The following is a 57,181-nucleotide window of genomic DNA, read 5'->3' as shown; positions in this document are numbered from 1 at the left end:
AGCGCACCACCAATGAGGAGGACCCCTCACATGTCCGTGATGCGTACGTCGCGGCGGAGATTCGCCGCGGCCAGTGCCATAGCCGTCGCCGCCCTCGCCCTCGGCTCCGTCTCCGCCCTCCCCGCCGCCGCGGCCGACACCGCACCGGAGGGTGTGATCCAGTACGCGGGCGACGCGAACGCCGTGCCCGGCAGCTACGTCGTCACCCTCGACGAGTCCCGCGCCGACTCGGACGGCGCGTCCGGCAAGAACCTCGCGAAGCGCTACGGCGCGAAGATCAAGAAGACCTACACGGCCGCCCTCAACGGCTACGCCGTCGAACTCTCCGAGGCCCAGGCGAAGAAGCTCGCCGCCGACCCGGCCGTCGAGTCCGTCGTCCAGGACCGCGTCTTCACGATCAACGGCACCCAGCCCAGCCCGCCGTCCTGGGGCCTGGACCGGATCGACCAGCGGAACCTGCCGCTCGACCGCAGCTACACCTACCCCGACCCGGGCGGTGAGGGCGTCACCGCGTACATCATCGACACCGGCGTCCGCATCACCCACAACGACTTCGGCGGCCGCGCCTCCTACGGCTACGACGCGGTCGACGGCGACAACACCGCCCAGGACGGCCACGGCCACGGCACCCACGTCGCCGGCACCGTCGCCGGCTCCTCGTACGGCGTCGCCAAGAAGGCCAAGATCGTCGGCGTCCGCGTGCTCAACGACCAGGGCTCCGGCACCACCGCCGGGGTCGTCGCCGGCATCGACTGGGTGACGCGGAACGCGGTCAAGCCGGCCGTCGCCAACATGAGCCTCGGCGGCGGCGCCGACACGACCCTCGACAACGCCGTACGCAACTCGATCGCCGCCGGCATCACGTACGCCGTCGCCGCCGGCAACGACAACCGCGACGCGTCCAACTACTCGCCGGCCCGGGTCGCCGAGGCCCTCACGGTCGGCTCGACCACCAGCTCCGACTCCCGCTCCAGCTTCTCCAACTACGGCAGCATCCTGGACCTCTTCGCGCCGGGCTCGTCCATCACCTCGGCGTGGAACAGCAGCGACACCTCCACCAACACCATCTCCGGTACGTCGATGGCGGCCCCGCACGTCGCCGGAGCGGCCGCGCTGTACCTGGCCAACAACCGGTCGGCGACCCCGTCGCAGGTGTCCTCGGCCCTGACCTCCGCCGCCACCAGCGGTGTGGTCGGCAGCCCGGGCTCCGGCTCCCCGAACCGGCTGCTGTACGTCGGCAGTGGCGGCGACGAGCCCCCGCCGCCCACCGGCGACCGCTTCGAGAACACCGCCGACTACGCGATCAACGACAACTCCACCGTCGAGTCGCCGATCTCCGTCACGGGCGTCTCGGGCAACGCGCCGTCCGCCCTCCAGGTCGAGGTCAACATCCAGCACACGTACATCGGTGACCTGCGTGTCCAGCTCGTCGCGCCGGACGGCACCGCGTACATGCTGAAGGACTACGGCACCGGCGGCAGCAGCGACAACATCAACACCACGTACACCGTCGACGCCTCTTCGGAGACCGCGAACGGCACGTGGAAGCTGCGGGTGAGCGACAACGCCTGGTGGGACACCGGCAAGATCGACTCCTGGGCGCTGCAGTTCTGAGGCGCATCAGGACCTGAGCGCATCAGCACCTGAGCGCGGCGAACGCCTGAGCGCGGCGAGCGCCTGACCAGGTGACGAACGAGAGGGGCGGACGCCTTCCCGGCGGCCGCCCCTCTTCCCGCGCGGTGGTGGTGACGGCCGGTGCGTGAGCCGGCGCATTAGGAGGCCCGCTCCCGAACGCGTACGATGCGCGCCGCTCATACGTTTGTTCGTCCCTTGCCCCCGACAGGAGCACCGCCCGTGTCATCGTCCCCGCAGGGCTACCCCGTGCCTCAGCCTCCGGCGCGAACCAGCGGCCTCGCCGTCGCCTCGCTCGTCACCGGCATCGTCTGCTGCGTGCCGCCGCTCGGCCTCATACTCGGCGCGGTCGCGCTCGGCCGGATCAAGCGCGAGCGGCAGCGCGGCAAGGGCCTGGCCGTCGCCGGCATGGTCCTCTCGGCCGTCAGCACCGTGCTCGTGGCCGCCGGCTTCGCCACCGGAGCGTTCCAGAAGGTCATCGACGAGGCCAAGGAGGTCACCGACGAGGTGGCCAGCTCCAGCTCCGCGTTCAGCCTGCGCACCGGGGACTGCTTCAACCAGCCCGGCGGCACCGTCGAGGAGCAGGAGGTCGAGCTGGTCAAGAGCGTCAAGTGCGCCGAGCCGCACGACGCCGAGGTGACCGGCGCGTTCCAGCTCAAGGGTGACACGTACCCGCCGGTCAAGGAGATCGAGAAGCAGGCCGAGGCGCGCTGCTCCACGATCGGCGAGGCGTACGCGATGGACACCTGGGCGGTGCCCCAGAACGCCGTGACGTTCTACTACCACCCGACCGAGGAGAGCTGGCGCACCCTCCGCGACCGCACGGTGACCTGTGCGTTCGCCGCCGACAAGGGCAAGCTCACCGGCTCGCTGCGCAGCGACGCGAAGACCCTGACCAAGGATCAGCTGGCCTTCCTGAAGGCGGTCAACCCGATCGACACGGCGCTGTACGAGCAGCCCGAGGCCGACCCGGACGCCGATCTGGCCGCCAACACGAAGTGGGCCGCCGAGGTCGAGAAGGCCGTGGGTGGCGCGATCGCCGGGCTCCAGGGCCACACCTACCCCGGTGCCTCCGCCAAGCCGGTCGCCGACCTGGTCAAGCAGCTGGAGTCGGCGCGCAAGCACTGGGCGAAGGCGGCGGACGCGGCGGACCCCGACGCGTACTGGGAGCACTACGACGTCGCCTTCGACGCGATCCCGAACGACCTCGGCAAGGACGCGCGCGCCGCGCTGAACCTCGCGAGCACGCCCCCGGTGGTGCCCGCGAGCTGACGGCGCCGCGCCCGGACGTGAGGGCCCAGGGCGCGCCGTACCGCCGGTACGGCGCGCCCTACCCCGGGTAAGCCCCCTCCCAAACAGCACTTCATCACTTCGGGTGAAACTCTGGCCCACGCTTGCGGCGCCGAACTCTGGGTTGCGACTCTGTTGCTGTCTGTCAACCTGATGGGAGTGGCCCGTGACTTTCGGTGAGCAGCCCGCCTATCTGCGCGTTGCGAGCGATCTCCGCAAGAAGATCGTCAACGGCTCGCTGCCGCCGCACACCCGGCTCCCCTCGCAGGCCCGCATCCGCGAGGAGTACGGGGTCTCGGACACGGTCGCCCTGGAGGCCCGCAAGGTCCTCATGGCCGAGGGTCTGGTCGAGGGCCGCTCCGGTTCGGGGACGTATGTGCGCGAGCGCCCCGTCCCGCGCCGCATCGCCCGCTCCGGCTACCGCCCGGCGAACGGGTCCACGAACCCCTTCCGTCAGGAGCAGGCCGCCGACGGCGTGCGCGGAACGTGGGAGTCCAGCAGCGAGCGGGAGCCGGCGGACGCGCAGATCGCCGCCAGGCTCGGTATCGAGCCCGGCGACCCGGTGATGCGCACGCACTACGTCTTCCGGGACGCGGGCGAGGCGATGATGCTCTCCACGTCGTGGGAGCCGCTGGCCGTCACGGGCCGGACGCCCGTCATGCTCCCCGAGGAGGGACCGTTGGGCGGCTGTGGCGTCGTCGAGCGGATGGCCGCCATCGACATCGTCGTGGACAACATGGTGGAGGAGGTCGGCGCCCGGCCGGGGCTGGCGGAGGAGCTGCTCGCACTCGGCGGCGTACCGGGCCATGTGGTCGTCGTCGTGGAGCGTACGTTCTACGCGTCGGGGCGAGCGGTCGAGACGGCCGACGTCGTCATTCCCGCCGACCGCTACCGCGTCGCGTACCACCTGCCGGTGCGCTGATCCGGAAAACGTGAATGTCCCGGTTAGGGACGGTATATGGGGGCGTACCTGGTCGGGTGCGCCCCCTTCTTCCGTGTGTCCACTGGCTTGAAGTGTGTCTCTTTGTGTCAACCCATATCCGCTGTGTGAATGTCAGGCGTAGGCTCAGGCATATGCGGATTGCGGTTTCATCGGAATCCTTCGAGACATGCGACCCGGCGGGGGGAGCGGTGTGATGCCTGACAGCAGTACGACTCTGCTCTGGCAGGTCATTCGGCAGGACGACAACGGCAACCAGTACCGGGTCGGCCGGTACGCCACACGCGACGAGGCGCAGCAGGTCGCGGACCGCCTCGACGTGCGCGGACACAAGCAGCTCTACTGGATCGAGCGCATCGGGGAGCCCGCCCGCTGACTCGGGCGGCCGGATACGCTCCGGCGCATGACGGATCGAGTCGTGGTCGCCGGAGCCGTGTACGACCAGGGGCGGCTGCTCGCCGCGCGCCGCAGCGCGCCTCCCGAGCTGGCCGGCCGCTGGGAGCTGCCCGGCGGCAAGCTGGAGCCGGGCGAGACGCCGCGCCAGGCCCTCGTGCGCGAACTGCGCGAGGAGCTGGGCATCGAGGTGGAGCCGGGGGAGCGCATCCCCGGCGAGTGGCCGCTGCGGCCCGGCTACGTCCTGCGGGTGTGGACCGCGCGCGTGCTCTCCGGTGAGCCGCGCCCCCTCCAGGACCACGACGCACTGCGCTGGCTGTCCCGCCGGGAATGGGACAGCGTCGATTGGCTGGATCAGGACGTCCCCGCCGTCATCGAAGCCGTACGCCGCCTCCCCGACCCCGACATCCCTTCCGCCCCGGAGGCCCCCACGCGGACCTGACGCGGCGTGGGGCGCAGAGGGCGCGCGCCGCCCCATCCGTACGCCGTTCGTGCCACCATGCGCCCGCCCGCGCGATACGCCGCCCCCAATATCGGGTATGTGCTGATTAACCACCCGAAATCGGACGTGGTCTGCTCGTGGTCCGGGGAAGTGAGCGGCGTGATCGACACAGAAGGCGAATGCGTCGAGTGGACCTTCCCCGGTGAGCTCGACTCGGTGCGCACCGCCCGCCATGTCGTCCGCGACACCCTCCGCGCCTGGCAGCTCGACGCCGCACTCGGCGATGTGACGGTGCTGCTGGTGAGCGAGCTCGTGACCAATTCCCTGCGGTACGCCTACGGTCCGATCGGGGTGCGGCTCGTGCGCGTACCGCCCGACGACGACCCCTACGTGTCCCGCAGCTCCCGCCCGGCCCTCCTCGTGGAGGTGTCCGATCCACTTCCGGATCCGCCCCACGCGCGCACCGCGGGACCCGACGACGAGGGCGGCCGCGGACTGCAGCTCGTCGCCTGCACCGCACGCCGCTGGGGCACCCGTAAGGGCAGGTCGGGCAAGACGGTGTGGTTCGAGCTGGCCCTCCCGGGTTAGAAGAGGGAAGGGACAACGATCACCGCAGGCTCGGCTTGAAACGAACGAGACCACCCTGTGATCGTGAACGGCGTGCCGACACGGGCCGTAGTGCTGAATACTGCGGGAATGGCCGGTCCGGTGCGGTGAGCTGGAGGGGACGGTCGCATGAGCGAGATACCTGAGACGGCGAACGGCGTCATGTGGCAGAGCAGCCCGCCTGGCTCGATCTACGACTACATCAGAGTCGCGTCCTTCTCCATCGGCCCCGACGGGCTGGTCGACCAGTGGAGTCTGCGGGCCGCCGAACTGTTCGGGATCCCGGCCGACGACGTACGGGGCATGGACCCCGTCGAGGCCTTCATCCCCGCCGAACTCCGCCCCAGGGGCCACCGCAAGGTCGCCGAGATCCTCGACGGCAAGGAGTGGACGGGCCTCGTCCCCTTCCGCATCCCGGGGGAGCGCTACGCACACGGCCTCGCCGAGGTGTACGTCATGCCGACCGAGACGGAGCACGGCGAACGCGGCGCGCTCTGCATCGCCGTCGACGTACGCGCCCTACGCCGGATAGAGACAGACCTGGCGTCGTCACAGGCCATTTTCGGTCAATCGCCCTTCGGCTTCCTGCTGTTCGGCACGGATCTGACGGTCCAGCGGGCCAACCAGCGGTTCGCCACCGTCTTCGGCGGCAGCGCCGACGACCACCGCGGCCGCACCGTCCACGACTACCTGCCGCGCGCCGAGGCGGACCGGATGACCGCCGCGCTCCGCCAGGTCCTGGAGACCGGCGAGGCCGTCACCGACCTCCAGATCGCCGGCGCCGTCCCGGGCGGCACCGACCGCCGCCACTGGTCCATCAACCTGTACCGCGTCCACAGCGGCGCCGGCCGCCCGATCGGCGTCGCCGGGCTCGGTATCGACGTCACACGCCGCGACAACGCCGCCCGCGAGGCCGCCAGCGCCCGCCGCAACCTGGCCCTCCTCAACGAGGCCGGCGCCCGCATCGGCAACTCCCTCGACCTGGAGACCACCGCACGCGAACTCCTCGACGTCGCCGTACCCGGCTTCTGCGACCTCGCGTCCGTCGACCTCTACCAGGGTCTCCTCACCGGCGACGAGGCCCCGCCCGGGCAGCCCGCGGGGCCCACCGCCGAACTGCGCAGGGTCGCCTTCGCCAGCGCGGTGTCCGACGCGCTGCTGACGGGCGGTACGGCAAACACGCCAGTGCCGGCGCACGTGCCGGCGCCGGCGGCTGCGGCAGCGACCGGCACCGGCGCCACCGGCGCCACGGCCGCCACCGGCGCCACGGCTGCCACGCCGCCCGACGGGGCGTGCTGCGACACCGGGCCGACGCAGGTCGGAGCCGTACACCGCTACCCGTTCAACTCGCCCTGCGCCAAGGCGCTGCGCACCGGCCGGCCCCAGGTCGTCGCCGCCCCGGACGGCGACCTCGTCCAGTCGACCCTCGCCGTGCCGATGGTCGCGCACGACACCGTCGTCGGACTCGTCCAGTTCTCCCGTACGAAGGGCAGCGAGCCCTTCGGGGAGCGGGACCGGGCGCTCGCCGTCGAACTTGCCGCACGCGCCGCCGTCTGCATCGACAACGCCCGCCTCTACCGGCGCGAGCACGAGCGGGCGTTGATCCTCCAGCGCAGCCTGCTGCCGCCCGGCGACCCGGAGGCGGCCGGCCTCGACATCGCCTGCCGCTACCTGCCGGGCAACGCCGCCACCGAGGTCGGAGGCGACTGGTTCGACGTCATCGAACTCCCCGGACACCGCACCGCCCTCGTCGTCGGCGACGTCATGGGGCGCGGCCTGCGCGCCGCCGTCGCCATGGGCGAACTCCGCACCGCCGTACGCACCCTGGCGCAGCTCGACCTGGAGCCCGCCGAGGTGCTGTCCCACCTCGACGAGATCGCCCGCGGCCTGGGCGCGCCCATCGGGGCGCAGTCGTCGCGGTCGGCACGCGGGTCGCGGGGACCCGAGCTGTCGGAGGTGTACCTCGCGACGTGCGTGTACGCCGTGTACGACGCGGTCACCCGCCGCTGTACGTTCGCCAACGCCGGCCACCTGCCCCCGGTGCTGGTGGAGCCGGGCGAGGAGGCGCTGCTGCTCGACGTGCCGCCGGGGATGCCGCTGGGCGTCGGCGGGGAGCCGTTCGAGGAGGTCGAGGTCGAGCTGCCGGAGGGCGCGCTGCTGGCGCTGTACACGGACGGGCTCGTGGAGTCCCGCGACCACCCGCTGGAGGAGGGCCTCCAGGCGTTCCGCCGCGCCCTCGCCGACGCGGGGCGGCCGCTGGAGGACGTCTGCGACCACGTCCTCGGCACCCTCGACACCCGGCACGGCCAGGACGACATCGCGCTGCTGATGGCCCGCATCCGCGGCCTCCCTGCCGAGGCCGTCGGCGACTGGCGGCTGCCGCGCGAGCCGCGCTCGGTGGGACGGGCGCGCGAGCTGGCACGCGGGCGGCTGACCGACTGGGGGCTGGAGTCCCTGATCGACACGGTCGAACTGCTCGTCAGCGAACTCGTCACCAACGCCCTGCGGTACGGCGAGGGCGAGATCAGGCTGCGGCTGCTGCGCGACCGCACGCTGGTGTGCGAGGTGTGGGACGCCGGCCTGGTCCAGCCGCGGCGCCGCCGCGCCCGCGACACGGACGAGGGCGGCCGCGGGCTCCAGCTCGTCGGCCTCCTCAGCGCCGGCTGGGGTTCGCGCCGCACGCCGCGCGGCAAGACGGTCTGGTTCGAACTGGGCCTCCCGCACGGCGACGGGTCGGCGGGCGAGCCGACGGTGGACCAGCTCCTGAGCATGTTCTGAGCGGACGTCCGGCGGTACGAAGCCGAACGGATGTCCTGTGGGCTGCGGGTCCGGGTCCGGTCCGGAGCCGGGGCCGACCAGGCCCGCGGCGCGCGGGCGTCAGAAGCGGCCGCCGCCCAGCCGCCCGCGTGTCCCCGCGCCGCCGTAGCGCCCGGGCGCGCGGGTCTCGCCGCGCTGCCGGGCGCCGTCGTCGAGCGGCCCGCCGAGGAGGATCCCGCCCAGCACGGCACCGCCGGGACCGGCGGCGGCCGCCCCGTGGAGCCGTACGTCCTGCTCGGCGATGCCCTGCGCCTCCCGGGCGAGCGCACCGGCCTCCTGCGCCGCCCGCAACGCGCCGCCCAGCCCGGGCGACTCGCCCTCCGGCTCCTGTGCCTCCTCCGGCTCCTGTGCCTCCGCGAGCCGTCGTCGTGCCTCGGCCAGGCGGGTGCGGGCCTGGCTGCCCACGGCGCCCCGGTGCGTGGTCACGTAGTCGTCCGCCGCGCCCACCGCCGAACGCGCCGTCAGCAGCGCCTGTTCGAGGAACGCGCGCGCCCGCCGGGCGTCCCGCCGCTCCCGGTCCAGCGCCTCGTCGAGTGCCGCGTCCGCCTCCTCGACCCGGCGCAGCGCGTCGACCGGGTCGTACCGCTCCGCGTCCACCGCCCGGCGTACGTCCCCGGTGACCGACTCGACCCGGGCGATACGCCCCCGCAGCTCGACCGCCGCCGCGCCCTCGGGCAGCCCCTTCAGCGCCTCCCGTGCCTCCGCGAGGTCCGCCTCCGCGTCGGCCAGCGCCCCCGGCAGCTTCCCTGCGGCCTCGGCCAGCTCACGGGCCCGCCGGTCCACCGCCTCCACCAGCCGCGCCACCTGCTCCAACGCCCCCTCGGCGGCCCGCACATGAACAGCGGCCACAGCGGCCCCGGGCACCGCCCCGGTACCCGGTCCCGTCCCGGCTCCCACGCCCCGGGGCCCCTCCCCGACGGCGTCGGCCGCGCCGGCCGCACTGCTCACCGCCTCACCCTCGGTACCCGGCCCGGGGACGGCCCGCGGGCCACCGCCCTCGGTCGCCCCGGTTTCCCCGGGCGGCGTCTCGGCCGTGGGCGGTGGTGGCAGGGCCTCGCGGGCCCGGGCCAGGTTGTCGGTGGCGAAGGCGAGGCGTTCGCGGGCCTGTTCCGGGGCCGACGAGACCGGGGCCGCAGCCGACTCGGCGTAGCGGCGGCGCATCGCCACGAGGGCCGCATCCGCCGTGTCGACGCGGCCCGACAGATCGGCCGGCGTGGTTTCGGCGGCGGCCAGGACGTCCGGGGCGTTGCGCTCCAGGTCGCGGAGGCGGTCGAACGCGGCGGCCTCCTCGTCGAGGCGGCGGTCCGCGTCCGCGCACCGCGCGGCGATCTCCTCCAGCATCGCCCGCCGGGTCACCTCGTCCGCCGGGTACCCGTCGTCCACCTGCTGCCGGAGCCGGAACGCCGTCGCCAGTTCCCGTTCCGCGTATGCCAGCGCCTCGGCGAACGGCCGCGCCGCCTCGTCGCCGAACTGCGCCACGGCGAACCCGAGCTCCTCGCGGCTGGTGCGTACGGCGTCGTCCACCGCGACCAGCGCCGTGCCGGCCCGCGCGTCCAGCTCCGCGAAGTCCGGCGGCTGCACCCCGCCGTGCGGCGTCGTACGGGTCTCGGTACGGCGCCGCCGCTTCACGTACCCGTACGCGGCCAGCGCCGCCGCCCCGGCGACCAGCACCACCGGCAGCACCAGGTCCGCACCGGACGTGCCGTCCGCCCCCGGGTCCGGCGGGCCCGGCGTGACCACGGGCTCGGGCACCGGACGCCCCGCCAGCACCGCCCCGTACCCCTCCGCCGCGCCGATCGCCGCCCCGGCCCAGTCGTTCTCGCGCAGCGCGGGCTCCACCGCCACACGGGCCACGTCGTCGAGCTGACCCGGCGACAACCGGCCGCCGGGATCCGCCGCGTACCCGTACCGCCGGTCCTGTGTCGCCACCGCCAGCAGCACGTCGTTCGCGCCCAGCCCGTTGCGGTTCGCCGTCGCCTCGGCCCACTCCTGCCCCGACCGCCCGGAGAAGTCCTGTACGTACACCACGAACAGCCGCAGCCGGTGCTCGTCGTACAGCGCGTCCAGCGCCCGCGCCACGTCCTGCGCCCGCACGCTCAGGGCGTCCACGCGGTCGGTGATCTGCCCCTGCGCGGCCAGCGGCCCCGGCTCCTCGGCGCGCCCGCCCCCGGCGGCGGGCCCCACCAGCCACCACGCCACCACCAGAAGCAGGGCCCCGAGGACCCCGGCGGCTCTCCGCGTCACACCAGCGAGGCTAAGCCGCCCCCGGTACCCCCGCGACCGGACGACGGTCCCGGCCTCGCATGGAACCCAGCACGACGGGGCACGAGCTGCGGCCCTGTGGGACTGGGCGCTTCTCAGGATCCGGCTCGTTCACACGGACGACGAGCTCATCTCCGCCGCCCGCGCTCTTCTGCTGGCGGGCTCCGCCGTGAGAGTCGAACCGGTGTAGCCCTCCTCCTCACTCGCCCCGCCGCCGGATCTTGCTGCCCAGCCACACCAGCGGGTCGTACTTGCGGTCCACCGTCCGCTCCTTCAGCGGGATCAGCGCGTTGTCGGTGATCTTGATGCCCTCGGGGCAGACCTCCGTGCAGCACTTGGTGATGTTGCAGTAGCCCAGCCCGTGCTCCTCCTGGGCCGTGCGCTTGCGGTCCAGGCCCGTCTCGGCGGCCGCGTCCAGCGGGTGCATGTCGAGCTCCGCGACGCGCATGAGGAAGCGCGGGCCCGCGAAGGCCGCCTTGTTCTCCTCGTGGTCCCGCACCACATGGCAGGTGTCCTGGCACAGGAAGCACTCGATGCACTTGCGGAACTCCTGCCCCCGCTCCACGTCCATCTGGTGCATCCGGTAGTCGCCCGGCGCCATCCCCGGCGGCGGTACGAACGCCGGGACCTCCCGCGCCTTCGCATAGTTGTACGACACGTCCGTCACCAGGTCCCGCACCACCGGGAACGCCCGCAGCGGTGTCACCGTCACGGTCTCCTCCCGGGTGAACACCGACATCCGCGTCATGCACAGCAGCCGCGGCCGCCCGTTGATCTCGGCGCTGCACGAGCCGCACTTGCCGGCCTTGCAGTTCCAGCGGACCGCCAGGTCGGGCGTCCGGGTCGCCTGGAGCCGGTGGATGACGTCCAGGACGACCTCGCCGTCGTTCACCTCCACGGAGAAGTCCTGCAGGGCGCCGCCCCGCGCGTCCCCGCGCCACACCTTGAAGTGAGCCTCGTACGACGTCATGCGTGCAGCTCCTCATCGGCGAGGTACTTGACCAGCTCCTCCTTGTCGAACAGGGCGAGCAGGTCCGCCCGTACGGGCTCGGTGGCCACCCGTTCGAGATCGATCCAGGCGCCGTCGCGGGCCGCCGCGAGCCGGCACAGCAGGTTCACCCGCCGCCACTCCCGGTCCATCGCCGGATGGTCCTCCCGGGTGTGCCCGCCCCTGCTCTCCGTGCGCTCCAGGGCCGCCCGCGCCACGCACTCGCTGACCAGCAGCATGTTCCGCAGGTCGAGCGCCAGGTGCCAGCCCGGGTTGAACTGCCGGTGGCCCTCGACCACGGCACGCTCCGCCCGCTTCCGCAGCTCGGCCAGCTTCTCCAGCGCCCGCTCCATCTCCTCCGCGCGCCGGATGATGCCCACCAGGTCGTTCATCGTCTGCTGGAGTTCCTGGTGGAGGGTGTACGGGTTCTCGACCGGGCCGCCGCCGCCCGCTTCACCGGCCCCACCGGGCTCCTCCGCCGCGCCGAACGGGCGCAGCGCCTCCGCCGCCGCCTCGTCCACGCGCGCCTCGTCCACCGCGGGCCGCGCAGCCGCGAGCCCGGCCGCGTACTCCGCCGCGTACAGGCCCGCCCTGCGCCCGAAGACCAGCAGGTCCGACAGAGAGTTGCCGCCCAGCCGGTTCGAGCCGTGCATCCCGCCGGCCACCTCGCCCGCCGCGAACAGCCCCGGCACGCCCACCGCCGCGGCGGTGTCCGAGTCCACGGCCACGCCGCCCATGACGTAGTGGCAGGTCGGCCCGACCTCCATGTTCTCGGCCGTGATGTCGACGTCCGCCAGCTCCTTGAACTGGTGGTACATCGACGGCAGCCGGCGCCGGATCTCCTCCGCCGGAAGGCGGCTCGCGATGTCCAGGTACACCCCGCCGTGCGGGGAGCCGCGGCCCTCCTTCACCTCGGTGTTGATGGCCCGCGCCACCTCGTCGCGCGGCAGCAGCTCGGGCGGGCGCCGGTTGTGGTCCGGGTCGTCGTACCAGCGGTCGCCCTCCGCCTCCGTCTCCGCGTACTTGTCCTTGAAGACGTCGGGGATGTAGTCGAACATGAACCGCCTGCCGTCGGAGTTCCGCAGCACACCGCCGTCGCCGCGCACCGACTCGGTGACGAGGATGCCCTTCACGGACGGCGGCCAGACCATCCCGGTCGGGTGGAACTGCACGAACTCCATGTTCAGCAGCGGCGCCCCGGCGAGCAGCGCCAGCGCGTGCCCGTCGCCCGTGTACTCCCACGAGTTGGACGTCACCTTGAACGACTTGCCGATCCCGCCCGTCGCGAGGACGACCGCGGGGGCTTCCAGCACGAAGAAGCGGCCGGACTCGCGGTCGTAGCAGAAGACACCCGAGACCCTGCCGTCCGGGGACTTCAGGATCCGCGTGACCGTGCACTCCTGGAAGACCTTCAGCCGCGCCTCGTAGTCCCCGTACTCCGTGAAGTCCTCCTGCTGGAGCGCGACCGTCTTCTGCTGGAGCGTACGGATCAGCTCCAGGCCCGTCCGGTCGCCGACGTGCGCGAGCCGCGGGTACTCGTGGCCGCCGAAGTTGCGCTGCGAGATCCGCCCGTCCTTCGTACGGTCGAACAGCGCGCCCCATGTCTCCAGCTCCCACACCCGGTCGGGCGCTTCGCGCGCGTGCAGCTCGGCCATCCGCCACTGGTTGAGGAACTTGCCGCCGCGCAGGGTGTCGCGGAAGTGGACCTGCCAGTTGTCGCCCGCGTTGACGTTGCCCATCGCGGCCGCGATGCCGCCCTCGGCCATCACCGTGTGCGCCTTGCCGAACAGCGACTTGCAGATGACGGCCGTACGGGCGCCCCGCTCCCGCGCCTCGATCGCGGCGCGCAGCCCGGCGCCGCCCGCACCGACCACGACGACGTCCCACTGCTGCCGTTCCGTCTGCGTCATCAGAAAAACCTCGGGTCGTCGAAGGCACCGGTCGCGAGCAGGTACACGTAGAAGTCGGCGAGGCCCACGCTCAGCAGCGACGCCCAGGCGAGCTGCATGTGGCGGGCGTTCAGCCGGCCGACCCAGGTCCACATCCGGTACCGGACCGGATGCTTCGAGAAGTGCTTCAGGCGCCCGCCGACGATGTGCCGGCACGAGTGGCAGGAGATGGTGTACGCCCAGATCAGCACGATGTTGACGAGGAAGACGAGCGTTCCGAGGCCCATGTGGCCCCAGGCGTACGAGGCGTCCCGGAAGGCGAGCACCGTGTCGTACGTGAGGATGACGGCGACCGGCACGGCGGCGTAGAAGAAGTACCGGTGCGCGTTCTGCAGGACCAGCGGGAAGCGGGTCTCGCCGGTGTACGCGCCGTGCGGCTCGGCGACCGCGCAGGCCGGGGGAGAGGCCCAGAAGCCCCGGTAGTAGGCCTTGCGGTAGTAGTAGCAGGTCAGCCGGAAGCCGAGCGGGAAGACCAGGATCAGCAGCGCGGGCGAGAGCCCCCACCAGCTGCCGAAGATCTCCCAGTTGGGTCCCGCCTTCATGGGGACGCAGTTCTCGGCGAGGCAGGGCGAGTAGAACGGCGAGACGTAGGGCGCCGCGTAGTAGTCGCTGTTCGCGAAGGCCCGCCATGTCGAGTACACGACGAAGACGAGCAGTCCGGCGGCGGTGGCCGCGGGCGCGAGCCACCACCGGTCCGTACGGAGGTGGCCGGGCGCGATGGCGGCGCGTGCGGCGCTGTGGACGCCGCCTCGGCCCGGGTCGACGGAGGGTGGTTCGGTACCTGTGGCCAACGAGGTCTCCCGGGGGTGACGGGTGTCCTGGGCGAGCGGGCCGAGCGGGGCTGAGCGGGCTGAGCGAGGTTGAGCGGGCTGAGCGGGGCTGAGCGAGGTTGAGCGGGCCGAAGCGGGTCCGAGCGGGCTGAGCGGGTCCGAGCGGTCAGGCGGTCCTGCGGTGTGGCGGTCGGGTGACCGCGGCCGTCACGGGGCGTGGCGGTCGCGGGAGCCCAGGCCCTCGTCGTCGGAGTCCCGCCACAGCGAGGCGTCGTACGGCGTGTCCGGGATGGTCACCAGTTCCTCGGGGCGCCCCGGCGCGGCCTCGGGCTTCTCACCCGTCCGCTGCCCGCCCCGCTTCTCCGCCGCGAGGTCCTTCTCCAGCCGGTCGACCGAGCGGACCAGTTCGTCGAGGCAGCGCTTGACGGCGGTCACATCGTCCTGAAGCGACATCTGTTGCCCTCACTTCCGCGATCGCGGGTGGCCAACACGCGCCTGAGAGTGTCGCGTGTCACTTCCCCCATTGTGAAGCGGCGTGCACGGATTCCACTCTTCCGTGCGCGCCGTTCCGGACACATTGCGCCGCACGGGTGGTTTCGGCGGCGATGTCGTCGTGTCGCCGACGTCCCACCCGTCCCATCCTTTTCAGTGTATGGGCAATAGGTGTGATCATCTCTAAATTCCCGCAATCCGGATGAAGAGGTACAAGCCATGCCCCAGGTCGCCGCCGGCGCACCCCGGTCCGCCCGGTCCGCCGCGCTCCTCATGAGCGGGGTGCTCGCCGTATCCGTACTCGCCGGCTGCGGCTCCGGCGACGGCGCCGACGCTGCCGTCAAGGCCGTACCCGCGGACATCGCACCCGCAGCGCGCGCCCAGGTCGCCGACGGCGGAACCCTGAGCTGGGCCGTCGACGCCCTGCCCAGCACCCTCAACGCCTTCCAGGCCGACGCCGACGCGGCCACCGCCCGGATCGCGGGAGCCGTCCTGCCCGCCCTCTTCACCCTCGACGAGCGGGGGCGGCCGCAGCTCAACACGGATTACCTGGAGTCGGCGGAGGTCGTCGAGCGCGAGCCCAAGCAGGTGGTGCTGTACAAGCTCCACCAGCAGGCGGTGTGGAGCGACGGCCGCGAGATCGGCGCCCCCGACTTCGTCGCCCAGTGGCGCGCCCTCAGCGGCAGGAACAGCGCCTTCTGGACCGCGCGCAACGCCGGGTACGAACGGATCGAGAAGATCGAGCGGGGCGCCGACGACCTCCAGGTCCGGGTCACCTTCGGCAAGCCGTACGCCGACTGGCGCGCGCTGTTCTCGCCGCTGTATCCCAAGGAGGTCATGGGGTCGCCGGACGCGTTCAACGACGGCGCCCGCACCAGGCTCGCCGGGTCCGCGGGACCGTTCCGGCTCAAGTCCCTCGACACCAAGGCCGGCACCGCGACGCTCGTCCGCAACCCGCGCTGGTGGGGGCGGCCCGCCAAGCTCGACACGCTGGTGCTGCGGGCCGTACCGCGCGCCGAGCGGGCCGCCGCGCTGGCCAAGGGCACCGTCCACCTCGCGGAGGTCGACCCGGCGACCGCCGAGCGCATCGCCCGCGCCGCGAAGGAGGCCAAGAGCGCCGCACACGGGCAGCCCCCGGCCCACGGGCCCGCCGCCGACCTGACCCCGTCGGCCGCCCTGAAGTCCTGGGCGCTGGCCAACGGCTCCGACGAGGACAAGGCCGCCGAGGCCCGCGAGGCCCGGGAGCGCACGCAGCGGGCCGTCGCGGCGTACGCGGCCGAACAGCGGGCGCTGCGCGGCTACGTCGTACGGCGGACCCTGGAGCCCGCGTACACCCAGCTCGCCCTGAACGGCGAGTCCGGGCCGCTCGCCGACGAGCGGGTGCGCCGCGCCGTGGCCCGCGCCCTGGACCGCCGCGAGCTGGCCGAGGCGGTGCTCGCCCCGCTGGGGCTGCCCGCCGAGCCGGTCGGCTCGCACCTGGCGCTCGCCGGGCAGGACGCGTACGCCGACAGCAGCGGCGCGCTGGGCGGCCAGGACACGGAGGAGGCCCTGGCCCTGCTGGCCGACGCGGGCTGGACCAAGGCCGGGGCCCGCGCCACCGCCGCGCCGGAGGACGGTACGAAGGCGGGCGCCGAGGCGTCGGGCGCGGCGTCGCCGGCGGCGGGCGGGCAGGCCTCGGCCGCCGCTTCCGCTTCCGCCTCCGCTTCCGCGTCGCCCGCCAAGGCGGCGGCGGCGGACCTGGCGTCCGACGAGGGCCTGTACATCGTGGGCGACGACAAGCCGGCCGCCGACAAGCCGGCCGCCGACGACAGGCCCGGCACATACGTCCTGGCCCCGGCCCCGGCGGCCGCGGTCCACAGCGCCCTGCTCCTCGCCCAGGCGCGCGCGGTGACCGGCGCGCTCAGCGCTCCGGGGGCTGCCACAGCCGCCGCGGCCGGCGACGAGACCGCCGGCGAAGCGGACGAGCCCAAGGCCGGCGGCGCCCCCGGCGCCTACGCCCCGCGCGGCACCGCCGCCCCGGCGTCGTCCGGCCAGTCCGCGTCCCCTGAGGCCGGAGCCGGAGCCGAGGCCGCCGCGGGCCCCCTCGGCAAGGACGGCAAGCCCCTCACGCTCCGCTTCGTCCTCCCCTCGGGCCCCGGCTCCGAGGCGCTGCGCACCGTGGGCGACAAGATCTCCTCGATGCTGGACCGCATCGGTATCCGTACGGAGATCACCAAGGTCCCGGACGACAGCTTCTTCAAGGACCACATCGCCTCCGGCGACTACGACCTGGCCCTGTACTCCTGGCCCGGCACGGCCTACCCGGCCACCGACGGCCGCCCGATCTTCGCCAAGCCCGAACCCGCGACGGACGGCTCGCTGCTGGTGGAGCAGAACTACACGCGCGTCGGCACCGACCACATCGACCAGCTCTTCGAGCAGGCGGCTGCCGAGCTGGACGAGAAGGCCGCCCGCGACCTCGTACGGCAGGCCGACGCCCGCATCTGGGCCGCGGCCGGCTCCATCCCCCTCTACCAGCGGCCGCAGCTCGTGGCCGTCAAGAAGAACGTGGTGAACGCGGGCGCCTTCGGCTTCGCGACGCCGCGCTACGAGAACATCGGATTCGCGGCGCCGAAGAAGAAGTGAAGCCGTAGCGAACAAGCGCACAATCCGCTCGGATCCGTTGCCCGCCGGCCGCGCCGGCGGGCACGATCATGCCCCGGAGGCCGAGTGCGCGGCAGCCCCGTACCATAGGACACAGCCGTGGCGCGTCCGCCCGGCGGGCGTACTGAGGAAAAAGAGACGCCGCACCCACGATCCGAGAGAAGCGCCAGCCACCCATGCCCACGCGCCACGACATCCGCAACGTCGCCATCGTCGCCCACGTCGACCACGGCAAGACGACCATCGTCGACGCCATGCTCAAGCAGGCGGGTGCCTTCGCCGCCCACCAGCTCGACTCGGTCGACGACCGCATGATGGACTCGAACGACCTGGAGCGTGAGAAGGGCATCACGATCCTCGCCAAGAACACGGCGGTGAAGTATCACCCCAAGGACGGCGGGTCCCCGATCACCATCAACATCATCGACACCCCCGGCCACGCCGACTTCGGCGGTGAGGTCGAGCGCGGTCTGTCGATGGTCGACGGCGTCGTGCTCCTCGTGGACGCGTCCGAGGGTCCGCTCCCGCAGACCCGCTTCGTGCTCCGCAAGGCCCTCCAGCAGCGGATGCCCGTCATCCTCTGCATCAACAAGACCGACCGCCCGGACGCCCGGATCGACGAGGTCGTCAACGAGACGTACGACCTGTTCCTGGACCTCGACGCCGACGAGGAGCAGATCGAGTTCCCGATCGTCTACGCCTGCGGCCGTGACGGCGTCGCCTCGCTGACCAAGCCGGAGGACGGCACGGTCCCGGCGGACTCCACCAACCTGGAGCCGTTCTTCTCCACGATCCTGGAGCACATCCCGGCGCCCGTGTACGACGACGAGGCCCCGCTCCAGGCCCACGTCACCAACCTCGACGCGGACAACTTCCTCGGCCGTATCGCGCTGCTGCGCGTCCAGCAGGGCGAGCTGAAGAAGGGCCAGACCGTCGCGTGGATGAAGCGCGACGGCTCGGTGCAGAACGTCCGTATCTCCGAGCTGATGATGACCGAGGCGCTCACGCGCAAGCCCGCCGAGAAGGCCGGCCCCGGTGACATCTGCGCGGTCGCGGGCATCCCCGACATCATGATCGGCGAGACGCTGGCCGACCCGGAGAACCCGGTCGCCCTGCCGCTGATCACGGTCGACGAGCCGGCGATCTCCATGACCATCGGTACGAACACGTCGCCGCTGGTCGGCCGTGGCGGCACGGGCAAGGGCGCCGACGCCAAGTCGGCCGTCAAGGACCGCAAGGTCACCGCGCGCCAGGTGAAGGACCGCCTGGACCGCGAGCTGATCGGCAACGTCTCGCTGCGCGTCCTGGAGACCGAGCGCCCCGACGCCTGGGAGGTGCAGGGCCGCGGCGAGCTGGCGCTGGCCATCCTCGTCGAGACCATGCGCCGGGAGGGCTTCGAGCTGACCATCGGCAAGCCGCAGGTGGTCACCAAGGAGGTCGACGGCAAGGTCCACGAGCCCGTCGAGCGCATGACCATCGACGTGCCCGAGGAGCACATGGGCGCCGTGACGCAGCTCATGGGCGTCCGCAAGGGCCGCATGGACAACATGTCGAACCACGGCTCCGGCTGGGTCCGCATGGAGTTCGTCGTCCCGTCCCGCGGCCTCATCGGCTTCCGTACGGAGTTCCTGACGCAGACGCGCGGCACGGGCATCGCCCACTCCATCCACGAGGGCCACGAGCCCTGGTTCGGCACGCTGACGACCCGTAACAACGGCTCGCTCGTCGCCGACCGCTCCGGCGCGGTCACCGCCTTCGCGATGACCAACCTCCAGGAGCGCGGCGTCCTCTTCGTGGAGCCGGGCACCGAGGTGTACGAGGGCATGATCGTCGGCGAGAACTCCCGCTCCGACGACATGGACGTCAACATCACCAAGGAGAAGAAGCTCACGAACATGCGCTCCTCCACGGCCGACGTGTCGGAGTCCATCGTTCCGCCGCGGAAGCTCTCCCTGGAGCAGTCCCTGGAGTTCTGCCGCGACGACGAGTGCGTCGAGGTCACGCCGGAGGCGGTCCGCATCCGCAAGGTGAACCTGGACGCCCGCGAGCGCGCCCGCGCCGCCTCCCGCGCCAAGCACGGCTGACACCGCCGCGCCAAGCACGGCTGAACCACCGCGTCACCACACGCGTACGAGGCGCCCAGCGCCCCTGCGACGGTCCGACGGCCGCCGGGTCTCCCCGACCCGGCGGCCGTCGTCGTTTTCCGGCCTCGTCCGCGCACGCCCGGGACGCTCCCGTCAACGTGTTTTCAGGCGCAAAGCGTCCGGTTATCGACCGTCGCTCTCCGGAACATGTGTTAACAGTCCGTTTCGCGGGTGTCTGTCTGTGCTCAGTTTGTCTGGATTTCGGTCAGTGACAGTTGGGTGATGTTGTCAAAACGAGACCCTTTAAGTGTGGTTTACAGCCCGGACGTACTTAATAGTTGGCTCCACTGAGCTCGGGTCGATGGGTCACGCGCTGTGGGGAGCGCCGACTCGCGAGCACACGTGGTACAGCACTTCGCCGTCAGGGGTGTCGGCGGGGTGCACCGTACCCAACCATGCAGTGAATACGTGGACTCATGAGGAGGAACCCATGCGCGGTGCCACGAGCGCCAGTGGGGTCGGGTCGTCGCAGCCGGCTTCAAGGGCCGGTCACCCGAGTACGTCAACCGGTCGTGCCGCTTGCAGCGGTCGGCGATTCTGAGACCCGGTCAACCGCTCGGCTCGCGCTCCTTGGGGGGTAATCCACCCCTGCCGACCATCCTTCCGGCCTCTCGCCACGGGTGCCCCGCACCCGGCGGGCGGGTGCTGCCGTCGTACCCGGCCACGGGTGCCCGGCATGCCCGAACGGCGCAGGAGGACTGTCGGGCAGCGGCCATGACCGGCTGAGTGCACCTCACTCGACGCCGTCGCCGCGTGCGCAGGATCGCGGGTCCATCCGACACCCGTGAAATGGACACACCATGACCAGTCCAATTGAGATCGAGGGCCCCGAAGCCTCCGTCACCTTGGACAAAGACGCCACGGCCAAGAACGAAGCCGCGGAGAACAACACGCAGGGACACCAGGGCCGTTCACCCGGCCAGCTGATGTGGGCGCGCTTCAAGCGCGACCGGGTCGGCGTCGTGTCCGCGTGCGTGGTGATCTTCTTCTTCGTCATCGCCGCCCTCGCGCCGGTGATCTCCGCGCTCTACGGCAAGGACCCGTACACGCTGTACCCGACGCAGGCCGGCTACGAGGACATCCTCGACGACTTCGGCATGCCGTACGGCACTTTCGGCGGCGTCTCGGGCGAGTTCTGGTTCGGCGTCGAGCCCAAGCTGGGCCGCGACGTGTTCACCATGCTCCTCTACGGCATCCGCACGTCGCTCTACATGGCCGTCGTCCTCACGGTCCTGGCCGTGGCCACCGGCGTGATCATCGGCATGGTGGGCGGGTTCTTCGGCGGCAAGGTCGACTACTGGCTGGGCCGTACGACCGACTTCTTCCTGGCCTTCCCGAGCCAGCTCTTCTTCATCGCCTTCATGCCCGTCGTGACCGCGCTGTTCGTCGACCCGAGGGAAGAGACGCCGACCTATCTGCGGGCCGTCGCCATCCTGCTCGTGATGTGGTTCCTCGGCTGGATGGGTATGGCGCGTCTGGTGCGCAGTTCCGTACTCTCGCTGCGGGAACGCGAGTTCGTCGAGGCCGCCCTGGTCTCCGGCGCCTCGCGGTGGCGGATCGTCCGCAAGGAGATCCTGCCGAACATCGTGACCCCGATCCTGGTGCAGGGCACGTACATGCTGCCCAGCTCCATCCTCACCATCGCGTTCCTCTCGTTCGTCGGTGTCGGCTTCGTCGAGCCGACTCCCGACTGGGGACGCATGTTCGCCATCGGTTCCGAGATCTACCAGCAGGACCCGGCGTTCATGTTCTTCCCCGGCGTCGCTCTGGTGATCTTCGTCCTCGCCTTCAACCTGCTGGGCGACTCGGTCCGCGACGCGTTCGACCCCAAGACCGGACGGTGACGTCCATGTGCGGGGGAGCTGCCGCCCCCGCACCGGGCAACCGGACGGCAGGCAGCACTTTTCTGGACAACAACTCACAGGTAGGTGCAACGAGCATCATGAAGTCCACTCGATCGCGCTACGCGCGTGCCATAGTCGTCGCCCTCGCGGCGGGCTCCCTGGCTCTGACCGGCTGCAGCACCACCAACAACGGCGGGACCAGCCCCAAGGACAAGGCCCCCGACGCCAGCACGGCCGCCCAGCAGTCGAAGCCCGTCGCCTACGGTGACGCCGCTGCCTCCACCGGTCCGGCCAAGCCCGTCGCGGGCGCCAAGTCCGGCGGCTTCATCGAGGTCTACCAGCAGTCCGACCTCTCCCACATGGACCCGGGCCAGATCTACGTCTCCGACGCCGGCCAGTTCGCGAACCTCGTGTTCCGCAAGCTGACCAACTACCAGGAGGACGCCGAGGGCAACCTCACGGTCGTCGGTGACATCGCCACCAACTCCGGTGAGACCACCGACGGCGGCAAGACCTGGAAGTTCACCCTCAAGGACGGCATCAAGGACGAGGACGGCAACGTCATCACCTCGGCCGACGTCCGCCACTCCGTCGAGCGCCTGTACGCCAAGCACATCTTCGACGGCCCGTCCTTCCTGCAGACGTGGCTCTCGGGCGAGGACTACCGCAAGGCGCTGCCGGACGGCCCGTACAAGGGCAAGCACCTGCCGGACACCGTCCTGGAGACCCCGGACGCCAAGACGGTCATCTTCAAGTTCAACCAGCCGCGCCCGGACCTGCCGCAGGCCCTGGCCATGGCCGGCTACGCCATCGTGCCGCAGAAGGCGGACACGAAGGAGAAGTACGACAAGGCCCCGAAGGCGCTCGGCCCGTACAAGATCGCCGAGTACAAGCCGGGCAAGTCCCTGAAGCTGGTCCGCAACGCCAACTGGGACCCGAAGACGGACTCCGTCCGCCACCAGTACGTGGACGGCTACAACTTCACCAACACCATCGACGTGGCGAGCCAGACCAAGCGTCTGATCGCCGACCAGGGTGAGGCGAAGAACGCCATCCAGTTCACGGACTCCGTGGAGACGACGCTCGTCAAGGACGTCGTGACCAACCCGTCCGTCAACAAGCGCACCATCAAGGGCTACCAGCCCTACGTCTGGCAGCTGACCTTCAACATGGACAAGCTGAAGGACAAGAAGGTCCGCGACGCGATCACCTACGCGATCCCGAACGAGCGGATGATCCAGGCCGACGGCGGCAAGTACGGCGGTGAGATCGCCGGCGGTCTGTTCGCCCCGACCCTGCCGGGCCACGACCCGAACTACGACCCGTTCGGCAAGAAGAAGAAGCCGAACGGCGACCCGGAGAAGGCCAAGCAGCTGCTCAAGGAGGCCGGCGTCAAGGAGGGCACCAAGCTCACCTACGCCTACGCCAACACGCCGCGCGGCCAGGCCCAGTCCGTCATCATCAAGGACGCGCTCAACGCGATCGGCTTCGACGTCCAGGCGAAGGAGATCGAGCGCAAGAGCTTCTACGAGCAGATCGGCAAGCTCGACAACCCGTTCGACCTGTACATGACCGGCTGGGGCCAGGACTGGCCGTCCCCGGGCACGGTCGTGACGCCGGTCTACGACGGCAAGCTGATCTCCGACGGCGGCTCGAACTACTCGCACGTCAATGACGAGAAGGTCAACAGCCTGATCAAGGAGGCGCTGAACCTCCAGCCCGAGGAGGCGGCCAAGAAGTGGGAAGAGGCGCACCACCGCCTCGTCGAGGAGATCAACCCCGCTGCCCCGGTCTACTACTCGAAGCAGCTGCAGCTCTTCGGCTCGAACATCGGTGGTGCCCGGTACAGCACCAACTCGAGCTACATCAACATCAACGACCTGTACCTGAAGCAGCCGTAACCGAGACAGTCGGCTGACCCGTGGGGGTGCGCGCCAGGCGGAGCGCGCCCCCACGGGCACCTCAACCCCTCACCGCCCGCCGCTTCCGAAGAGAGCAGCCGCCCGCCATGCTTCAGTTCCTCATCCGCAGGTTGACCGGCGCCGCCGTGATCATGTTCTTGATCGGCGCCTTCACGTTCTTCCTGTTCTACACAATCCCCCAGGACTTCGCCGCCCTCTCCTGCGGTAAGAACTGCTCGCCGGAGAACCTGGCCGTCATCCGGGAGAACCTCGGCCTCGACAAGCCCATCACCACGCAGTTCTGGACGTTCATGGTGGGCATCGTGGCCGGCCGTGACTTCGCGGTCGGACACTGCGCCGCCCCGTGCCTCGGTGTCTCGTTCAGCTCCGGCGACTTCGTGTGGGAGTCGATCATCGACCGGTTCCCGCTGACGCTGTCGCTGACCATCGGTGGTCTGATCATCTTCCTGGTGCTGGGTCTCGGTTCGGGTCTGCTCGCCGCCTGGAAGCGCGGTACGAAGGTCGACAAGCTGGTCAGCGGCGCCTCGATGGTGCTCAGCTCGTTCCAGATCTACTTCCTGGGCGCGATCGTCCTCGGTGTTCTCGTCTACCAGACGGGCTGGATGGAGAACCCCAGCTACACGCCGTTCACGCAGGACCCGCTCGCCTGGGCGACCGGTCTGCTGATCCCCTGGGCCGTGATGGCGACCATCTTCACCGCCCAGTACACGCGTATGGCGCGCTCGACCATGATCGAGCAGCTCCAGGAGGAGCACGTCCGCACCGCGCGCGCCAAGGGCATGCCGCAGCGGTACGTATTCTTCAGGTACGCCTGGCGCGGTTCGCTGACCCCCATCGTCACCATCATCGGTATGGACCTCAGCGCGCTCCTGTCGGGCGCCGTCGTCACGGAGTTCACCTTCGACCTGGCCGGTGTCGGCCGTCTCGCGGTGGACGCGTCGGTGAACAAGGACCTGCCGCTGACGATGGGCGTGATGCTGTTCGGGGCGTTCTTCATCCTCATCCTGAACGTCATCGTGGACCTCGCCTACGCCTACATCGACCCGCGCGTGCGCCTCGCCTAGGAGAACGACCGTGACCACTCTGACCAAGACCGAAGACACACCGGCCCCGACCGGGTCGGACGCCTTCCTCTCGGTCCGCGACCTGCGCGTGGCCTTCTCCACCGAGGACGGCGTCGTCAAGGCCGTCGACGGGCTCTCCTTCGACGTCGAGCGCGGCAAGACGCTGGGCATCGTGGGCGAGTCGGGTTCCGGCAAGTCCGTGACCAACCTGACGGTCCTCGGCCTGCACAACCGCAAGACGACCGACATCCAGGGCGAGATCGTCCTGGACGGTCAGGAGCTCACCACCGCCTCCGAGAAGGAGATGGAGGCGCTCCGCGGCAACAAGGCCGCCATGATCTTCCAGGACCCGCTGACGGCGCTCTCGCCGTACTACACGGTGGGCCGGCAGCTCTCCGAGCCGTTCATGAAGCACCGCGGCGCCTCCAGGAAGGAGGCGAAGGACCGCGCGATCGAGATGCTCACCAAGGTCGGCATCCCGCAGCCGCAGACCCGCTTCAACGACTATCCGCACCAGTTCTCCGGCGGTATGCGCCAGCGCGCCATGATCGCCATGTCGCTGATGTGCGATCCCGAACTGCTGATCGCGGACGAGCCGACGACCGCGCTCGACGTGACCGTGCAGGCCCAGATCCTCGACCTGCTCAAGGACCTCCAGCAGGAGTTCGGGTCGGCGATCGTCTTCATCACCCACGACCTCGGCGTCATCGCCAACATGGCGGACGACCTGCTGGTGATGTACGCCGGCCGGGCCGTCGAGCGCGGCAGCGTCAGCGAGGTGCTGCGCGAGCCGCAGCACCCGTACACCTGGGGCCTGCTCAGCTCGATGCCGCGGCTCGGCGGCGACACCAGCGAGGCGCTGGTGCCCATCCCGGGCACCCCGCCGAGCCTGCTCAACCCGCCGTCCGGCTGCCGCTTCCACCCGCGGTGCCGGTTCGTCGACGAGGTCGGCGGCGGGCTGTGCTCCGCCGAGCGGCCCCCGCTGGCGGAGGGACGCGCCGCGGCCTGCCACCTCACGGCGGAGCAGAAGCAGACCATCTTCATCGATCAGATCAAGCCCCGGCTGGGCTAGGGAGACGCAGAGACATGAGCGACAACGTCACTCTGCCGCAGCAGCAGGGTTCCGCAGAGGGGAGCGCCGGACTCGGCGAGCCTCTGCTCAAGGTGGAAGGGCTCCAGAAGCACTTCCCGATCCACGGCGGGTTCCCGATCAAGCGCCAGGTGGGCGCCGTCAAGGCGGTCGACGGCGTCGACCTGACCGTGCACGCGGGTGAGGCCCTCGGCCTCGTCGGCGAGTCCGGCTGCGGCAAGTCCACGACCGGACGGCTGATCACCCGCCTCCTGGAGCCCACCGGCGGCAAGATCGAGTACGCGGGCCACGACATCACGCACGCCAAGCGCAAGCAGCTGGCGCCGTTCCGGTCCGAGATCCAGATGATCTTCCAGGACCCGTACTCGTCGCTGAACCCGCGGCAGACGGTCGGCACGATCATCAAGAGCCCGATGGAGGTCAACGGGATCAACCCGCCCGGGGGCCGCGAGAAGCGCGTCCGCGAGCTCCTGGAGACCGTCGGTCTGAACCCGGAGCACTACAACCGCTTCCCGCACGAGTTCTCCGGCGGCCAGCGCCAGCGCATCGGTGTCGCCCGCGCCCTGGCCCTGGAGCCGAAGCTGATCGTCGCCGACGAGCCGGTGTCGGCCCTGGACGTGTCGATCCAGGCGCAGGTCGTCAACCTGCTGCAGAAGGTCCAGGAGGAGATGGGCATCGCCTTCCTCTTCATCGCCCACGACCTGGCGGTCGTCCGGCACTTCTCGCAGCGCGTGGCCGTGATGTACCTGGGCAAGGTCATGGAGGTCGCCGACCGCGACTCCCTGTACAACCGGCCCCGCCACCCGTACACGCACGCCCTGCTGTCGGCCGTGCCGGAGGCGACCGTCGACGGGCCGCAGCGCGAGCGCATCCGCCTGGCGGGTGACGTCCCGTCGCCGATCAACCCGCCGTCGGGCTGCCGCTTCCGCACCCGCTGCTGGAAGGCCCAGGAGAAGTGCGCCACGGACGAGCCGCCGCTGGTGCAGCTCTCCGGCAACGCCGAGGGCCACCTGACGGCCTGCCACTTCCCGGAGGAGCCCACCATCGAGGCCCACGGCGCGGACGTCGTCCTGGACCCGGCGCTGGCGTCCCTGGAGTCCGACTCCGAGTGAGCCGGTGACCGGCCGCGCGGAAGGCCCCTCGCCCACCCGGGCGGGGGGCTTTCCCGTACGGGCGAGGCGGGCGTGCGATGCGGGTGCTTTGAGGTGATATTTGGGCCTAAGTCGTTCCATGGGCCCACGCACCTACAGGAGGCACACCCATGCGCGCAGCCAGCCACCCCGCCAAGTGGGCCGCATGCGCCATCGCCGTCGTGCTCGCGGCGACCGCGACCGCCTGCGGTGGGGACGGCGGCGGGGCGGGCGGTGGCGACGGGGTGCTGAGCTCGTCCTGGGGCGACCCGCAGAACCCCCTGGAGCCGGCCAACACCAACGAGGTGCAGGGCGGCAAGGTCCTCGACATGGTGTTCCGCGGGCTCAAGAGGTACGACCCGGAGACCGGCGAGGCCGAGGACATGGTCGCCGAGAGCATCGAGACGACCGACTCGCAGAACTTCACCGTCACGCTCAAGGACGGCTGGACCTTCAGCAACGGCGAGAAGGTCACCGCCAAGTCGTTCGTCGACGCGTGGAACTACGCCGCCCACATCGACAACAAGCAGAACAACGCCCCGTTCTTCTCCGACATCGTCGGCTACGACGGCGTTCACCCCGCCTCCGGCGCCGCCACGGCCGACACCATGAGCGGACTCGTCGTCAAGGACGACAGGACCTTCACCGTCGCCCTGAAGGAGAAGTTCTCCACCTGGCCCGACACGCTCGGCTACAACGCCTTCATGCCGCTGCCCCAGGCGTTCTTCACCGACCACGCCGCCTGGCTGAACAAGCCCGTCGGCAACGGCCCGTACACCATCGAGTCGTACAGCAAGGGCAGCGTCATGCGGCTGCGCCGCTGGGACGGCTACAACGGGCCCGACAAGGCCCAGAACGCAGGCGTCGACCTGCGCGTCTACACCGACAACAACACCGCGTACACCGACCTCATGGCCGGCAACCTCGACCTCGTCGACGACGTCCCCGCGCAGCAGCTCCGCAACGTGCAGAGCGACCTCGGCGACCGCTACATCAACCAGCCCGCGCTGATCATCCAGACGCTGGTCTTCCCGTTCTACCGGCCCGAGTGGTCGAAAGCCGGCATGGAGAAGGTCCGGCTCGGCATCTCCAAGGCGATCAACCGCGAGGAGATCACCCGGCAGATCTTCCAGGGCACCCGCACCCCCGCCAAGGACTGGACGTCCCCCGCACTCGGCGAGCAGGGCGGTTACGCGGACATCTGCGGCGACGCCTGCGTCTTCGACGCCGACGAGGCCAAGCGGCTCATCGACGAGGGCGGCGGCCTGCCCGGCGGCAGGGTCACGCTCACCTCGAACGTCGACACCGGCTCCCACCGCCAGTGGCTCGACGCCGTCTGCAACAGCATCAACAACGTCCTCGACCGCGGCCCCGTCTGCACCGTCAACCCCATCGGCACCTTCGCCGACTTCCGCAGCCAGGTCACCACGAGCAAGATGACCGGCCCCTACCGCTCGGGCTGGCAGGCGGACTACCCGCTCATCCAGAACTTCCTGGAGCCGCTCTACTACACCGGCGCCAGCTCCAACAACGGCAAGTACAGCAACAAGCAGTTCGACGCCCTCATCGACCAGGCCAACGCCGAGACCGACCAGGCCAGGGCCGTCGACCTGTTCCAGGACGCCGAGCGGATCCTCGCCGAGCAGATGCCCGCCATCCCCCTCTGGTACCAGAACGGCAGCGCCGGCTACTCCGAACGGCTCTCCGACGTGAGGCTCAACCAGTTCAGCGTCCCGGTCTACGACCAGATCAAGGTCGGCTGACCGGGCACCGGCCATGGGACGCTACGTCATCCGGCGGCTGCTCCAGATGATCCCCGTGTTCATCGGGAGCACCCTGCTGATCTTCCTCATGGTGTACGCGCTCGGCGACCCCGTCGCCGCGCTCTTCGGCGACAAGGCGCCCGACCCCGCCACCGCGGCCCGCATCCGCGCGGACCTCCACCTCGACGAGCCCCTGTGGAAGCAGTACCTGCTCTACATGGGCGCCATCTTCCAGGGCGACTTCGGCACCGCCTTCGACGGGCAGCCCGTCCTCGACCTGATGGCCTCCGCCTTCCCCGTCACCCTCCGCCTCACCATCGTCGCCATCGCCATCGAGATCGTCGTCGGCATCACCCTGGGCGTCGTCAGCGGCCTCAAGCGCGGCCGCCCCCTCGACACCGGCCTGCTCGTCCTCACTCTCATCGTGATCTCCGTCCCCACCTTCGTCTCCGGCTACCTCCTCCAGTTCCTCCTCGGCGTGAAGTGGGGCTGGGTACGCCCCACCGTGTCGCCCGACGCGCCCTTCGACGAGCTGATCCTCCCCGGCGTCGTCCTCGCCCTCGTGTCCCTCGCGTACGTCACCCGGCTCAGCCGCACCTCCATCGCCGAGAACACCCGCGCCGACTACGTCCGCACCGCCGTCGCCAAGGGCCTGCCGCGCCGCCGGGTCATCACCCGGCACCTCCTGCGCAACTCCCTCATCCCGGTCGTCACCTTCATCGGCGCCGACATCGGCGCCCTCATGGGCGGCGCCATCGTCACCGAGCGGATCTTCAACATCCACGGCGTCGGCTACCAGCTCTACCAGGGCATCCTGCGCAACAACTCACCCACCGTGGTCGGCTTCGTGACGATCCTCGTCATCGTGTTCCTGCTGGCGAACCTGCTCGTCGACCTGCTCTACGCGGTCCTGGACCCGAGGATCCGCTATGCCTGATCCCCACCCTCCGGAGAACCACCCCAATGACCCCCGGAACCCCAAGGACCCCAACGGCATCACCGACCCCGCCAACCCGCACAGCCCCCACCACGCCCACCCCTACGACAACCCCCGCGAGGTCATCGCACCCACCGGCGCCGGCGGCGCCATGGACCTCGCCATGAGCGAGGCCGAGACCCTCGACAAGGCGGAGGTCGAGCCCACGACCCCGGAAGGCACCCCGCCCGGCCCCGGCGAACGGCCCCGCAGCCTGTGGACCGACGCCTGGCACGAGCTGCGCCGCAACCCCGTCTTCCTCGTCTCCGCGCTGCTCATCGTCTTCCTCGTGCTCATCGCGATCTGGCCGCAGATCCTCACGAGCACCGACCCGCTCCGCTGCGACCTGTCCAAGTCGCAAGCGGGCTCCGAGCCCGGCCACCCCTTCGGATACGACACCCAGGGCTGCGACGTGTACGCGCGCACCGTCCACGGCGCCCGCGCCTCCATCACCGTAGGCGTCGCCGCGACCCTCGGCGCCGCCCTGCTCGGCAGCCTCCTCGGCGGCCTCGCCGGGTTCTTCGGCCGCTGGGCCGACGCGCTCCTGTCCCGAACCGCCGACATCTTCTTCGGCATCCCCGTCGTCCTCGGCGGCCTCGTCTTCCTGTCCGTCGTCACCAGCACCACCGTGTGGCCCGTCGTCGGCTTCATCGTGCTGCTCGGCTGGCCGCAGATCGCCCGTATCGCGCGCGGCTCCGTCATCACCGCCAAACAGAACGACTACGTCCAGGCCGCCCGCTCCCTCGGCGCCGGCAGCGGACGCCTCCTGCTGCGCCATGTCGCGCCCAACGCCGTCGCGCCCGTCATCGTCGTCGCGACCATCGCCCTCGGCACGTACATCGCCCTGGAGGCCACCCTGTCGTTCCTCGGCGTCGGCCTGCGCCCGCCCACCGTGTCCTGGGGCATCGACATCTCCAACGCCGCCCCGCAGATCCGCAACGCCCCCCACATGCTGCTCTGGCCCGCGGGCGCCCTCAGCATCACCGTGCTCGCGTTCATCATGCTCGGCGACGCCGTACGCGACGCCCTCGACCCGAAGCTGAGGTGAGCCGCCGTGCTGCTCGAAGTCCGCGACCTGCACGTCGAGTTCCACACCCGCGACGGCGTCGCCCGCGCCGTCAACGGCGTCAGCTACGCAGTCGACGAGGGCGAGACCCTCGCCGTCCTCGGCGAGTCGGGCTCCGGCAAGTCCGTCACCGCGCAGGCCGTCATGGGCATCCTCGACACACCGCCCGGCCGGATCACCCACGGCGAAGTCCTCTTCCAGGGCCGCGACCTGCTGACCCTCAAGGAGGACGCGCGGCGCAAGGTCCGCGGCGCCGAGATGGCGATGATCTTCCAGGACGCCCTGTCGTCCCTCAACCCCGTCCTCACCGTGGGCGACCAGCTCGGCGAGATGTTCACCGTCCACCGCGGCATGTCCCGCAAGGACGCCCGCGCCAGGGCCGTCGAACTCATGGACCGCGTCCGCATCCCCGCCGCCCGGGAACGCGTCGGCCAGTACCCGCACCAGTTCAGCGGCGGCATGCGCCAGCGCATCATGATCGCCATGGCGATGGCCCTCGAACCCGCCCTGATCATCGCGGACGAGCCCACCACCGCCCTCGACGTCACCGTCCAGGCCCAGGTCATGGAGCTGCTCGCGGAGCTTCAGCGCGAGCTGCGCATGGGCCTCATCCTCATCACCCACGACCTCGGCGTCGTCGCGGACGTCGCCGACCGCATCGCCGTCATGTACGCCGGCCGCATCGTCGAGACAGCCCCCGTCCACGACCTCTACAAGGCCCCCGCCCACCCCTACACCCAGGGCCTGCTGGACTCCATCCCGCGCCTCGACCAGAAGGGCCAGGACCTGTACGCCATCAAGGGCCTTCCCCCGAGCCTCATGGCGATCCCGTCCGGCTGCCCCTTCCACCCGCGCTGCCCCCGCGCCCGCGACGTGTGCCGCACCGACGTCCCCCCGCTGTACGAGGTGTCGGAGACCCGGCGCAGCGCCTGCCACTTCTGGCGCGAGACCGTCAACAAGGAGCCGATCCCCAAGGAGCCCGCCGATGGCCGGCGCTGAGACGCAGGAGCCGATCCTCGAAGTGCGGGAGCTCGTCAAGCACTACCCGCTCACCCAGGGCGTCGTCATCAAGAAGCAGATCGGCGCCGTCAAGGCCGTCGACGGCGTCTCCTTCGACCTGCGTCCCGGGGAGACCCTCGGCATCGTCGGAGAGTCCGGCTGCGGCAAGTCCACCGTCGCCAAGATGCTCGTCAACCTGGAGCGCCCCACCTCCGGCGAGATCCGCTACCAGGGCGAGGACATCACACGCCTGTCCGGCCGCGCCCTGAAGGCCGTACGCCGCGACATCCAGATGGTCTTCCAGGACCCGTACACCTCCCTCAACCCGCGCATGACCGTCGGGGACATCGTCGGAGAGCCGTACGAGATCCACCCCGAGGCCGCGCCCAAGGGCGACCGCCGCCGCAAGGTGCAGGAGCTGCTGGAGGTCGTCGGCCTCAGCCCCGAGCACGTCAACCGCTACCCGCACCAGTTCTCCGGCGGCCAGCGCCAGCGCATCGGCATCGCCCGCGGCCTCGCCCTCCAGCCCCGCGTCATCGTCGCCGACGAACCCGTCTCCGCACTCGACGTCTCCGTACAGGCCCAGGTCGTCAACCTCCTGGAGCGCCTCCAGGACGAGTTCGGCCTCTCGTACGTCTTCATCGCCCACGACCTGTCCATCGTCCGGCACATCTCCGACCGCGTCGGCGTCATGTACCTGGGCCGCATCGTCGAGACCGGTACGGACAGCGAGATCTACGACCATCCCACGCACCCCTACACCCAGGCCCTGCTCTCCGCCGTGCCCGTGCCCGACCCGGAGGCCCGCGAGCGCCGCGAGCGCATCCTGCTCTCCGGCGACGTCCCGTCCCCCGCGAACCCGCCCTCCGGCTGCCGCTTCCGCACCCGCTGCTGGAAGGCCCGCGAGCGCTGCGCCCTGGAGATCCCGCTGCTCGCCGTCCCGGCCGTGTTCCGGGACGTCGACAGCCCGGCCCGCCACTACTCGGCCTGCCACTTCGCGGAGGAGATCCACGTCGTACCCGGCGAGACGACGAGCCACGTCGGGGAGCCGTCGCCCCGGCCCGGCGAGACCTCACCCGGCCCGGTGCCCGCCCCGCAGCCCCCGGACGTGACCGGGCCTCGGCCCGCGTAACAGGCAGGTCACCGGGAGGACTCCGTTCCGATATACGGACACGGGAAACTGTTCAACGTACGGCCGTGCGGGTGCCGTTGACCGGCCGGGGCGCTGCCATGTCGCCCCGGCCGGTCGCTTGCGCCACCCGCCCCCCACGAGCAACTGGCCGAAAGCAGCGTTGTGCGCCCCCAATGCTGCCGTGCACCGAACCATGCTTGGGAACGGAAAGTTATGATCCGTAGCGCAAGGTGGGTATGAACCTCCTGGCACATGCGCGCTGCCCGTTCCCGACCGAACCCGTATGGAGGTGAACCGCCGTGGCACTCTCGATTTCGGCGGTGGTGCTGCTGGCGATCGTCGTCTTCCTGCTCATCCGGAAATCGGGTCTGAAGGCCGGGCATGCGGTGGTGTGCATGCTTCTGGGCTTCTATCTGGCGAGCTCCTCCATCGCCCCCACGGTCAGCCAGCTCACCACCAGCGTGGCGGGCATGATCGGCAACCTCAAGTTCTGAGCCTCCCCGGACACACCTCGTAGGGTGTCCGTATGACGGATCTCCCCACCCGTCGTCTGCTCCTGGTGCACGCGCACCCCGACGACGAGTCGATCAACAACGGCGCCACCATGGCCAAGTACGCGGCCGAGGGCGCCCAGGTCACGCTGGTGACCTGCACCCAGGGCGAGGAGGGCGAGGTCATCCCGCCCGCCCTCGCCCATCTCGCGCCCGACCGGGACGACCGGCTCGGGCCGTACCGCGTCGGTGAACTCGCCGCCGCCATGAAGGAACTGGGCGTCACCGACCACCGCTTCCTCGGCGGCCCCGGCCGCTTCCGCGACTCCGGCATGATGGGCGTGCCCCAGAACCACCGCGCCGGCGCCTTCTGGAACACGGACGTGGACGACGCGGCCGCCCACCTGGTGGAGGTGATCAGGGAGACCCGCCCCCAGGTCCTCGTCACATACGACGACAACGGCGGGTACGGCCACCCCGACCACATCCAGGCCCACCGCGTCGCGATGCGCGCGGCCGACCTCGCCGCCGACCCGACGTACCACCCCGGCCTCGGCGCGCCCCACACCATCGCCAAGATCTACTGGAACCGCGTCCCGCGCCCGGTCGCCGAGGAGCGCTTCGCCGCCCTGCGCGCGGCGGCACCCGGCGTGAGCTTCCCCGGCATCGCGGACATCGGTGACGTCCCGGGCGTCGTCGACGACGCGATCGTCACCACGGAGATCGACGGCACGGCGTACGCGGACCGCAAGGCGGCGGCGATGCGCGCGCACGCCACGCAGATCGTCGTACAGGGCGCGTTCTTCGCGCTCTCCAACCACCTGGGCCAGCCCGTCTTCGCGAAGGAGTACTACGAGTTGGCGCGGGGCGAGTCCGGCGCTCCGGCGGGGGAGCGGGAGACGGACCTGTTCGCGGGGGTGGTGGCGCCATGAGCACGACCATGAGCACCCCGGTGAAGGCGGCCGTGCACACCGCCCTCGTGCTGCTCGGCCTGCTGGTCGGCACGGCGGGCGCCCTGGTGCAGGGCGGCTGGTTCCCCGGCGGGCTGCTCCTCGCCCTCCTCGCGACGGCGGCCCTCTTCTACGGCGGGCTGCGCGCCGCCGACAGCCAGTTGGGCGTCGTCACGTCCGGCGCGGGCTGGCTGGCGGCGGTCGTCGTGCTGAGCCTCGGCCGCGACGAGGGCGACAAGCTGTTCTGGGGCGGCATCGCCGACCTCGTCTACCTCTTGGGCGGTATGGCACTCGCCGTGATCTGCGCCACCCTGTCGATGGTGCCGCAACAGAGGCCGCCCGCGCGCCCACTTGACAAGTGACGTGCCCGAACTTGGAGCGTAATGCCCGATGATGTTCCCCCGGTCGCGGGTTGCGCGGTGACGGCGGCCAGTATGGTGGTGCGCGCCGCCGGGCGCCCGTGGGTGTGAGAGCGGGCGGCGGAGCCAACCGGGAGAGCCTGCTTTGAGTCGTGAAACTGACACCTCGTCCTCCGGCCCCCAGGGGCGTGGCGGAGCCGCGTACCCCTCGGGCACACCGCCGTACGGAACGCGCCATTCCCAGGATGGCGCCGGGGCCGGCGCGGCCGGTGCGGCCGGTGCGGCCGGGGGCGCCGCCCCCGCGGAGCCGGACGAGCCGAAGACCGAGACGACGCTGACGACGCGCATCCGGATCAACATTCCGGGCTCGCGGCCCATCCCGCCCGTGGTCGTGCGCAAGCCGGTGAACGAGTCCGACAAGCCGGATACGGCGGCGGACACCGGCGCGGGCTCCGGCGCGGGCTCCGGCGGCGCGGCGCCGGAGCGGCGGGAGAGCGCCGCGGAGCGTACGGGCGCGACGCCCCGCCCCGACGCCGCCGAGCCGAAGCCGGCGGAGCGGGAGGCGTCCACCAGCTCCTGGTTCGCCCCGCGCAAGCCCGCGACGCCGTCGCCGTCGCCCTCGTCGCCTTCGGGCGAGACCCCGGGCCTCGGCGCGAACGGTACGGGGTACGCGGCGACGAAGCCGCAGGACGGCCCGGGCGGCGGTCAGGGCCGCCCGAGGAGCGGCCTCGACGGCTTGGACGGTACGGGCGGGCCTGGCGGCGCGGGTGCTCCGGGTGGCCTCGGCGGCCCGGGTGGCCCTGGCGGTCCCGGTGGTCCGGGAGGCCCCGGCGGTCCCGGCGGTGCGCGTCGCCCGAGCGGCCTGGACGGCCTGGACGGCGGGCGCGGTCCCGGAGGGCCGGGTGGCCCGGGGGGCCTGGGGGGCCCGGGCGCGCAGGCCCCGGGGCAGCGGCCGGGCGGCCCCGGCATGCCGTACTTCTCGGACAGCCCCGAAGCCCCGTCGGGCCCGACGACAGGCCCGGCGTACGGCACGACACCCGTACCGCCCGCTGACACGTACGGCGGCGGCGACCCGGTCGGCACGCCCGCGCAGGGCTTCCCGCACCTGTCCGACGACACGGCCGTCCTCACACCGCAGAACCCGCAGAACCCGCAGGCGGGCCCCCCGCCGCACGTCTCGGGCGACACGCTGACGACGGGTATCCCGGTGATCCCGCAGGACGACCGCGGCGCCCCGCAGCCGTCACCGTTCCCGATGACGGGCCCCGCCCAGGCGGCCGGCCCCGACGCCTACGACGCGCACGCGTACCCGCCCGTACTGGACGAGCCCGCGCCCGCCGCGCCCACGCCGACGCCGCCCCCGGAGACCCGCGCGCCGAGTGCGCCGCGTTCCAAGAAGAAGGGCCGCTCCAAGCTGGTCCTTCTCGGCGCGAGCCTGTTCGTCGTCGTCGGCATCGCGTACGGCGCGGGCCTGCTCCTCAACCACTCCGACGTCCCGAAGGGCACCACCGTCCTCGGCGTCGACATCGGCGGCTCCACCAAGGAGGAGGCCGTCCAGAAGCTCGACGCGGCGCTCGGCCAGCGCGCCTCCACGCCGCTCCAGCTCACCGTCGCCGGCAAGAACCAGGCGCTCCCGCCGGACAAGGCGGGCCTCGCCCTGGACAGCCAGGCCACGGTCCGCGGGGCGGCGGGCAGCGACTACAACCCGGTCACGGTGATCGGCTCCCTCTTCGGCGCCGAGCGCGTCGCCCAGCCGGTCATCCCGGTCGACGAGGAGAAGCTGAGCGTCGCCCTCGCCGACCTGGCGGGCGGCTCCGGCACGATCAGCGAGGGCACGATCAAGTTCGAGCCCGGCAAGGTCGTCGCCGTCCCCGGCAAGGCGGGCACGGTCCTGGACGTACCGCGCTCGATGATCTCCGTACGTGACGCCTACCGCGCCCAGGTCGAGACGGGCCGCGCGAAGGTCGTCACGCTGCCGGTGGTCACCAAGGAGCCGACGATCACGCAGACCGAGATCGACCGGGCCATGAAGGAGTTCGCGGAGCCCGCGATGTCCGGCCTGGTCACGATCAAGGCGGGCGGCCGGCAGATCCAGTTCGGCCCGCAGCGCTCGCTGCCGCAGATCCTCTCGATGAAGCCGGTCGACGGCCGTCTGGTCGAGGTGTACGACAAGAAGGCGATCGACCGCCTCCTGGAGGGCGTCTTCGACGGCGTGATGATCACCAAGGGCGACGGCAAGCAGCACCAGCTGTCGGCCGACGACGTGGCCAGCGCCCTGCAGAAGGCCCTCCTCGGCAAGACCCCGGAGGACCGCACGGTCACCATCGAGACGAACCCGCAGGGCTGAGGCGAGGGGGCGGGGAGGCTTCCCCGCCCCCACCAAGAGCGGCGCGTGCGGCACGCGCCACTAGCTCATGTAGTCGGAGGCGCAGCGAGCGCCGCTCTGGTTCGGGTTCTTCGTCCCCAGGCAGACGTACACACGGATGGTCGTGTTGCCCGCTCCGTTGGACATCCAGGAGATGGACTGGCCGCCGGACGTGGACGTGTCGTCCACACCGATGGGGCCGTACGTGCCGTAGCGCTCACGGACGTACGCGCGAGCCGCCGTCCCGTCGGGCTGGTGGTCCTGCACGTAGTTGTAGTAGCCCTCGTGGAAGTGCGCGTCTCCGTTGTCGGCCTTGCAGACGGTCGCTCGGACGGTGCCTCCTGCCAGCCCCTGGGAGTTGGTCACGGTGGCGCGCAGGGTCTCGCAGCGCAGAGCGGCGTGCGCCTGGGCGGGCAGTGCGACACCGAGGCTCATCAGTGCCGTGGTCGCCCCGGTGAGCGTGGCCGCGGTCCGCCAGGCGCGCTGCTTCGTCGTCGGCGTCATGCGGCCCAGCTCCCGGTGGACTTCGCGTCCGAGCGGAACTCGAAGGCGAACCGGGCGCCGTCCCGGACGTTCCGCGCGATCACGTTCCACTGACCGGCCTTGGCGAGCGTGTAGTTCGCCTGGCACTCCTGCCGGCCGTCGACCTCGAAGCACACCTTCACATAGCGGTTGGTGTTGGGCCTGATGTTGATATCGGCGCAGGCGTTCGACGTCTTGAACACGCGCCCCGCGGGGAGCCAGTACGTACCGCTGGGCTTGTAGTAGCTGTTCGCGTAGCCGTAGCAGGAAGTCGCCCCGAGCTCGTGGGCCTGGGCCACGGGGGCGAGACTCATCGCGCCGGCGGCGAGGGCGGCCGAGAACGCGATGGCGGCGATGCGTTGACGCATGGGCATACAGCTCTCCTGGGAGGTTGGCTGTGCGGTGTGGTGCCCGACCGGGCAGCCCGAGTCTGCGGGCACGGGCACCGGCTTGCACAGCGCTATCCCTGTCCCGGACAGGCTGCCGCGTGTCCGGCCTGGTCAGCGCCCTGTCCGGGTCTTGTCCGAACGCGTCACCACTGCCCGCCGTACTTCGCCTTCTTGTGCGCCAGCCAGAACTCCACATCGGCGGCCTCGCGGGTCGTGTCGACCCGCAGGTCCCGCACGTGGACGCTCGCCACGAAGTGCACGAACCGCACGCGTCGCCAGTCGCCCATGCCCTCTTCGTCGAGGACCTTGCCGGGGCCATAGACGTCGGTGGCGGTGTGCGCGACGAAGGAACCGGGCGGGAAGGGGGTGTCCATGACCTGCCAACTTTCGCTCTGTGTGTCGATTCGCTCACAGAGTGACGTGGGGCTGGCTACGCTCGGAAGGGGTTCGCGTGTGACAACGCGGGTGGAGCAGAGGGGAGTTGTTCATGGCCATCGAGGACAACCCGGAGTCCCGGAAGCGGTACGGCGAGGAGCTGAGGAGGCGGAGGGAGCTGGCGGGGCTCACGCAGCAGGCCTTGGCTGAGCTGGCGGTCCTCTCGCGGTCGCTGATCGCCCACTTCGAGTCCGGGCGCCGACGCCCGACGCTCCCGGACGCCAAGCGCCTTGACCAGGCGCTCGGCACCGACGGGATCTTCGTACGGTTCCTCCCGACGCTGGACGGGAAGGCTGTGGCCGAGCACTTCGAGGAGGCGCTGCGGCTGGAGGTGTTGGCGACGGAGATTCGTACGTACGCCCCCAACTTGGTGCCCGGCCTGCTCCAGACCAGGGCATACGCCAGCGAGGTGCTGTCGTCTGGATACCCGCCCAAGAGTGACGAGGAGCGTGACAGGCTCCTTGCCACACGCCTCGAACGGGCGCGGATTCTCGACAACTTCGACCTGCCGCGCGTGTGGTACCTGCTGGACGAGGCGGTTCTCCGCCGTCCGATCGGTGGCCCGGCGGTCATGGCCGAGCAGCTCCACCACGTCCTTGACCTGGCAGAACGCCGCCGACGCATCAGGGTTCACGTCCTCCCGTACAGCGCAGGCGCGCATGCTCTGTTGGAGGGCTTTGTCTCCCTGATGTGGTTCGAGGACTTGCCACCCGTGGCGTACGTGGAAGGCTTGCAGACAGGCAGGGTCTTGGAGCTGCCCTCACTGGTTCAGGAGTGCCAGGCGCTTTACGATCATGCCCTGGGTGACGCTCTGTCGCACCGTGAGTCTCTGGCTCTGATCAAGTCCGTCGCGAAGGAATACGAGCATGCTGCCCAGCTATGAGTACGTCATACCGGACGCCTCGGCGCTGCCGCACTGGCGCAAGTCCAGCCACAGCGGTGGGGACAGCGGTCAGTGCCTCGAAGTGAGCGACGCCTGGCGCAAGTCCAGCTACAGCGGACCCGTGGCGGACGCCTGCCTCGAAGTCGACGACGCCGCCCGCCCCACCCGCGTCCCCGTGCGGGACAGCAAGAACCCCACCGGCCCCGCCGTCGTCTTCGGCGCCTCCGCCTGGGTGGCGTTCGTCGGGGCCGTACGGGGCGACGCCCTGGACTGAAGGCCTCTGGTGGCGCGCCGGGGTGCGAAGATCGGCGCATGACCGGAACGCGCACATTCGAGGAACTCGTCGCCGAGGCCGCCGCCGCGCCCACCGAGGGATGGGACTTCTCGTGGTTCGAGGGGCGGGCCACCGAGGCCCGGCCCTCGTGGGGGTACCAGCGATCCATGGGAGAGCGCATGGCACGGGCCTCCGCCGCGCTGGACATCCAGACAGGCGGCGGCGAGGTGCTCGCGGGCATCCCCCGGCGTCCGCCGCTGTGTGTCGCCACCGAGGCGTGGCCGCCCAACGTCGCCAAGGCCACGGCCCTGCTGCACCCGCTCGGCACCGTGGTGGTCGCCGCGCCGGAAGAGCCGCCCCTGCCGTTCGCGGACGAGGCGTTCGACCTCGTCGTGAGCCGTCACCCCGTGAAGCCGTACTTCGAGGAGATCGCGCGGGTGCTGCGGCCGGGTGGCACGTACTTCGCGCAGCACGTGGGGCCCGCGAGCGTCTTCGAACTGGTGGAGTTCTTCCTGGGCGAGCAGCCGGAGGACGTGCGCGGCGCGCGCCACCCGGACGCCGAGCGCGCCGAGGCCGAGGCGGCCGGTCTGGAGATCGTGGACGTGCGGACCGAGCGGCTGCGGATGGAGTTCTTCGACGTCGGTGCTGTCGTCCACTTCCTGCGGAAGGTGATCTGGATGGTGCCGGGCTTCTCCGTGGCGGAGTACCTGCCCCGGCTGAAGGAGCTGCACGAACGGATCGAGTCCGAGGGCCCGTTCGTGGCCCACAGCAGCCGCACCCTGTTCGAGGCGCGGAAGCCCACCACCTGACGCGGGATCGTTGGCCGGCGGTTCATCGCCGCCACACCTCCGGCTCTTGATGGTTCAACGTCGCGCGAGGAGCATGACGCGTGCATGCCACCTCCCTGGTCGTGTTCCCGCATGCCGCGGCCGCACAGGAGACCGCAGTGAAGACGCACGCGCGCGTCCGCACCTTCTTGCTCGCCCTGGCCGGCGGGCTCGCCCTGGTCGTCGCCCTGCCGGGCAGCGCCTTCGCCGCCCCGCCCAGGGCGCTGCCCGCCGACGCCGACGCGCTGGAGCGGCGGTTCGAACCGGTCTACGACTACGACACGGACGGCTGCTACCCCACTCCGGCGATCGGCCCCGACGGCACCCTCAACGGCGGCCTGAGGCCGACTGGATCGCTCAGTGGCGGCTGTCGCGACCAGTCGGACCTCGACAACGCCAACGGTTACTCCCGCGCCAAGTGCAACAACGGCTGGTGCGGGATCGTCTACGCGCTCTACTTCGAGAAGGACCAGGCCGTCGCCCACATTGAGAGCGGCCACCGCCACGACTGGGAGTCCGTCGTGGTCTGGGTCCAGGACGACCAGGCGAAGTACGTGTCCACCTCCGCGCACGGCGGCTACACGACGTACTCGGCCGGCCGGGTTCCGTGGGAGAGCGGTACCCACGCCAAGATCGTCTACCACAAGGACGGGGTGAGCACCCACGCCTTCCGGCTGGCGAAGGCCGGGGAGCAGCCGGAGAACCACTACAAGGCGTGGCAGTACGTCGACCTGGTCGGCTGGAACGGCTACCCGGCCACCTGGCTCCGCGACCGGCTGGGCGATGCCGACTGGGGCCGCGCCAACTTTCCCCTGAAGGACGCGAACTTCGGTCGCAACCTGGAGAAGGCAAAGCCGTCCGGCATCCCCTTCGACCCCTACGCCTGACCCTGGTCCGAGCCGTCGAACAGGCGAAATTTTCGGTCCGCCTTCGCGCTGTCACGACGATTGACGATCCACACGTGTTCGCACAGGATCCCTCAAAGTCACACGCGACATGGTGTGTCGAGGGAGGCAGGTGGCGCATGCGTCCATGGAGGGTGCTGGTTCCCGCACTGGCGGGGCTGCTGCTCGGCTCCTTCGTGGTGCCGCCCGTCGCCACCGCCGCCGAAGGGGCCGAGGAGGGGCTCGTGCTGCGGTACGCGCTCGACGAGGCGTCCGGCGCCACCGCGACCGACGCCTCGGGCAACGCCCGCCACGGCGCCGTCCACGGCGCACCCGACTGGGGCGGGGCCGCCGAGGGGCTCGGGTTCAACGGCACCGACACGTATGTCGAGCTGCCCGACAACGTCCTCGCCGGGCTCGACGCCGTCACCGTGTCCCTCGACGTGCGCATCGCCCCCGACCAGGGCACCCCGTACTTCCTCTACGGGCTCGGCAACACCAGCGGCAGCAACGGCAACGGCTACCTCTTCACCACCGGCGACCACTACCGCACCTCCCTCGCCTCCGGGAACTGGTCCACCGAGCAGACCGTCCGCCGCTCCACCTCCTACAAGCTGCCCCGCGACACCTGGAAGCACCTCGACTACACCCTCAGCGGCGGCACCGCCGTCCTGTACGAGGACGGGGTCGAGGTCGCCCGGAACGCGAACGTCACGCTCACGCCCGGCGCCATCGGCGGCGGCACCACCACCGCCAACCTCATCGGCAAGTCCCTGTACGCCGCCGACAAGCCGTTCAAGGGCCGCATCCGCGACTTCCGGATCTACGACCGGGCCCTCACCCCTGACGAGACCGCCGCGCTCGCCGTCCCCGCCAACACCCGGGGCGTCGCCGCCGACACGGCCGCCCTGGACCTCGGTGACACGACCGCCGTCACCACGGACCTCGCCCTCCCCACGACCGCGGGCGGCTCCGCCGTCACGTGGGCCAGCAGCGACCCGGCCACCGTCTCCACCACCGGCCGCGTCACGCGCCCCGCCCCCGGCCGGCCCGACGCGCGCGTCACACTCACCGCCACCGTCAGCCGAGGAACCGCGCCCGCCGTGTCCCGCACCAAGCAGTTCGCCGTCACCGTGCACGCCGAGTACGACGACGCCCGCGCCACCGCCGAAGCGGCCCGCGAACTCGTCGTGCGCAACGTCGACGACGTACGCGGCAACCTGACCCTCCCCGCCGAAGGCGCGTACGGCACCACGGTGACGTGGGCGTCGAGCGACCCCGCCGTCATCGATCCGACGGGCATCGTCCACCGCCCCCGCCACGGCAAGGGCACCGCGACGGTGACGCTCACGGCGACGGTGGCCCGCGGCACCGCCCGTACCGCCCGCGCCCTCACCGCGACGGTCCCCGAACTGCCCCGCCCGCAGAAATACACGGGCTACGCCTTCACCTACTTCACCGGCGAGGGCACCGCCGACGGCGAACAGGTCCGCATGGCCCTCAGCCGCGGCAACGACCCGCTCCACTGGCGCGAACTCAACGGCGGCCGCCCGGTCCTGACCAGCGACCTCGGCACGAAGGGCCTCCGCGACCCGTTCATCGTCCGCTCCCCGGAGGGCGACAAGTTCTACCAGATCGCCACCGACCTGCGGATGCACGGCGGCGCGAGCGGGAGCTGGGACCAGGTGCAGCGCACCGGCAGCAAGTCGATCATGGTGTGGGAGTCCACGGACCTCGTGAACTGGACGGACCAGCGCCTCGTCCGGGTCGCCCCGGACACGGCCGGCAACACCTGGGCCCCGGAGGCGTACTACGACGAGACCATCGGCGCGTACGTCGTCTTCTGGGCCTCGAAGCTGTACGCCGCGAACGACCCGGACCACACGGGCACCACGTACAACAAGATGCTCTACGCGACCACCCGCGACTTCCACACCTTCAGCGAGCCCAAGGTGTGGAACGACCCCGGCTACTCCGTGATCGACTCGACCGTGATCCGCCACGACGGAACCCACTACCGCTTCACGAAGGACGAGCGGAACACGTCCTCCACCACCCCGTGCAGCAAGTTCATCACCGCCGAGAAGGCCACGGACCTGCGCTCCACGACGTACGACTTCGTGGCCGACTGCATCGGCAAGGGCACGATCAACCAGGGCGAGGGCCCCACGGTCTTCAAGTCCAACACCGAGGACAAGTGGTACCTCTTCATCGACGAGTTCGGCGGCCGCGGCTATGTCCCCTTCGAGACCACCGACCTGGCCTCGGGCACCTGGACGCCGTCCGAGAACTACGCCCTCCCGTCCAGCCCCCGCCACGGCACGGTCGTCCCCGTCACCCAGGCCGAGTACGACCGGCTGCTCGCCGCGTACGCGACCGGCCCGGCGATCACGGCCCCCACCGGCCGTTAGTTCAGCCGCGCCCGCGCCGCCCGAGCCCGTCCCCGGACCGCCTCCGCCGCGGCGGGCTCCACCGCCTCCACCACCTCCGCATAAGCCTCCATCTCCGCCGCCCCCACCACGAACTCCCCCCGCCGCACCAGCAACTCCGCCCGCTCATACCGCAACCGCGCCGGATGCGAAGGCAGCAGCAGCGACAGGTCCAGCGCCCACAGCGCCACATCCGACTGCTCGGGCCGCGCCGCCGCCCACGCCCGGATGTTGTTCAGCACCCGTAGCACGATCTCCAGCGGATCCGCCGGCAGCAGCATCGACGGCCGCAACCGCTCCCCGGTCGCCCCGGCCACCAGCAGCTCCGCGTCCGCCCCCGTCAGCAGCCGGCCCCCGTCGAACGGATCCGCCAGCACCTGATCGTCCGGCTCCCCGAACCCGACCACGAAGTGGCCCGGCAGCGCCACGCCGTACACCGGCGCCCCCGCCCGCCGCGCGACCTCCGTCCACACCACCGACAGCATGATCGGCAGCCCCCGGCGCCGCCGCAGCACCTGGTGCAGCAGCGACGACTCAAGCCGCCGGTAGTCCGCGGGCGTCCCGTGGAACCCGTACCGCCCGCCGAGCAGCCGCTCCAGCGCGGCTGCCCACGCGCGCGGGTCCTTCGGCCCGTACGGCAGGAGCCCGGCCAGCCGGTCCAGCTCGGCCTCGGCCGCGTCCATCCCGGCCTGCCCGAGGTCCGGCTCCGCCACCGCGCCGATCAGCAGGCACAGCTCCGCGAGGTCGGGCCGTTCCTCGCGGGCCTCGTCGGCGAACCTCCGGCGCCACTCGTGCATACGCGTCACGTACCCGCTCACCCCCGCTCACACGGCCCGGAAGTGGTGGTAGCGGTGATGGACCGCGAAGCCCATCCCGTCGTACAGCGCCCGCGCCGCGTCATTGTCCGACTCCACCTGGAGCCAGGCCGCCGACGCGCCCTCCTCCAGCGCCCGCGCCGCCAGCGCCACCATCACCGCCTTCGCCAGCCCCCGCCGCCGGTACGCCGGGTCGACCTCCACCGCCATGAACCCGGCCCAGCGTCCGTCCACCACACACCGCCCGATCGCGGCCGGCACGTCCCCCTCGCCCGCTATGGAGGCGAACCACACCGAAGGCCCGGCTGTCAGTACCGCGCGCACATGCGGGCCGGGCTCGCCCACGCGCTGGTAACGCCGCAGCCACGCCTCGTCCGGCACCCGGGCCAGCGTCACGGACGCCAGGTCGTCGGCCCCCACCGCCTGGTCCGCGACCGGCGCGAGCCCCGCGATCCGTACCTCCGTCGTCACCTCGCGCACCCACCCGCGCTGCTCCAGCGCCGCGCACAGCCGCTCCTGCGTGCCCTCGGCCCCGGTCGACGCCTGGACGTACGCGGGCAGGCCCCGGGCCCCGTACCAGGCGCGGACCCGGGCGAGCGCGTCGTCCAGCGGCAGACCCGGGTCGCCGACGGCGAGCACCGAGTTCGCCCGCCGGGTGAACCCGCGCGCCGCGCGCAGTGTCCACTCTCCGAGTGGTTCGCTCTCCAGCGGCTGCCACGCCCGCGCCTGGACCCGCGCCAGCTCATCGAACCCCGCCGCCGGACCCCGCCGGCGCGCCGGCGCGGACGGCACGACCTTGCCCGCGACCAGCGACGATTCCGCGATACGGACGGTCTCACCGGTCCTTCGTGTGATCAGCAGCACACCCTTGTCCCATGATGTGAGAACGCCGACCGTGTCCGTGAACGACCCCGCGCCGGAGCCGGGGTCGCCCACCCGGCGGACAGATACGCGTTTCCCCACGTCAGACGGGGTGATCTGGACCTCCAGGCGTCCGCCAGCAGTGAACTCCACAGCTCTGTCCGCCCCTCCTGTTCGGATCGTCTCCAAGAACGGAGATACTAGGTGCGGGCATCGACGACGCCGCGCTCCCGCGCAGAGCACAGCCCTACCAAGGAGGAACGACAGCGTGACCTACGTCATCGCGCAGCCTTGTGTCGACGTGAAGGACAAGGCGTGCATCGAGGAGTGCCCCGTCGACTGCATCTACGAGGGCCAGCGGTCCTTGTACATCCACCCGGACGAATGCGTCGACTGCGGGGCCTGCGAACCGGTCTGCCCGGTCGAGGCGATCTTCTATGAGGACGACACTCCGGAGGAGTGGAAGGACTACTACAAGGCGAACGTCGAGTTCTTCGACGAGCTCGGCTCGCCCGGTGGTGCCTCCAAGCTCGGTCTGATCGAGCGCGACCACCCCTTCATCGCCGCCCTGCCGCCGCAGAACGGCTGATCTGATCGCTTATCTGTTGTCGTCGGTCCCGTACGGTTCTTCCGCTGTACGGGACCGCCGCGTTTCTGCCGCAGCCCGCGGCACGCACGAGAAAGTGAGCACCGCACCGTGTCCGGAGTCTCGTCCCGTCTCCCCGTCTTCCCCTGGGACAAGCTGGAGCCGTACAAGAAGACGGCCGCCGCACACCCCGACGGCATCGTCGACCTGTCGGTCGGCACCCCGGTGGACCCGGTCCCCGAGCTGATCCGGCGGGCCCTCGTCGACGCGGCGGACTCGCCCGGCTACCCCACGGTCTGGGGCACGGCCGCGCTGCGCGACGCGCTCACCGGCTGGTGCGAGCGGCGGCTCGGCGCGCGGGGTGTCGCGCACACCAACGTCCTGCCGGTGGTCGGCTCCAAGGAGCTGGTGGCCTGGCTGCCGACGCAGCTCGGCCTCGGCCCCGGCGACAAGGTCGCCTACCCGCGCCTCGCCTACCCGACGTACGAGGTCGGCGCCCGCCTCGCCCAGGCCACGCCCGTCGTCTACGACGACCCGACGGAGCTGGACCCGGCCGGGCTGAAGCTGCTGTGGCTGAACTCGCCGTCCAACCCGACCGGCAAGGTCCTCGCGAAGGACGAGCTGACCCGGACCGTCGCCTGGGCGCGCGAGCACGGCGTGCTGGTCTTCAGCGACGAGTGCTACCTGGAGCTCGGCTGGGAGGCCGACCCCGTCTCCGTACTGCACCCGGACGTGTGCGGCGGCTCGTACGAGGGGATCGTCGCCGTCCACTCCCTGTCCAAGCGCTCCAACCTGGCCGGCTACCGCGCCGCGTTCCTCGCGGGCGACGCGGCCGTGCTCGGCGAGCTGCTCCAGATCCGCAAGCACGGCGGCATGATGACGCCCGCGCCCGTGCAGGCCGCGACGGTCGCCGCGCTGGGCGACGACGCGCATGTGCGGGAGCAGCGCGAGCGGTACGCGGCGCGGCGAGCGCGGCTGCGGGCCGCCCTGGTGGCGCACGGCTTCCGCATCGAGCACAGCGAGGCCAGCCTCTACCTGTGGGCCACGCGCGACGAGCCCTGCTGGGACACGGTCGGGTACCTGGCGGAGCTGGGCGTCCTGGTGGCGCCCGGCGACTTCTACGGGACGGCGGGGGAGCGGTTCGTACGGGTCGCGTTCACGGCGACGGACGAGCGGGTCGCGGCGGCGGCGAAGCGCCTGGGCTAGGGAGTGTCCGGCGGATCATGGCGGCATCGCGGGGCCTCGCCTCGGCGGTTGGTGAGCGGGGTCTGGTGCGTGCGGCTGCAAGGCGGAGGAGGGAGTGGTTGGGGTCTCCCCTGCTCGAGCGAAGCCGAGAGCTTGGGGGAGTGCGTGCCAGACCACGCGGCCCAGGCATGATCCGCCGGACACGACCTAGCACGCCGCCCGCGGCGGCACGCACGCGGAAGGGCCCGGGGAGTGGTGCTCCCCGGGCCCTTCCGCTGTGCTGCTGCTCGTCAGCCGCCGATCGGCATGCCGCCGATCAGGCCGCCGCCCGGCAGGCCGCCACCGAGGCCGCCGCCGGGGAGGCCGCCCGCGAGGCCGCCACCCGGGAGCCCGCCGCCCGGCAGGCCGCCCGCGAGGTCGCCGCCCGGCAGTCCGCCCTGGGCCGTGTCGCCCGCCGTGTCCTGGGCGGCACCGGCCGCGTCGCCGACGACCTCGCCGCCGCTCCTGGTGACGTCGTGCGCGGCCTTCTTCGCGACCGGCGTCGTCTTCTTGGCGGTCTTGTCGGCGGTCTTGGCCGCCGACGGGACGGTCTTCTTGGCCGCCGTGCTGCCCGCGTCACCCACCGCGTCGGTGGCGGTCTCCGCGGCGCCGCCGACCTTGTCGGTCACCGCGCCCGTGTCGAGGGCGCTCAGGCCACCGGCCAGGTCGGTGTTCTGGGGAAGGTCCACGGCGCTCGCGGAGCCGGCCGCACCGACCACGGAGGCCGCTCCCGCTGCGGTCAGCAGCGCGGCACTGGCGATCCGGCGGGTCAGGGGGAGGGTCATGATGCTCCTTCGACGGGGAAGAGATCGTGTGGGCTGTGATGCCTGTCCGACGATCGGACGCTGTGACAACCGGTCGGAGGGCGGGGAAGGTTGCGGTGAGCCGAGGTAAAGAGTTGGCAATGCGACCCATGATCCGCTCCACCCAAATCCGGGCAAACAAACGGCTTTCCGGAGTCGTGAAGAACCGTCACTCCGCCGCCGTCGCAAGGGAAACGGGCGATGCGGGGGAGTGGCTGGACCTGGTCGGTCCAAGGGGTGCCGGGCGGGGGTGACGTGCCTCGGATCGGTGAATTCCGGTACGGATGCGCGAATGGTGTGCGAGTGCGCCGTGATTACTCTGTGATCAGAGTCGACTACGATGCGGTGATGGTGTGCGCGCCGCCGGCGGACGCGACCTAGCGCGCGACGCGGATGACGACGTCCGTGGTGCCCGCCGGCTCCTCGCCGGACGGCACCTCGCGCCAGCCCAGCGCCGGCAGCCTGGCGCTCCATACCCGCCCCGCGTACGCGACCTCCGTGAGCCGCAGCGTCTCCGCCTGGGCCACCGCCCACTGCGCGACCTCCCAGCCGCGCCGCGAACCGCGCCCGTCGTCGTCCGTGTCGCCCACCGCGCCCTCGGGGCCCGACGAACCGACCGGCGCGGGGACCGGGACGGTGACGACGTCGGCGGCGCGGGGGGCGGACGAGCCGTCCGGGGCGGGTGAGCCGCTCTCCGTACCGCCGGTACCGCCTGTACCGCCCGTACCGCTGCCGCCGCCGGCCGAGCCCTTGCCGTCCTCCACGGCCCCGTCCGTACCATCCGTACCCTCGGCGCCGTCCGCGCCCAGGACGCCCGTGCCGAACGAGCGCGCCAGGGCCTTCCGCACCTGCGTCACGTCCCCGGTCTTCGAGCCCAGCAGGGTCGTGCACGTCAGGGACGCCGGCGCCCGCCCGGTCAGCGCGGCGGCCAGCAGCGCCGCGTCCGGCTCGTGCTTCGCGTACGCCTGCGGGAACCCGCTCCGCTGCACGCGCTGCGCGGCCACGGTGAGCGGCAGCCGCGAGTACCCCGGCACCTTCGCGAGGTGGTCGTAGAACGCGCCCGCCGAGTACACGGGGTCCATGATCTGCCGCTCCGTACCCCACCCCTGCGACGGGCGCTGCTGGAACAGGCCCAGCGAATCCCGGTCGCCGTACTCGATGTTGCGCAGCGCAGACTCCTGCAGGGCGGTCGCCAGCGCGATCGTCACCGCCCGCTCCGGCATGCCCTTGGACGTGCCGACCGCGGAGATCGTCGCCGCGTTCCCCGCCTGCTCCGGCGTGAGGTGGTACGTGTGGCCGCCGCTGCCCACCGTGCACCCCGGCGCACCCCGGCCACCCGTCTCGTACCGGACCGCCACATATCCGACGACGGACAGCAGAACGGCGAATCCGGCCGCGACCCGGACACGACGGGCGTAACGGCGCGGCGAGCGGGGGGATCTGGCGTTCGAAGCGTCGGACTTGGACACGGGCCCACCGTACAAGGGGCCGGGATAGGCTCGGCACATGCCTGACGCCACGACCGACGCCACCCCCGACGCGACCCCGGACACCTCGCGGACCGCCCCGCAGACCGCCCCGCACGCGGCCCCGTACGCGGCGCTCGACCTCACGCAGGACGGCCCCGCGCTGACGGCCGCGCTGGTCGACTTCCCGTCCGTCAGCGGCACCGAGAAGCCCCTGGCCGACGCGATCGAGCAGGCCCTGCGGACCCTCCCGCACCTCACCGTCGACCGGTACGGCAACAACGTCGTCGCCCGCACACGGCTCGGCCGCGCCGAGCGGGTCGTCCTGGCCGGGCACATCGACACCGTGCCCATCGCCGACAACGTGCCGTCCCGCCTCGACGAGAACGGCATCCTGTGGGGCTGCGGCACCTCCGACATGAAGTCCGGCGTCGCCGTCCAGCTCCGTATCGCCGCCACGGTCCCGGCGCCCAACCGCGACCTCACCTTCGTGTTCTACGACAACGAAGAGGTCGCCGGACACCTCAACGGCCTCGGGCATGTGGCCGCCAACCACCCTGCGTGGCTCGAAGGCGACTTCGCCGTGCTCCTGGAGCCGTCGGACGGCCAGGTCGAGGGCGGCTGCCAGGGCACCCTGCGCGTCCACCTCAAGATGTCCGGCGAGCGTGCCCACTCCGCCCGCTCCTGGATGGGCTCCAACGCCATCCACGCCGCGGCCCCGGTCCTCGCCCGCCTCGCCTCGTACGAGCCGCGCCGCCCGGTGATCGACGGCCTGGAGTACCACGAGGGCCTCAACGCGGTCGGCATCCAGGGCGGCGTCGCCACCAACGTCATCCCCGACGACTGCACCGTCGTCGTCAACTTCCGCTACGCCCCCGACCGCACCATGGAGGAGGCCGAGAAGCACGTACGGGAGGTCTTCGCCGACTGCGGCGTGGACGAGTTCGTGGTCGACGACCACACCGGCGGCGCCCTGCCCGGCCTCTCGCACCCGGCCGCCGCGGCGTTCATGGAGGCGGTCGGCGGCACAGCCCAGCCCAAGTTCGGCTGGACCGACGTGTCCCGCTTCAGCGCCCTCGGTGTGCCCGCGGTCAACTACGGCCCCGGCAACCCGATCTTCGCGCACAAGCGCGACGAGCACGTGGCCGTCGACCGGATCACGCACTGCGAGCGCCGCCTGTACGACTGGCTCACCGCCTGACCGATCCCGGTCCGACCACCGTAATTTCGCCACCGGTCACCTTCCCCGCCCTACGCTGACCCCAGCAAACGATGTTCAGCGGAGGGAGCAGATCATGGGGAACCCCGAGGCCGAGGGACTGCGAGCACTGGCGGAGCAGCGGCTGGGCCCGGTGCTCCGCCGCAGGGAACAGGTCCAGCCCGGCACGACGGACCAGCGCCTCCTGGACACCGCCGGCGACTCGGACTGGGTCCACACCGACCCGTGGCGGGTCATGCGCATTCAGTCCGAGTTCGTCGAGGGCTTCGGCGCCCTCGCGGAACTGCCCAGCGCGATCAGCGTATTCGGCTCGGCCCGCACACCGGCCGGCACGCCGGAGTACGAGGCGGGCGTCCAACTCGGCAAGGCCCTGGTGGAGGCCGGTTTCGCGGTCATCACGGGCGGCGGCCCGGGCGCGATGGAGGCCGCGAACAAGGGCGCGCGCGAGGCGAAGGGCATCTCGGTCGGGCTGGGCATCGAGCTGCCCTTCGAGCAGGGCCTGAACCCGCACGTCGACATCGGCATCAACTTCCGCTACTTCTTCGTGCGGAAGACGATGTTCGTGAAGTACGCCCAGGGCTTCGTGGTCCTCCCGGGCGGCCTCGGCACCCTGGACGAACTCTTCGAGGCGCTCACCCTCGTCCAGACCCGCAAGGTCACCCGCTTCCCCATCGTCCTCTTCGGCACGGCCTACTGGTCGGGCCTGGTGGACTGGCTCCGCGACACAGTGATCGCCCAGGGCAAGGCCGCGGAACGCGACCTGATGCTCTTCCACGTCACGGACGACGTGGAGGAGGCTGTAGCCCTGGTCAGCAAGGAAGCCGGCCGCTAGGCGCTGGCCGCGACAAGGGCCTCCCGTTGTGGGCAGGCGTCCCGCAGGGCCGGACGGGTGGGCACAACGGGACCCCATGCGGGAGCCCGCCCCGCAAGCTCAGCCCCCACCGGGCCGTCGTGGGGCTGGGGCCGTCGGGTCGCTGCACGCTGGTGGGTCCGCTGTGCCCACCCTCCCCCAAGCTCTCGGCTTCGCTCGAGCAGGGGGGACCCCCATCGCCCTGCGGAACGCCTGCCCGCAGCGGCGGCTGCAGTCGCGCCTCAGCGACAACGGCGCGCCCTACGCCAGGCCCCGGCGGGCGACCGCCGGCGGGCGGTGGCCCGCGATGGACGCCACCATGTCCACCACCTGCCGCGTCTCCGCGACCTCATGCACCCGGTACACCTGCGCCCCCAACCACGCCGACACCGCGGTGGTGGCCAGGGTCCCCACGACCCGCTCCTTCACCGGCCGGTCAAGCGTCTCCCCCACGAAGTCCTTGTTGGACAACGACACCAGCACCGGCCACCCCGTCCCCACCATCTCCCCCAACCGCCGCGTCGCCTCCAGCGAATGCCGCGTGTTCTTCCCGAAGTCGTGCCCCGGATCGATCAGCACCGACTCCCGCGGCACCCCCAGCGCCACCGCCCGCTCCGCGAGACCCACCGTCACGCGCAGGATGTCCGCCATCACGTCCTCGTACGTGACCCGATGCGGCCGCGTACGAGGCTCCGCCCCGCCCGCGTGCGTACACACAAGGCCAGCCCCGTACCGCGCCGCGACCTCCGCGAGCTTCGGGTCGACGCCGCCCCACGCGTCGTTCAGCAGGTCCGCGCCCGCCTCGCACACGGCCTCACCGACCTCGTGCCGCCAGGTGTCGACGCTGATCACCACGTCCGGGTGCCGCCGCCGCACCTCCGCGACGAACCCCACCGTCCGCCGCGCCTCCTCCTCGGCGGTGACCTCCTCGCCGGGCCCGGCCTTGACCCCGCCGATGTCGACGATCGCGGCGCCCTCGGCCACCGCCTGCTCCACGCGCGCGAGGGCGGGCTCGTCGCGGAACGTGGCGCCCTGGTCGTAGAAGGAGTCCGGGGTCCGGTTCACGATCGCCATGATCACCGGCTCGTGCCGGTCGAATTCGCGTCGTCCCAGGCGCAGCATCCCGAATGTCCTCCTCGCGTGACGTCCCTGCGACCCTAACCGTCGCGGCCACATGGCACGATCGGCACCGGACGTTTTACGCTCCATGTTTCCGGTCCCTGAGAGGCGCGCTGTGTTCTGGTTCTTGGCTGTGGCGATGGTCGTCGTGGTGGCGGCGGTGACCCTCGCGGTGATCGGCGGCGGCGAGAACGAGGTGCTGCCCGATGCGGCGCCGGAACACCTGGTGGACCCGCTGCCGACGTCCCGCCCGGTGACCCGCGCCGACCTGGAGTCGCTGCGGATCCCGATGGCGCCCCGCGGCTACCGCATGGTCGACGTCGACGACGTACTCGACCGGCTGGCCGCCGAACTCGCGGAGCGCGACGCCCGCATCGCGGAACTGGAGGCCGCCCTGGCCGGGGCGCAGGCGACGGCGGTGGGCGGCACGGACCTCTTCGAGAAGCGCCCGGAGCAGCCGCCGCGCGACGAGGGCAGGAACGACTGGGACGAGCCCCGATGACCACGCCGGGCGGAGCCGTACCGGGCCCGGACGGCGCCCTGCGCTGCCCCTGGGGCGTATCCACGCCGGACTACCTGCCGTACCACGACGAGGAGTGGGGCCGGCCGGTCCACGGCGACGACGCGCTCTTCGAACGCCTCGCCCTGGAGGCCTTCCAGTCCGGCCTTTCGTGGATCACGATCCTGCGCCGCAGGGAGGGCTTCCGCCGCGCCTTCGCCGACTTCACAATCACGGCGGTGGCGCGCTACACGGAAGCGGACCGCGAGCGCCTCCTCGCGGACGAGGGCATCATCCGCAACCGAGCCAAGATCGACGCGACGCTCGCCAACGCGCGCGTACTGGCCGACTGGTCGCCCGGCGACCTGGACGCCCTGATCTGGTCCCACGCCCCGGACCCCACCACCCGCCCGGCCCCCCGAACCCTCGCGGACGTCCCGGCGGTCACACCCGAGTCCACGGCCCTGTCGAAGGCCCTGAAGAAGCGCGGCCTCCGGTTCATAGGCCCCACCACGGCCTACGCCCTGATGCAAGCCTGCGGCCTGGTGAACGACCACCTCAAAGACTGCACCGCCCGCCCCTGACCACTGCGCCCGACCGGCCGCGTCCGCTGTGGGCATGCGTTCCGCCTGGGGCGGAACGGGTGGGCACAGCGGACCCACCAGCGTGCAGCGTCCCACCCACCCCAGCCCCCGAACAGCTACCGCCCCACGTACCGCGGCTTCGCCTTCGCCAGAAACGCCTCCACCGCGATCCGGTGATCCTCGGACTCCCCCGCCCGCGTCTGCATCTCGTCCTCCTTCTCCAGCGCCTCGCCCAGTCCGCGCCCCGCCCCGTACGCCATCGACTCCTTGATCGACGCGTACGCCACCGTCGGCCCCGCCGCCATCGCCCGCGCGACACCGGCGGCCTCCTCGGCCAGTTGCGCCGCCGGGACGAGCTTGTTGACCAGGCCCAGCTCGTACGCCTCCTGCGCCGACACCGACCGCGGGAAGTACAGCAGGTCCGCCGCCCGGCTCGCCCCCACGAGGCGCGGCAGCGTCCACGACATGCCCGAGTCGGCGCTGAGCGCCACCCCGGCGAACGCGGTCGTGAACGACGCGGTGTCCGCCACCACCCGGTAGTCCGCGGCCAGCGCGAACCCGAAGCCGGCGCCCGCCGCGACCCCGTTCACCCCGGCCACCACGGGCTTCGGCATCCCGGTGATGGCCCGCACGATGGGGTTGTAGTGCTCACGGACGGTACGCATGGGCTCGTCACCGCCCAGGTTCTCCACGTGCTCCTTGAGGTCCTGGCCCACGCAGAACGCCCGCCCCGTGGCGGTCAGCAGCACCGCGCGCACGCCCGCGTCGGCGCCGGCCGTCTCCAGGGCGTCCCGCAGAGCCACCTTCGCCTCGGTGTTCATCGCGTTCATGGCGTCGGGCCGGTTGATCGTGACGGTCGCGAGCCCGTCGCTCACCTCGTACAGCACCGTGTCGGCCATGGCAGGTCCCCTTCGTCGCGGCTCCGGCGGGGGTGTTCCGCACCGGTTTCCGCCCCAGCATGGCGGAGATCATCCGGCTCGGGCATGTGACCTGCGTCAAACAATGGCACGGCGGGCCAGGGCCTGCGGCGGCGAAGTATCGCAGGCCGATCCCCGAATTGGGCCGTTTTGCGCGATCGCGTTGCGGAAGCGATGCGGCCCGATGTTGGTCATCCGGTGTCGCCATGCGGGATAATGACCTGGAAGCAATGTGTTCGATGCCGGTACGTGCCCTTCCACAGGCAGGGCCATCGGCTGATCGATGAGCTGGTTTCAGGAAGGGGAACGAGCATGGCGGCCATGAAGCCGCGGACGGGCGACGGCCCGCTCGAGGTGACCAAGGAGGGGCGGGGCATCGTCATGCGCGTTCCGCTCGAAGGCGGCGGTCGGCTCGTCGTCGAGCTGACCCCGGATGAGGCCGAGGCCCTCGGAGACGCGCTGAAGAAGGTTGTCGGCTGACGACCGACACTCATGTTTTCCCCGGTCGCCCCGGCGTGGTGCACTCCACCGCGCCGGGGCGACCGCGTTGCGCGGGGCGCTGCGCAGCGGGCGCCGCGTGGGTGTCGCGCAGGCATGATCCGCCGGACGCGGCCTCGCGGCGGCCGTACGGCTCAGCCGCGGCGTACGGCGCAGAGCAGCCCGTCGCCCACCGGCAGCAGCGACGGCACCAGCTCCTCCGCCTCGCGCACGGTGCGCAGCAGTTCGCGCAGGGTCAGCACCTCGTCCGGCTGGGCCGCCGAGTCGACCGTACGGCCGTCCGCGAAGACCCCCTCGAAGCACACCAGCCCCCCGGGGCGCAGGAGGCGCAACGATTCAGCGAGGTACTCGGGGTACTCCGTGCGGTCGCCGTCGCAGAAGACCACGTCGTAACCGCCGTCCGCGAGGCGCGGGAGCACGTCCAGGGCACGGCCGGGGATGAACCGCGCCCTGTTCCCCGCGAAGCCGGCCGCGCGGAACGCCTGCCGGGCGAACTGCTGCCGGTCGGGCTCGGGGTCCACGGTGGTCAGCACGCCGTCCGGGCGCATGCCCAGGAGCAGGTAGATGCCGGACACCCCGGTTCCGGTGCCGATCTCCGCCACGGCCTTGGCGTCCGCCGTGGCAGCGAGCAGCCGCAGCGCGGCGCCGGTGCCCGGGGACACCGAGGGCAGCCCTGCCTCACGGGCCCGGTCGCGGGCCCAGCGCAGCGCTTCGTCCTCGGCGACAAAGGCGTCGGCGAACGCCCAGCTCGTCTGCCGGTTGGCGGTAATGACCCTCTCCTGTTCCCCTAGTCGGCAACCGTGACTGTAGCCGCTCGGGGGCGGGAACCCGCAGATGGGACCGAGCGTTGGGAAGAGGTGAAGGGACCACTTGGGCGGCTAGGTGGATCAAGACCCGAAGTCGGTCCCAAATGAACGTAAAGATTCTTATCCGGAGCTAACGGGCGAGGTGGCTATGGTAGGGGCTCCACTGGACACCACCAGAGCCGACAGGGGAGGTGCGGCTGCGCCTGTGGATCGGGGAGGAGCGCTGAGGCTTCGGCGCTTTCTCAGGTCGGCGGGTGAGCCGAAATCCGTGACCGACACCGCTGACCGTACCCACACCGAGACCGCAGCCACCACGGCGACCTTCGCATCGGATGCGGAATCGCAGGCGTGGGCTCCTCCCACCTGGGAGGAGATCGTCAGCACGCACAGTGGCCGCGTCTACCGCCTCGCCTACCGCCTGACGGGAAACCAGCACGACGCCGAGGACCTCACGCAGGAGGTCTTCGTCCGCGTCTTCCGCTCGCTGTCCACGTACACGCCCGGCACGTTCGAGGGCTGGCTGCACCGCATCACCACGAACCTGTTCCTGGACATGGTGCGCCGCAAGCAGCGCATCCGGTTCGACGCGCTCGGCGAGGACGCCGCGGAGCGGCTGCCCAGCCGTGAGCCGTCGCCCCAGCAGGTCTTCCACGACACGCACTTCGACGCGGACGTCCAGCAGGCCCTGGACACGCTGGCCCCGGAGTTCCGCGCCGCCGTGGTGCTGTGCGACATCGAGGGGCTGTCGTACGAGGAGATCGCCGCGACGCTCGGCGTGAAGCTCGGCACGGTCCGCAGCCGCATCCACCGCGGCCGCTCCCATCTGCGCAAGGCCCTCAAGCACCGTTCGCCCGAGGCGCGGGCCGAGCAGCGCGTCGTCGCTGATCAGCGCACGTTCGTCGCCGTGGGCGGGGAGGGCGGAGCCGCGTGAGTGGCACACGTCCGACCCCCGCGGAACACCATCTGGGGGACCGGCTCGCCGCCCTCGTGGACGGCGAGCTGGGTCACGACGCGCGCGAGCGGGTCCTCGCCCATCTGGCGACCTGCGCCCGCTGCAAGGCCGAGGCCGACGCCCAGCGCCGCGTGAAGAGCTTCTTCGCCGAGTCCCCGCCGCCGCCCCCGCCCGCGGGGCTGCTCGCCCGCCTCCAGGGGTTGCCCGGGGGCGACGGAACGGACGGCGACGGCCCGGGAGGCCCCGGCGGGCTCTTCGGCGCCGGTGCACTCGGTCCCGGAGAGCCCGGCATCGGACCCCGGCCCGGCACCGGGCCAGGACCCGGCGGCACCGCCGTCGGGCAGGAGCGGTTCGCCGCCGGCGTCTTCGGCGTGAGACCCGAAGGCGGCTTCGGTTACGTGCCACCGGGCGGCGGCCGTACGGGGTCGGGGTTCCGCATCCACGAGGTGGGCCGCGCGGAGGCCGAGCGGTCGCCGTGGCGCGGCCGGAGATTCGCGTTCGCCGCGGCCAGCGCGGTGTCGTTCGCGGCGATCGCCCTGGGCGGCGCGCTGCCGGCGGCGACGGTCGTCGACGCCCGGGGCGACGGCTCCGGCAACAGCGTCACGCCGCTGCGCTCACCGGCGGGCGGCCAGTCGGCATCGGCGGCCGGTACGGACAACAGCCGCCGCCGAGGCGGAGGCACGGCGACCGGCACGACCGGCACGAACGCGGGCCCGAGCGCGCGTACGGCCACGAACACGGGGACGAACCCGGCCGGCGCGGGCCGGGCGGCGGAACGCCCCGGCATCACGCTGCCCGCGTCCTCCCGCCAGGTGCGGCC

52 protein-coding genes are annotated in these 57,181 nt (G+C 71.5%); 37 read left to right on the top strand and 15 right to left on the bottom strand.

What is annotated here, in order from left to right; genetic code table 11:
• The first annotated feature begins 30 nt into the window (after positions 1 to 30).
• The 7 genes from HTZ82_RS26445 to HTZ82_RS26415 all read left to right on the top strand — a co-directional run bounded on the left by HTZ82_RS26445 (position 31) and on the right by HTZ82_RS26415 (position 8,081).
• On the top strand, positions 31 to 1,614 hold the full coding sequence (locus tag HTZ82_RS26445; RefSeq protein ID WP_175411889.1) for a S8 family peptidase: 1,584 nt from the start codon (positions 31 to 33) through the stop codon (positions 1,612 to 1,614).
• A 240-nt stretch (positions 1,615 to 1,854) separates the two neighbouring features.
• Positions 1,855 to 2,904: a DUF4190 domain-containing protein gene (locus HTZ82_RS26440; protein WP_175411888.1), complete on the top strand. Its 1,050-nt coding sequence runs from the start codon at positions 1,855 to 1,857 to the stop codon at positions 2,902 to 2,904.
• A gap of 184 nt (positions 2,905 to 3,088) precedes the next feature.
• Entirely contained in the window at positions 3,089 to 3,844 is a 756-nt protein-coding gene (locus tag HTZ82_RS26435) for a GntR family transcriptional regulator (protein ID WP_175411887.1), read from the top strand.
• 214 nt (positions 3,845 to 4,058) lie between these two features.
• Complete coding sequence (locus tag HTZ82_RS26430) at positions 4,059 to 4,238, top strand: SPOR domain-containing protein (protein WP_175411886.1); 180 nt, start codon at positions 4,059 to 4,061, stop codon at positions 4,236 to 4,238.
• A 27-nt stretch (positions 4,239 to 4,265) separates the two neighbouring features.
• Positions 4,266 to 4,697 (top strand): (deoxy)nucleoside triphosphate pyrophosphohydrolase, encoded by a 432-nt coding sequence (locus tag HTZ82_RS26425; RefSeq protein WP_175411885.1) that lies wholly within the window; start codon positions 4,266 to 4,268, stop codon positions 4,695 to 4,697.
• A gap of 150 nt (positions 4,698 to 4,847) precedes the next feature.
• On the top strand, positions 4,848 to 5,285 hold the full coding sequence (locus tag HTZ82_RS26420) for an ATP-binding protein (RefSeq protein WP_175411884.1): 438 nt from the start codon (positions 4,848 to 4,850) through the stop codon (positions 5,283 to 5,285).
• 147 nt (positions 5,286 to 5,432) lie between these two features.
• A complete protein-coding gene (locus HTZ82_RS26415) occupies positions 5,433 to 8,081 on the top strand; it encodes a SpoIIE family protein phosphatase (protein ID WP_175411883.1) in 2,649 nt (882 codons plus the stop codon).
• A gap of 99 nt (positions 8,082 to 8,180) precedes the next feature.
• Here the strand turns inward: HTZ82_RS26415 and HTZ82_RS26410 are convergent, their stop codons facing one another.
• The 5 genes from HTZ82_RS26410 to HTZ82_RS26390 all read right to left on the bottom strand — a co-directional run bounded on the left by HTZ82_RS26410 (position 8,181) and on the right by HTZ82_RS26390 (position 14,542).
• Positions 8,181 to 10,364, bottom strand: a complete 2,184-nt coding sequence (locus tag HTZ82_RS26410; protein WP_175411882.1) for a TPM domain-containing protein — start codon at positions 10,362 to 10,364, stop codon at positions 8,181 to 8,183.
• 217 nt (positions 10,365 to 10,581) lie between these two features.
• Complete coding sequence (locus tag HTZ82_RS26405; protein ID WP_175411881.1) at positions 10,582 to 11,352, bottom strand: succinate dehydrogenase/fumarate reductase iron-sulfur subunit; 771 nt, start codon at positions 11,350 to 11,352, stop codon at positions 10,582 to 10,584.
• Positions 11,349 to 13,280, bottom strand: a complete 1,932-nt coding sequence (locus tag HTZ82_RS26400) for a fumarate reductase/succinate dehydrogenase flavoprotein subunit (protein ID WP_175411880.1) — start codon at positions 13,278 to 13,280, stop codon at positions 11,349 to 11,351. Before HTZ82_RS26400 ends, HTZ82_RS26405 begins: the two co-directional genes overlap by 4 nt.
• A complete protein-coding gene (locus HTZ82_RS26395; protein WP_175411879.1) occupies positions 13,280 to 14,110 on the bottom strand; it encodes a hypothetical protein in 831 nt (276 codons plus the stop codon). Before HTZ82_RS26395 ends, HTZ82_RS26400 begins: the two co-directional genes overlap by 1 nt.
• A 186-nt stretch (positions 14,111 to 14,296) precedes the next feature.
• Entirely contained in the window at positions 14,297 to 14,542 is a 246-nt protein-coding gene (locus HTZ82_RS26390) for a hypothetical protein (protein ID WP_175411878.1), read from the bottom strand.
• A gap of 258 nt (positions 14,543 to 14,800) precedes the next feature.
• On the opposite strand from HTZ82_RS26390, the gene HTZ82_RS26385 reads away from it, so the two are divergent.
• From HTZ82_RS26385 to HTZ82_RS26310, 16 genes are all read left to right on the top strand, one after another.
• Positions 14,801 to 17,206, top strand: coding sequence for an ABC transporter family substrate-binding protein (locus tag HTZ82_RS26385; protein ID WP_175411877.1), 2,406 nt, complete (start codon positions 14,801 to 14,803; stop codon positions 17,204 to 17,206).
• Positions 17,207 to 17,400: 194 nt separating this feature from the next.
• A complete protein-coding gene (gene typA, locus HTZ82_RS26380) occupies positions 17,401 to 19,308 on the top strand; it encodes a translational GTPase TypA (protein WP_175411876.1) in 1,908 nt (635 codons plus the stop codon).
• A gap of 860 nt (positions 19,309 to 20,168) precedes the next feature.
• Positions 20,169 to 21,212, top strand: coding sequence for an ABC transporter permease (locus HTZ82_RS26375; protein WP_175411875.1), 1,044 nt, complete (start codon positions 20,169 to 20,171; stop codon positions 21,210 to 21,212).
• Between the two features lie 98 nt (positions 21,213 to 21,310).
• Positions 21,311 to 23,113, top strand: a complete 1,803-nt coding sequence (locus tag HTZ82_RS26370; RefSeq protein WP_175411874.1) for an ABC transporter substrate-binding protein — start codon at positions 21,311 to 21,313, stop codon at positions 23,111 to 23,113.
• 107 nt (positions 23,114 to 23,220) lie between these two features.
• Positions 23,221 to 24,198: an ABC transporter permease gene (locus tag HTZ82_RS26365; protein WP_175411873.1), complete on the top strand. Its 978-nt coding sequence runs from the start codon at positions 23,221 to 23,223 to the stop codon at positions 24,196 to 24,198.
• 10 nt (positions 24,199 to 24,208) lie between these two features.
• On the top strand, positions 24,209 to 25,270 hold the full coding sequence (locus HTZ82_RS26360) for an ABC transporter ATP-binding protein (protein WP_175411872.1): 1,062 nt from the start codon (positions 24,209 to 24,211) through the stop codon (positions 25,268 to 25,270).
• 14 nt (positions 25,271 to 25,284) lie between these two features.
• Positions 25,285 to 26,400 carry an ABC transporter ATP-binding protein gene (locus tag HTZ82_RS26355; protein WP_175411871.1) on the top strand — a complete coding sequence of 372 codons (1,116 nt, stop codon included), beginning with the start codon at positions 25,285 to 25,287 and terminating at the stop codon, positions 26,398 to 26,400.
• Positions 26,401 to 26,549: 149 nt separating this feature from the next.
• Entirely contained in the window at positions 26,550 to 28,181 is a 1,632-nt protein-coding gene (locus HTZ82_RS26350; protein ID WP_175411870.1) for an ABC transporter substrate-binding protein, read from the top strand.
• Positions 28,182 to 28,194: 13 nt separating this feature from the next.
• Positions 28,195 to 29,118, top strand: coding sequence for an ABC transporter permease (locus HTZ82_RS26345; RefSeq protein WP_175411869.1), 924 nt, complete (start codon positions 28,195 to 28,197; stop codon positions 29,116 to 29,118).
• A gap of 151 nt (positions 29,119 to 29,269) precedes the next feature.
• On the top strand, positions 29,270 to 30,205 hold the full coding sequence (locus HTZ82_RS26340) for an ABC transporter permease (RefSeq protein ID WP_217624594.1): 936 nt from the start codon (positions 29,270 to 29,272) through the stop codon (positions 30,203 to 30,205).
• 6 nt (positions 30,206 to 30,211) lie between these two features.
• The gene (locus HTZ82_RS26335; RefSeq protein ID WP_175411868.1) at positions 30,212 to 31,222 is read left to right on the top strand and encodes an ABC transporter ATP-binding protein; all 1,011 of its coding nucleotides are present in this window, start codon (positions 30,212 to 30,214) and stop codon (positions 31,220 to 31,222) included.
• Positions 31,209 to 32,354, top strand: coding sequence for an ABC transporter ATP-binding protein (locus tag HTZ82_RS26330; RefSeq protein WP_175411867.1), 1,146 nt, complete (start codon positions 31,209 to 31,211; stop codon positions 32,352 to 32,354). Before HTZ82_RS26335 ends, HTZ82_RS26330 begins: the two co-directional genes overlap by 14 nt.
• Positions 32,355 to 32,653: 299 nt before the next feature.
• Complete coding sequence (locus tag HTZ82_RS26325; RefSeq protein ID WP_058940607.1) at positions 32,654 to 32,848, top strand: hypothetical protein; 195 nt, start codon at positions 32,654 to 32,656, stop codon at positions 32,846 to 32,848.
• A gap of 32 nt (positions 32,849 to 32,880) precedes the next feature.
• Positions 32,881 to 33,777, top strand: a complete 897-nt coding sequence (mshB, locus tag HTZ82_RS26320) for an N-acetyl-1-D-myo-inositol-2-amino-2-deoxy-alpha-D-glucopyranoside deacetylase (RefSeq protein ID WP_175411866.1) — start codon at positions 32,881 to 32,883, stop codon at positions 33,775 to 33,777.
• Positions 33,774 to 34,157, top strand: a complete 384-nt coding sequence (locus HTZ82_RS26315; protein WP_254712110.1) for a DUF6113 family protein — start codon at positions 33,774 to 33,776, stop codon at positions 34,155 to 34,157. The genes mshB and HTZ82_RS26315 overlap by 4 nt, the downstream gene beginning before the upstream one ends.
• A 142-nt stretch (positions 34,158 to 34,299) precedes the next feature.
• Complete coding sequence (locus HTZ82_RS26310) at positions 34,300 to 36,501, top strand: hypothetical protein (protein WP_175411865.1); 2,202 nt, start codon at positions 34,300 to 34,302, stop codon at positions 36,499 to 36,501.
• 60 nt (positions 36,502 to 36,561) lie between these two features.
• On the opposite strand, the gene HTZ82_RS26305 is transcribed toward HTZ82_RS26310, so the two are convergent.
• From HTZ82_RS26305 to HTZ82_RS26295, 3 genes are all read right to left on the bottom strand, one after another.
• Positions 36,562 to 37,023 carry a hypothetical protein gene (locus HTZ82_RS26305; RefSeq protein WP_175411864.1) on the bottom strand — a complete coding sequence of 154 codons (462 nt, stop codon included), beginning with the start codon at positions 37,021 to 37,023 and terminating at the stop codon, positions 36,562 to 36,564.
• The gene (locus tag HTZ82_RS26300) at positions 37,020 to 37,409 is read right to left on the bottom strand and encodes a hypothetical protein (RefSeq protein ID WP_217624586.1); all 390 of its coding nucleotides are present in this window, start codon (positions 37,407 to 37,409) and stop codon (positions 37,020 to 37,022) included. The genes HTZ82_RS26305 and HTZ82_RS26300 overlap by 4 nt, the downstream gene beginning before the upstream one ends.
• A 164-nt stretch (positions 37,410 to 37,573) precedes the next feature.
• A complete protein-coding gene (locus tag HTZ82_RS26295; protein WP_175411862.1) occupies positions 37,574 to 37,804 on the bottom strand; it encodes a hypothetical protein in 231 nt (76 codons plus the stop codon).
• Between the two features lie 113 nt (positions 37,805 to 37,917).
• Between HTZ82_RS26295 and HTZ82_RS26290 the strand changes: the two genes are divergently transcribed.
• The 5 genes from HTZ82_RS26290 to HTZ82_RS26270 all read left to right on the top strand — a co-directional run bounded on the left by HTZ82_RS26290 (position 37,918) and on the right by HTZ82_RS26270 (position 43,144).
• Complete coding sequence (locus HTZ82_RS26290) at positions 37,918 to 38,748, top strand: helix-turn-helix transcriptional regulator (RefSeq protein ID WP_175411861.1); 831 nt, start codon at positions 37,918 to 37,920, stop codon at positions 38,746 to 38,748.
• The gene (locus HTZ82_RS26285) at positions 38,732 to 39,022 is read left to right on the top strand and encodes a DUF397 domain-containing protein (RefSeq protein WP_175411860.1); all 291 of its coding nucleotides are present in this window, start codon (positions 38,732 to 38,734) and stop codon (positions 39,020 to 39,022) included. The genes HTZ82_RS26290 and HTZ82_RS26285 overlap by 17 nt, the downstream gene beginning before the upstream one ends.
• Before the next feature lie 38 nt (positions 39,023 to 39,060).
• Positions 39,061 to 39,831 (top strand): class I SAM-dependent methyltransferase, encoded by a 771-nt coding sequence (locus HTZ82_RS26280; RefSeq protein ID WP_175411859.1) that lies wholly within the window; start codon positions 39,061 to 39,063, stop codon positions 39,829 to 39,831.
• A 137-nt stretch (positions 39,832 to 39,968) separates the two neighbouring features.
• Entirely contained in the window at positions 39,969 to 40,736 is a 768-nt protein-coding gene (locus HTZ82_RS26275) for an NPP1 family protein (protein WP_175411893.1), read from the top strand.
• Between the two features lie 137 nt (positions 40,737 to 40,873).
• The gene (locus tag HTZ82_RS26270) at positions 40,874 to 43,144 is read left to right on the top strand and encodes an immunoglobulin-like domain-containing protein (RefSeq protein WP_175411858.1); all 2,271 of its coding nucleotides are present in this window, start codon (positions 40,874 to 40,876) and stop codon (positions 43,142 to 43,144) included.
• Here the strand turns inward: HTZ82_RS26270 and HTZ82_RS26265 are convergent.
• The gene (locus tag HTZ82_RS26265) at positions 43,141 to 43,959 is read right to left on the bottom strand and encodes a transglutaminase-like domain-containing protein (protein WP_175411892.1); all 819 of its coding nucleotides are present in this window, start codon (positions 43,957 to 43,959) and stop codon (positions 43,141 to 43,143) included. The genes HTZ82_RS26270 and HTZ82_RS26265 overlap by 4 nt on opposite strands.
• Before the next feature lie 27 nt (positions 43,960 to 43,986).
• A complete protein-coding gene (locus HTZ82_RS26260) occupies positions 43,987 to 44,991 on the bottom strand; it encodes a GNAT family N-acetyltransferase (RefSeq protein ID WP_175411857.1) in 1,005 nt (334 codons plus the stop codon).
• A gap of 115 nt (positions 44,992 to 45,106) precedes the next feature.
• On the opposite strand from HTZ82_RS26260, the gene fdxA reads away from it, so the two are divergent.
• Together fdxA and HTZ82_RS26250 are read left to right on the top strand one after the other, a co-directional pair.
• Positions 45,107 to 45,427: a ferredoxin gene (fdxA, locus tag HTZ82_RS26255; protein WP_010474859.1), complete on the top strand. Its 321-nt coding sequence runs from the start codon at positions 45,107 to 45,109 to the stop codon at positions 45,425 to 45,427.
• A 108-nt stretch (positions 45,428 to 45,535) separates the two neighbouring features.
• Positions 45,536 to 46,630: a bifunctional succinyldiaminopimelate transaminase/glutamate-prephenate aminotransferase gene (locus HTZ82_RS26250; protein WP_175411856.1), complete on the top strand. Its 1,095-nt coding sequence runs from the start codon at positions 45,536 to 45,538 to the stop codon at positions 46,628 to 46,630.
• Between the two features lie 269 nt (positions 46,631 to 46,899).
• Here HTZ82_RS26250 and HTZ82_RS26245 read toward each other — a convergent pair whose 3' ends face one another.
• Both HTZ82_RS26245 and HTZ82_RS26240 read right to left on the bottom strand, forming a co-directional pair.
• Complete coding sequence (locus HTZ82_RS26245; RefSeq protein WP_175411855.1) at positions 46,900 to 47,433, bottom strand: ATP-binding protein; 534 nt, start codon at positions 47,431 to 47,433, stop codon at positions 46,900 to 46,902.
• 395 nt (positions 47,434 to 47,828) lie between these two features.
• The gene (locus HTZ82_RS26240; protein WP_175411854.1) at positions 47,829 to 48,920 is read right to left on the bottom strand and encodes a hypothetical protein; all 1,092 of its coding nucleotides are present in this window, start codon (positions 48,918 to 48,920) and stop codon (positions 47,829 to 47,831) included.
• Positions 48,921 to 48,957: 37 nt separating this feature from the next.
• Between HTZ82_RS26240 and dapE the strand changes: the two genes are divergently transcribed.
• Both dapE and HTZ82_RS26230 read left to right on the top strand, forming a co-directional pair.
• Positions 48,958 to 50,118 carry a succinyl-diaminopimelate desuccinylase gene (gene dapE, locus HTZ82_RS26235; protein WP_175411853.1) on the top strand — a complete coding sequence of 387 codons (1,161 nt, stop codon included), beginning with the start codon at positions 48,958 to 48,960 and terminating at the stop codon, positions 50,116 to 50,118.
• A gap of 94 nt (positions 50,119 to 50,212) precedes the next feature.
• On the top strand, positions 50,213 to 50,968 hold the full coding sequence (locus HTZ82_RS26230; RefSeq protein ID WP_175411852.1) for a TIGR00730 family Rossman fold protein: 756 nt from the start codon (positions 50,213 to 50,215) through the stop codon (positions 50,966 to 50,968).
• A 279-nt stretch (positions 50,969 to 51,247) separates the two neighbouring features.
• Here the strand turns inward: HTZ82_RS26230 and folP are convergent, their stop codons facing one another.
• A complete protein-coding gene (gene folP / locus HTZ82_RS26225; protein WP_175411851.1) occupies positions 51,248 to 52,108 on the bottom strand; it encodes a dihydropteroate synthase in 861 nt (286 codons plus the stop codon).
• Positions 52,109 to 52,160: 52 nt separating this feature from the next.
• Between folP and HTZ82_RS26220 the strand changes: the two genes are divergently transcribed.
• Together HTZ82_RS26220 and HTZ82_RS26215 are read left to right on the top strand one after the other, a co-directional pair.
• A complete protein-coding gene (locus HTZ82_RS26220; RefSeq protein WP_175411850.1) occupies positions 52,161 to 52,607 on the top strand; it encodes a DivIVA domain-containing protein in 447 nt (148 codons plus the stop codon).
• Positions 52,604 to 53,188: a DNA-3-methyladenine glycosylase I gene (locus HTZ82_RS26215; protein ID WP_175411849.1), complete on the top strand. Its 585-nt coding sequence runs from the start codon at positions 52,604 to 52,606 to the stop codon at positions 53,186 to 53,188. The genes HTZ82_RS26220 and HTZ82_RS26215 overlap by 4 nt, the downstream gene beginning before the upstream one ends.
• A 116-nt stretch (positions 53,189 to 53,304) precedes the next feature.
• On the opposite strand, the gene HTZ82_RS26210 is transcribed toward HTZ82_RS26215, so the two are convergent.
• A complete protein-coding gene (locus tag HTZ82_RS26210) occupies positions 53,305 to 54,087 on the bottom strand; it encodes an enoyl-CoA hydratase/isomerase family protein (RefSeq protein ID WP_175411848.1) in 783 nt (260 codons plus the stop codon).
• Positions 54,088 to 54,417: 330 nt separating this feature from the next.
• Between HTZ82_RS26210 and HTZ82_RS26205 the strand changes: the two genes are divergently transcribed.
• The gene (locus tag HTZ82_RS26205) at positions 54,418 to 54,585 is read left to right on the top strand and encodes a DUF3117 domain-containing protein (RefSeq protein ID WP_009997451.1); all 168 of its coding nucleotides are present in this window, start codon (positions 54,418 to 54,420) and stop codon (positions 54,583 to 54,585) included.
• Between the two features lie 152 nt (positions 54,586 to 54,737).
• On the opposite strand, the gene HTZ82_RS26200 is transcribed toward HTZ82_RS26205, so the two are convergent.
• Positions 54,738 to 55,439, bottom strand: coding sequence for an O-methyltransferase (locus HTZ82_RS26200; RefSeq protein WP_309235695.1), 702 nt, complete (start codon positions 55,437 to 55,439; stop codon positions 54,738 to 54,740).
• A gap of 118 nt (positions 55,440 to 55,557) precedes the next feature.
• Between HTZ82_RS26200 and sigE the strand changes: the two genes are divergently transcribed.
• Both sigE and HTZ82_RS26190 read left to right on the top strand, forming a co-directional pair.
• Positions 55,558 to 56,340 (top strand): RNA polymerase sigma factor SigE, encoded by a 783-nt coding sequence (sigE, locus tag HTZ82_RS26195; protein ID WP_175411847.1) that lies wholly within the window; start codon positions 55,558 to 55,560, stop codon positions 56,338 to 56,340.
• Positions 56,337 to 57,181: zf-HC2 domain-containing protein (locus HTZ82_RS26190; protein WP_175411846.1), on the top strand; the 845-nt coding region annotated here is incomplete at its 3' end. The genes sigE and HTZ82_RS26190, both read left to right, overlap by 4 nt.

This window comes from Streptomyces sp. TRM64462, assembly GCF_013362995.1.
Classification (GTDB): Bacteria; Actinomycetota; Actinomycetes; order Streptomycetales; family Streptomycetaceae; genus Streptomyces.
The sequence above is the reverse complement of the archived record's forward strand: the minus strand, read 5'-3'. Positions and strand labels throughout refer to the sequence as shown.

Coding starts and splice junctions, on each gene's coding strand:
- HTZ82_RS26445 (WP_175411889.1), top strand. CDS start 31: ATGTCCGTGATGCGTACGTCGCGGCGGAGATTCGCCGCGGCCAGTGCC.
- HTZ82_RS26430 (WP_175411886.1), top strand. CDS start 4,059: ATGCCTGACAGCAGTACGACTCTGCTCTGGCAGGTCATTCGGCAGGAC.
- HTZ82_RS26425 (WP_175411885.1), top strand. CDS start 4,266: ATGACGGATCGAGTCGTGGTCGCCGGAGCCGTGTACGACCAGGGGCGG.
- HTZ82_RS26415 (WP_175411883.1), top strand. CDS start 5,433: ATGAGCGAGATACCTGAGACGGCGAACGGCGTCATGTGGCAGAGCAGC.
- HTZ82_RS26405 (WP_175411881.1), bottom strand. CDS start 11,352: ATGACGTCGTACGAGGCTCACTTCAAGGTGTGGCGCGGGGACGCGCGG.
- HTZ82_RS26400 (WP_175411880.1), bottom strand. CDS start 13,280: ATGACGCAGACGGAACGGCAGCAGTGGGACGTCGTCGTGGTCGGTGCG.
- HTZ82_RS26390 (WP_175411878.1), bottom strand. CDS start 14,542: ATGTCGCTTCAGGACGATGTGACCGCCGTCAAGCGCTGCCTCGACGAA.
- HTZ82_RS26385 (WP_175411877.1), top strand. CDS start 14,801: ATGCCCCAGGTCGCCGCCGGCGCACCCCGGTCCGCCCGGTCCGCCGCG.
- typA (WP_175411876.1), top strand. CDS start 17,401: ATGCCCACGCGCCACGACATCCGCAACGTCGCCATCGTCGCCCACGTC.
- HTZ82_RS26375 (WP_175411875.1), top strand. CDS start 20,169: ATGACCAGTCCAATTGAGATCGAGGGCCCCGAAGCCTCCGTCACCTTG.
- HTZ82_RS26370 (WP_175411874.1), top strand. CDS start 21,311: ATGAAGTCCACTCGATCGCGCTACGCGCGTGCCATAGTCGTCGCCCTC.
- HTZ82_RS26365 (WP_175411873.1), top strand. CDS start 23,221: ATGCTTCAGTTCCTCATCCGCAGGTTGACCGGCGCCGCCGTGATCATG.
- HTZ82_RS26355 (WP_175411871.1), top strand. CDS start 25,285: ATGAGCGACAACGTCACTCTGCCGCAGCAGCAGGGTTCCGCAGAGGGG.
- HTZ82_RS26350 (WP_175411870.1), top strand. CDS start 26,550: ATGCGCGCAGCCAGCCACCCCGCCAAGTGGGCCGCATGCGCCATCGCC.
- HTZ82_RS26345 (WP_175411869.1), top strand. CDS start 28,195: ATGGGACGCTACGTCATCCGGCGGCTGCTCCAGATGATCCCCGTGTTC.
- HTZ82_RS26340 (WP_217624594.1), top strand. CDS start 29,270: ATGGACCTCGCCATGAGCGAGGCCGAGACCCTCGACAAGGCGGAGGTC.
- HTZ82_RS26330 (WP_175411867.1), top strand. CDS start 31,209: ATGGCCGGCGCTGAGACGCAGGAGCCGATCCTCGAAGTGCGGGAGCTC.
- mshB (WP_175411866.1), top strand. CDS start 32,881: ATGACGGATCTCCCCACCCGTCGTCTGCTCCTGGTGCACGCGCACCCC.
- HTZ82_RS26315 (WP_254712110.1), top strand. CDS start 33,774: ATGAGCACGACCATGAGCACCCCGGTGAAGGCGGCCGTGCACACCGCC.
- HTZ82_RS26305 (WP_175411864.1), bottom strand. CDS start 37,023: ATGACGCCGACGACGAAGCAGCGCGCCTGGCGGACCGCGGCCACGCTC.
- HTZ82_RS26300 (WP_217624586.1), bottom strand. CDS start 37,409: ATGCGTCAACGCATCGCCGCCATCGCGTTCTCGGCCGCCCTCGCCGCC.
- HTZ82_RS26295 (WP_175411862.1), bottom strand. CDS start 37,804: ATGGACACCCCCTTCCCGCCCGGTTCCTTCGTCGCGCACACCGCCACC.
- HTZ82_RS26290 (WP_175411861.1), top strand. CDS start 37,918: ATGGCCATCGAGGACAACCCGGAGTCCCGGAAGCGGTACGGCGAGGAG.
- HTZ82_RS26285 (WP_175411860.1), top strand. CDS start 38,732: ATGCTGCCCAGCTATGAGTACGTCATACCGGACGCCTCGGCGCTGCCG.
- HTZ82_RS26280 (WP_175411859.1), top strand. CDS start 39,061: ATGACCGGAACGCGCACATTCGAGGAACTCGTCGCCGAGGCCGCCGCC.
- HTZ82_RS26270 (WP_175411858.1), top strand. CDS start 40,874: ATGCGTCCATGGAGGGTGCTGGTTCCCGCACTGGCGGGGCTGCTGCTC.
- HTZ82_RS26265 (WP_175411892.1), bottom strand. CDS start 43,959: ATGCACGAGTGGCGCCGGAGGTTCGCCGACGAGGCCCGCGAGGAACGG.
- HTZ82_RS26245 (WP_175411855.1), bottom strand. CDS start 47,433: ATGACCCTCCCCCTGACCCGCCGGATCGCCAGTGCCGCGCTGCTGACC.
- dapE (WP_175411853.1), top strand. CDS start 48,958: ATGCCTGACGCCACGACCGACGCCACCCCCGACGCGACCCCGGACACC.
- HTZ82_RS26230 (WP_175411852.1), top strand. CDS start 50,213: ATGGGGAACCCCGAGGCCGAGGGACTGCGAGCACTGGCGGAGCAGCGG.
- folP (WP_175411851.1), bottom strand. CDS start 52,108: ATGCTGCGCCTGGGACGACGCGAATTCGACCGGCACGAGCCGGTGATC.
- HTZ82_RS26220 (WP_175411850.1), top strand. CDS start 52,161: ATGGCACGATCGGCACCGGACGTTTTACGCTCCATGTTTCCGGTCCCT.
- HTZ82_RS26215 (WP_175411849.1), top strand. CDS start 52,604: ATGACCACGCCGGGCGGAGCCGTACCGGGCCCGGACGGCGCCCTGCGC.
- HTZ82_RS26210 (WP_175411848.1), bottom strand. CDS start 54,087: ATGGCCGACACGGTGCTGTACGAGGTGAGCGACGGGCTCGCGACCGTC.
- HTZ82_RS26205 (WP_009997451.1), top strand. CDS start 54,418: ATGGCGGCCATGAAGCCGCGGACGGGCGACGGCCCGCTCGAGGTGACC.
- sigE (WP_175411847.1), top strand. CDS start 55,558: ATGGTAGGGGCTCCACTGGACACCACCAGAGCCGACAGGGGAGGTGCG.